At 62.2% G+C, this 57,671-nt stretch carries 54 protein-coding genes; 16 read left to right on the forward strand and 38 right to left on the reverse strand.

Going from position 1 to position 57,671, the window contains the following annotated elements; genetic code table 11:
• The first annotated feature begins 45 nt into the window (after positions 1–45).
• On the forward strand, positions 46–402 hold the full coding sequence (locus PLU72_07455) for an Ig-like domain-containing protein (GenBank protein HOT28010.1): 357 nt from the start codon (positions 46–48) through the stop codon (positions 400–402).
• A 244-nt stretch (positions 403–646) separates the two neighbouring features.
• Positions 647–1,675, forward strand: coding sequence for a glycerophosphodiester phosphodiesterase family protein (locus PLU72_07460; protein ID HOT28011.1), 1,029 nt, complete (start codon positions 647–649; stop codon positions 1,673–1,675).
• Positions 1,676–1,846: 171 nt separating this feature from the next.
• Here PLU72_07460 and PLU72_07465 read toward each other — a convergent pair whose 3' ends face one another.
• The 6 genes from PLU72_07465 to PLU72_07490 form a co-directional block, all read right to left on the reverse strand.
• Positions 1,847–3,553: an adenylate/guanylate cyclase domain-containing protein gene (locus PLU72_07465; protein ID HOT28012.1), complete on the reverse strand. Its 1,707-nt coding sequence runs from the start codon at positions 3,551–3,553 to the stop codon at positions 1,847–1,849.
• A gap of 88 nt (positions 3,554–3,641) precedes the next feature.
• Positions 3,642–3,902: a DUF2442 domain-containing protein gene (locus PLU72_07470; protein ID HOT28013.1), complete on the reverse strand. Its 261-nt coding sequence runs from the start codon at positions 3,900–3,902 to the stop codon at positions 3,642–3,644.
• On the reverse strand, positions 3,880–4,215 hold the full coding sequence (locus tag PLU72_07475) for a type II toxin-antitoxin system HicB family antitoxin (protein ID HOT28014.1): 336 nt from the start codon (positions 4,213–4,215) through the stop codon (positions 3,880–3,882). The genes PLU72_07470 and PLU72_07475 overlap by 23 nt, the downstream gene beginning before the upstream one ends.
• Positions 4,212–4,466, reverse strand: a complete 255-nt coding sequence (locus tag PLU72_07480; protein ID HOT28015.1) for a type II toxin-antitoxin system HicA family toxin — start codon at positions 4,464–4,466, stop codon at positions 4,212–4,214. Before PLU72_07480 ends, PLU72_07475 begins: the two co-directional genes overlap by 4 nt.
• Positions 4,467–4,594: 128 nt before the next feature.
• On the reverse strand, positions 4,595–6,373 hold the full coding sequence (locus PLU72_07485; GenBank protein ID HOT28016.1) for an ABC transporter ATP-binding protein: 1,779 nt from the start codon (positions 6,371–6,373) through the stop codon (positions 4,595–4,597).
• Between the two features lie 150 nt (positions 6,374–6,523).
• Entirely contained in the window at positions 6,524–8,353 is a 1,830-nt protein-coding gene (locus tag PLU72_07490) for an ABC transporter ATP-binding protein (GenBank protein ID HOT28017.1), read from the reverse strand.
• A 425-nt stretch (positions 8,354–8,778) separates the two neighbouring features.
• Here PLU72_07490 and PLU72_07495 point away from each other — a divergent pair, with 425 nt between their 5' ends.
• The 5 genes from PLU72_07495 (at position 8,779) to PLU72_07515 (ending at position 12,964) form a co-directional block, all read left to right on the forward strand.
• Complete coding sequence (locus PLU72_07495) at positions 8,779–9,621, forward strand: MBL fold metallo-hydrolase (GenBank protein HOT28018.1); 843 nt, start codon at positions 8,779–8,781, stop codon at positions 9,619–9,621.
• Positions 9,622–9,813: 192 nt separating this feature from the next.
• The gene (locus PLU72_07500; GenBank protein ID HOT28019.1) at positions 9,814–10,014 is read left to right on the forward strand and encodes a cold shock domain-containing protein; all 201 of its coding nucleotides are present in this window, start codon (positions 9,814–9,816) and stop codon (positions 10,012–10,014) included.
• Between the two features lie 111 nt (positions 10,015–10,125).
• A complete protein-coding gene (gene lysS / locus PLU72_07505; GenBank protein HOT28020.1) occupies positions 10,126–11,682 on the forward strand; it encodes a lysine--tRNA ligase in 1,557 nt (518 codons plus the stop codon).
• A gap of 26 nt (positions 11,683–11,708) precedes the next feature.
• Entirely contained in the window at positions 11,709–12,758 is a 1,050-nt protein-coding gene (locus tag PLU72_07510) for a hypothetical protein (GenBank protein HOT28021.1), read from the forward strand.
• A complete protein-coding gene (locus PLU72_07515) occupies positions 12,755–12,964 on the forward strand; it encodes a hypothetical protein (protein ID HOT28022.1) in 210 nt (69 codons plus the stop codon). The genes PLU72_07510 and PLU72_07515 overlap by 4 nt, the downstream gene beginning before the upstream one ends.
• 97 nt (positions 12,965–13,061) lie before the next feature.
• Here the strand turns inward: PLU72_07515 and PLU72_07520 are convergent, their stop codons facing one another.
• From PLU72_07520 to PLU72_07545, 6 genes are all read right to left on the reverse strand, one after another.
• A complete protein-coding gene (locus PLU72_07520; GenBank protein ID HOT28023.1) occupies positions 13,062–14,438 on the reverse strand; it encodes a hypothetical protein in 1,377 nt (458 codons plus the stop codon).
• A 134-nt stretch (positions 14,439–14,572) separates the two neighbouring features.
• Positions 14,573–15,811, reverse strand: a complete 1,239-nt coding sequence (locus tag PLU72_07525) for a serine hydrolase (protein HOT28024.1) — start codon at positions 15,809–15,811, stop codon at positions 14,573–14,575.
• Between the two features lie 92 nt (positions 15,812–15,903).
• On the reverse strand, positions 15,904–16,926 hold the full coding sequence (locus PLU72_07530; GenBank protein ID HOT28025.1) for an ATP-binding protein: 1,023 nt from the start codon (positions 16,924–16,926) through the stop codon (positions 15,904–15,906).
• Between the two features lie 44 nt (positions 16,927–16,970).
• Positions 16,971–17,606 (reverse strand): hypothetical protein, encoded by a 636-nt coding sequence (locus PLU72_07535; GenBank protein ID HOT28026.1) that lies wholly within the window; start codon positions 17,604–17,606, stop codon positions 16,971–16,973.
• 20 nt (positions 17,607–17,626) lie between these two features.
• Complete coding sequence (locus PLU72_07540; protein ID HOT28027.1) at positions 17,627–18,613, reverse strand: hypothetical protein; 987 nt, start codon at positions 18,611–18,613, stop codon at positions 17,627–17,629.
• A gap of 15 nt (positions 18,614–18,628) precedes the next feature.
• On the reverse strand, positions 18,629–19,780 hold the full coding sequence (locus tag PLU72_07545) for an aldo/keto reductase (GenBank protein HOT28028.1): 1,152 nt from the start codon (positions 19,778–19,780) through the stop codon (positions 18,629–18,631).
• A 159-nt stretch (positions 19,781–19,939) separates the two neighbouring features.
• Between PLU72_07545 and PLU72_07550 the strand changes: the two genes are divergently transcribed.
• Both PLU72_07550 and trxB read left to right on the forward strand, forming a co-directional pair.
• Positions 19,940–20,554, forward strand: a complete 615-nt coding sequence (locus PLU72_07550) for a manganese efflux pump MntP family protein (protein ID HOT28029.1) — start codon at positions 19,940–19,942, stop codon at positions 20,552–20,554.
• 32 nt (positions 20,555–20,586) lie between these two features.
• Positions 20,587–21,531 carry a thioredoxin-disulfide reductase gene (gene trxB / locus PLU72_07555; protein ID HOT28030.1) on the forward strand — a complete coding sequence of 315 codons (945 nt, stop codon included), beginning with the start codon at positions 20,587–20,589 and terminating at the stop codon, positions 21,529–21,531.
• Here the strand turns inward: trxB and PLU72_07560 are convergent.
• From PLU72_07560 to PLU72_07600, 9 genes are all read right to left on the reverse strand, one after another.
• The gene (locus PLU72_07560; GenBank protein HOT28031.1) at positions 21,504–22,427 is read right to left on the reverse strand and encodes an EamA family transporter; all 924 of its coding nucleotides are present in this window, start codon (positions 22,425–22,427) and stop codon (positions 21,504–21,506) included. The genes trxB and PLU72_07560 overlap by 28 nt on opposite strands.
• A gap of 99 nt (positions 22,428–22,526) precedes the next feature.
• On the reverse strand, positions 22,527–25,613 hold the full coding sequence (locus PLU72_07565) for a CusA/CzcA family heavy metal efflux RND transporter (protein HOT28032.1): 3,087 nt from the start codon (positions 25,611–25,613) through the stop codon (positions 22,527–22,529).
• A gap of 14 nt (positions 25,614–25,627) precedes the next feature.
• Complete coding sequence (locus PLU72_07570; GenBank protein HOT28033.1) at positions 25,628–26,995, reverse strand: efflux RND transporter periplasmic adaptor subunit; 1,368 nt, start codon at positions 26,993–26,995, stop codon at positions 25,628–25,630.
• Positions 26,996–27,134: 139 nt separating this feature from the next.
• Positions 27,135–28,382, reverse strand: coding sequence for a TolC family protein (locus PLU72_07575; GenBank protein ID HOT28034.1), 1,248 nt, complete (start codon positions 28,380–28,382; stop codon positions 27,135–27,137).
• A 55-nt stretch (positions 28,383–28,437) separates the two neighbouring features.
• Complete coding sequence (locus PLU72_07580; GenBank protein HOT28035.1) at positions 28,438–28,773, reverse strand: hypothetical protein; 336 nt, start codon at positions 28,771–28,773, stop codon at positions 28,438–28,440.
• An 89-nt stretch (positions 28,774–28,862) separates the two neighbouring features.
• Positions 28,863–29,351, reverse strand: coding sequence for a crossover junction endodeoxyribonuclease RuvC (locus tag PLU72_07585; protein HOT28036.1), 489 nt, complete (start codon positions 29,349–29,351; stop codon positions 28,863–28,865).
• Positions 29,352–29,525, reverse strand: a complete 174-nt coding sequence (locus PLU72_07590) for a hypothetical protein (GenBank protein HOT28037.1) — start codon at positions 29,523–29,525, stop codon at positions 29,352–29,354.
• Between the two features lie 15 nt (positions 29,526–29,540).
• On the reverse strand, positions 29,541–31,673 hold the full coding sequence (locus PLU72_07595) for a hypothetical protein (protein HOT28038.1): 2,133 nt from the start codon (positions 31,671–31,673) through the stop codon (positions 29,541–29,543).
• Between the two features lie 174 nt (positions 31,674–31,847).
• Positions 31,848–32,474, reverse strand: coding sequence for a class I SAM-dependent methyltransferase (locus PLU72_07600; GenBank protein ID HOT28039.1), 627 nt, complete (start codon positions 32,472–32,474; stop codon positions 31,848–31,850).
• A gap of 240 nt (positions 32,475–32,714) precedes the next feature.
• Between PLU72_07600 and PLU72_07605 the strand changes: the two genes are divergently transcribed.
• Positions 32,715–33,494: a hypothetical protein gene (locus tag PLU72_07605; protein ID HOT28040.1), complete on the forward strand. Its 780-nt coding sequence runs from the start codon at positions 32,715–32,717 to the stop codon at positions 33,492–33,494.
• On the opposite strand, the gene PLU72_07610 is transcribed toward PLU72_07605, so the two are convergent.
• Positions 33,475–33,948 carry a hypothetical protein gene (locus tag PLU72_07610; protein ID HOT28041.1) on the reverse strand — a complete coding sequence of 158 codons (474 nt, stop codon included), beginning with the start codon at positions 33,946–33,948 and terminating at the stop codon, positions 33,475–33,477. The two genes, PLU72_07605 and PLU72_07610, sit on opposite strands and share 20 nt — an antisense overlap.
• On the opposite strand from PLU72_07610, the gene PLU72_07615 reads away from it, so the two are divergent.
• The 6 genes from PLU72_07615 to PLU72_07640 all read left to right on the forward strand — a co-directional run bounded on the left by PLU72_07615 (position 33,947) and on the right by PLU72_07640 (position 40,444).
• Positions 33,947–34,609 carry a prepilin-type N-terminal cleavage/methylation domain-containing protein gene (locus PLU72_07615; GenBank protein ID HOT28042.1) on the forward strand — a complete coding sequence of 221 codons (663 nt, stop codon included), beginning with the start codon at positions 33,947–33,949 and terminating at the stop codon, positions 34,607–34,609. The two genes, PLU72_07610 and PLU72_07615, sit on opposite strands and share 2 nt — an antisense overlap.
• 14 nt (positions 34,610–34,623) lie before the next feature.
• Positions 34,624–35,328, forward strand: coding sequence for a prepilin-type N-terminal cleavage/methylation domain-containing protein (locus PLU72_07620; GenBank protein HOT28043.1), 705 nt, complete (start codon positions 34,624–34,626; stop codon positions 35,326–35,328).
• 45 nt (positions 35,329–35,373) lie between these two features.
• The gene (alaS, locus tag PLU72_07625) at positions 35,374–37,968 is read left to right on the forward strand and encodes an alanine--tRNA ligase (protein HOT28044.1); all 2,595 of its coding nucleotides are present in this window, start codon (positions 35,374–35,376) and stop codon (positions 37,966–37,968) included.
• Between the two features lie 146 nt (positions 37,969–38,114).
• Positions 38,115–38,555 (forward strand): Holliday junction resolvase RuvX, encoded by a 441-nt coding sequence (gene ruvX, locus PLU72_07630; protein ID HOT28045.1) that lies wholly within the window; start codon positions 38,115–38,117, stop codon positions 38,553–38,555.
• A gap of 254 nt (positions 38,556–38,809) precedes the next feature.
• Entirely contained in the window at positions 38,810–39,217 is a 408-nt protein-coding gene (locus PLU72_07635; protein ID HOT28046.1) for a hypothetical protein, read from the forward strand.
• A gap of 3 nt (positions 39,218–39,220) precedes the next feature.
• Positions 39,221–40,444 (forward strand): HEAT repeat domain-containing protein, encoded by a 1,224-nt coding sequence (locus PLU72_07640; protein ID HOT28047.1) that lies wholly within the window; start codon positions 39,221–39,223, stop codon positions 40,442–40,444.
• A 2-nt stretch (positions 40,445–40,446) separates the two neighbouring features.
• On the opposite strand, the gene PLU72_07645 is transcribed toward PLU72_07640, so the two are convergent.
• From PLU72_07645 to PLU72_07720, 16 genes are all read right to left on the reverse strand, one after another.
• Complete coding sequence (locus PLU72_07645) at positions 40,447–42,093, reverse strand: chemotaxis protein CheW (protein HOT28048.1); 1,647 nt, start codon at positions 42,091–42,093, stop codon at positions 40,447–40,449.
• Positions 42,094–42,118: 25 nt separating this feature from the next.
• Positions 42,119–44,425 carry a chemotaxis protein CheA gene (locus tag PLU72_07650; GenBank protein ID HOT28049.1) on the reverse strand — a complete coding sequence of 769 codons (2,307 nt, stop codon included), beginning with the start codon at positions 44,423–44,425 and terminating at the stop codon, positions 42,119–42,121.
• 172 nt (positions 44,426–44,597) lie between these two features.
• Positions 44,598–46,082 carry a flagellar biosynthesis protein FlhF gene (flhF, locus tag PLU72_07655; protein HOT28050.1) on the reverse strand — a complete coding sequence of 495 codons (1,485 nt, stop codon included), beginning with the start codon at positions 46,080–46,082 and terminating at the stop codon, positions 44,598–44,600.
• Positions 46,079–47,017 carry a MinD/ParA family protein gene (locus PLU72_07660; GenBank protein ID HOT28051.1) on the reverse strand — a complete coding sequence of 313 codons (939 nt, stop codon included), beginning with the start codon at positions 47,015–47,017 and terminating at the stop codon, positions 46,079–46,081. Before PLU72_07660 ends, flhF begins: the two co-directional genes overlap by 4 nt.
• On the reverse strand, positions 47,014–47,850 hold the full coding sequence (locus PLU72_07665; GenBank protein HOT28052.1) for a hypothetical protein: 837 nt from the start codon (positions 47,848–47,850) through the stop codon (positions 47,014–47,016). The genes PLU72_07660 and PLU72_07665 overlap by 4 nt, the downstream gene beginning before the upstream one ends.
• Before the next feature lie 23 nt (positions 47,851–47,873).
• Positions 47,874–49,964 carry a flagellar biosynthesis protein FlhA gene (gene flhA / locus PLU72_07670; protein HOT28053.1) on the reverse strand — a complete coding sequence of 697 codons (2,091 nt, stop codon included), beginning with the start codon at positions 49,962–49,964 and terminating at the stop codon, positions 47,874–47,876.
• A 121-nt stretch (positions 49,965–50,085) separates the two neighbouring features.
• The gene (flhB, locus tag PLU72_07675; GenBank protein HOT28054.1) at positions 50,086–51,198 is read right to left on the reverse strand and encodes a flagellar biosynthesis protein FlhB; all 1,113 of its coding nucleotides are present in this window, start codon (positions 51,196–51,198) and stop codon (positions 50,086–50,088) included.
• Positions 51,195–51,974, reverse strand: coding sequence for a flagellar biosynthetic protein FliR (fliR, locus tag PLU72_07680; GenBank protein HOT28055.1), 780 nt, complete (start codon positions 51,972–51,974; stop codon positions 51,195–51,197). The genes flhB and fliR overlap by 4 nt, the downstream gene beginning before the upstream one ends.
• Positions 51,975–51,983: 9 nt before the next feature.
• Complete coding sequence (locus tag PLU72_07685; GenBank protein HOT28056.1) at positions 51,984–52,253, reverse strand: flagellar biosynthetic protein FliQ; 270 nt, start codon at positions 52,251–52,253, stop codon at positions 51,984–51,986.
• Positions 52,250–53,134 (reverse strand): flagellar type III secretion system pore protein FliP, encoded by an 885-nt coding sequence (fliP, locus tag PLU72_07690; protein ID HOT28057.1) that lies wholly within the window; start codon positions 53,132–53,134, stop codon positions 52,250–52,252. Before fliP ends, PLU72_07685 begins: the two co-directional genes overlap by 4 nt.
• A gap of 117 nt (positions 53,135–53,251) precedes the next feature.
• The gene (locus PLU72_07695; protein ID HOT28058.1) at positions 53,252–53,974 is read right to left on the reverse strand and encodes a flagellar biosynthetic protein FliO; all 723 of its coding nucleotides are present in this window, start codon (positions 53,972–53,974) and stop codon (positions 53,252–53,254) included.
• A gap of 13 nt (positions 53,975–53,987) precedes the next feature.
• Complete coding sequence (locus tag PLU72_07700) at positions 53,988–54,350, reverse strand: response regulator (protein HOT28059.1); 363 nt, start codon at positions 54,348–54,350, stop codon at positions 53,988–53,990.
• 16 nt (positions 54,351–54,366) lie between these two features.
• A complete protein-coding gene (gene fliN, locus PLU72_07705; GenBank protein HOT28060.1) occupies positions 54,367–55,653 on the reverse strand; it encodes a flagellar motor switch protein FliN in 1,287 nt (428 codons plus the stop codon).
• A complete protein-coding gene (fliM, locus tag PLU72_07710) occupies positions 55,650–56,702 on the reverse strand; it encodes a flagellar motor switch protein FliM (protein HOT28061.1) in 1,053 nt (350 codons plus the stop codon). The genes fliN and fliM overlap by 4 nt, the downstream gene beginning before the upstream one ends.
• A gap of 106 nt (positions 56,703–56,808) precedes the next feature.
• Complete coding sequence (locus PLU72_07715; GenBank protein ID HOT28062.1) at positions 56,809–57,276, reverse strand: flagellar basal body-associated FliL family protein; 468 nt, start codon at positions 57,274–57,276, stop codon at positions 56,809–56,811.
• A gap of 73 nt (positions 57,277–57,349) precedes the next feature.
• The gene (locus PLU72_07720; GenBank protein HOT28063.1) at positions 57,350–57,580 is read right to left on the reverse strand and encodes a flagellar FlbD family protein; all 231 of its coding nucleotides are present in this window, start codon (positions 57,578–57,580) and stop codon (positions 57,350–57,352) included.
• Positions 57,581–57,671 lie beyond the last annotated feature (91 nt).

A 57,671-nucleotide genomic window follows, 5' to 3' on the forward strand; every position in this document is an offset into this window, starting at 1 on the left:
CGTGTCCACTTTTTCAAGTTGTCGTGAAAAGTACGCAAGATTCGGATGAACCATAATACCTTCCCGTCGGTTTCCTCGCTCAATCCCGTCGATGGGAAGATGAATGTAAATACCAACGCAAACCTCGTTCTGACGATGAGCGAAAATGTCGTTGCAGGGACAGGCGTCATCGAAATCTGGAGAACATCTGGGTTTGGCTCTCCGGTCATTTTTGAATCGTTCACGTTGCCATCGCCGAGGGTCACGATTGTCGGCAATACGGTGACGATCAATCCGACGAACAATCTTGGTGTTAATCGAGACTATGCTGTGCTGATCGATGGCAACTGCCTGCGGGATACAGCAGGAAATTATTTTGCTGGTTATCTCACCACAACCGATTGGAATTTTGGAACGTATTGAATAATTCAAAATGTATCAACGCTTTTGTTCGATGCGTGACGGAAATGTCGAATGCTGAGAAAGGCACCGATATTGAATTGGCATCCGGCAGTCCTGGTGGTCTTTTCCCCCCTCCTCATCGTCTGCACCCAGAAATGTCTGACGCGGCGAAATCCCGTTGGCGTACGGGTTTCTGTTACCCCCGGTGGCAGGGAGTATAATCAGAAGCAATGGACACGAAATTCGGCTTTTGAGGACGCAGACCATGAAACGGAGAAGCTCGATCATCCGCTGGAGTGCCGCCATGTTCTTGCTTGTTGCATCGACCATCGCAACGGTGGCTGTTTCATCGGCGGAGGATCTGCGCGTGGCGAAGCCCGGCGAGGAGTTTCTGATCATCGGGCACATGGGGGCGCCGCTGAATGCCGTCGAGAACACGATCGACGGGTTCAAAAGGGCGGTCGAACTCGGCGCGAACGCGATCGAGACGGATCTTTCCCTGACGAAGGACGGCGAGGTCGTGTTGTGGCACGACTGGAGCCCGAACTCGACGGTTGCCCTGTTCAGACAGGCAGGTAAGCAGGGGTTGTATGCACGGCCCTTCAACCCGAATCTTCGAAACGCGATGCGAAAGCCGGTTCCCGAACTGACGCTTGCGGAGCTACGCGCGAACTATGGCTACACGCTGCGGACCAACAAGCTCGGAACGAAAGACAAGCTTTCGGCGCGCATTCCGACGATCGAGGAACTCTGTGCCTGGGTGGCCGGCGAAGACCGGATCAAGCGTGTCTTCTTCGACATCAAGATTCCCGAAGGGAAGGTGCAGTTCGTGAAGCCGCTCGTCGAACGTGTTGCAAAGGCCGTTCGCGAGCGTGGCCTCGAGGGGCGCGTCGTTCTCATGTCGCCGTATCACGATATTCTTTCCGCGATGATCGCCATCGAGAGCGATCTGACGATCCTTCACGACCAGGAACTGCCGGCGGTTCTGATTCTCAATTCGAAGAAGTTCTCGACCGTCGCTGGGGCCATCGATCTGAAGCTGGGCTGGGGGGCCATCGGGCGGCCGGTCGCGACGATCAACGGGTATTCCATCTTCAAAAAAATCATTAAATATGATAGGAAGCTGGCGCGCATCCACAATTTCAACAAGGTCGAGCCGCCGGTCGAGGGCGTCATCGCCTGGACGCTCGACAAACCTGAGGAGATGCGCGACATCATCAAGCTCGGCGTGCACGGCATCATGACGAACCGCCCCGACCTTCTCCGCGACATCGTCGCCTCCTGGAAGGATTGACGCAGTCAACCTCCCGGAAAACAACGCACCACTGAGACGCTGAGACACAGAGTTCTAAAAAAATTTCACTCTCTGTGTCTCTGTGACTCTGTGGTGCGATGTCTTTTTCGACATATCAGGCACGACGGGGCGGGTTTGAAACCCGCCCCTACGGATAATTGGGAATATATATCACAGGGCGGCGGGGAGGGACGGTGGGGTGTCGGCGGGCTTTTCGGCGACGACGGCGAAGGTGCGGACCGGCTCGGAGATGCCCTTGATGGGGACGGGCTCGAGTTCGCGGGTTTCGAAGGCGGCGTGCACCTCGTTCCAGGTCGATTCGCTGATGACGATGCGGTTTTCGTCGCGGGCGAGCGAGCAGAGTCGGCTCGCGAGGTTCACCGGCGAGCCGATGACGGTATACTGGAGGGCTTTCGAGCTGCCGATGTAGCCGGCGACGACATCGCCGGTGTTGATGCCGATGCCGATCCTGAGTGGCATCTTGCCGGCGCGCTCGCGTTCGGCATTGAACCGGTCGAGCGCCTCCTGCATGCGCAGGGCGGTGCGCACCGCGCGCACGGCGTCGTCGGGCCGGGTGACGGGGGCGCCGAACAGGGCGATCATGCCGTCGCCGACAAACTTGTCGAGGGTGCCGTCGAACGAGAAGACGACGTCGACCATCCGTTCGAAATACCCGTTCAGCAGCGAGACGATCTCGCCCGCGTCCATCTTTTCCGACATCGAGGTGAAGTTGCGGATGTCGGAAAACAGCATCGTGGCGCGCATCGGCACGCCGCCCTGCCTGACCTCGAGCCTGCCGCTCGCGACGTACTCGGCGATGACGGGCGAGAACATGCGCTGGAGCCGGGCGCGCGTGGCGGCCGCCTCCTCGTTCTTGCGGGCCAGCCCGGCGTTGGCGACGAGCAGGGCCGCCTGGTTCGCCAGCGTCGAGAGGATTTGCAGATCCTTTTCGGAAAAGGCGTGCGTGACGAGTTGTGAATCGATGATCACGATGCCGAGCAGCGCGTCCTTGTAGAGCAGGGGCACGGCCATGGCGCTGCGGATTCCCTGGGCGATCACCGACTGGGCGTTCTGGAACCGCGGGTCGTCGGCCGCGTCGAGCAGCAGAATGCCGATGCGTTCCTCCTCGATGCGCTTCACCATCGAGGTCGAGATCATGAACTCCTCGTCGGGTCGCTCCTTGCGCATGCGGCTGGCGCGCGGCACGAGCCGGCCGTTGGCCTCGTAGAGAAGCACTACGCCGCGATTCGCCGGCAGCATGTCGAACACGCACTCGAGGATGCGGTCGAGAATGCGGTCGAGATCGATCTCGTGGCCGACCGCCTGCATCAGCTCGTGGGCGATGCGCAGTTTCTCGTAGTCACGTCGCAGGAACTCGACGTCCGTGATTTCCCGCTCAGGCTGGAAGGTTTTCGACTCGACGGCGATGCGCCCCTGGACCATGCCGGGTTGTTTCGGGGTGAAAACGGCCTGCATCGCGTGCTGGCTGTCGAGCTTCGGGGGGGCGGCGGAATCCGGCACCGCGATCGGTCCGCCCCTGGTTGACCGGTCGGAAAGCGTGGCGTCTCCCGGAGCCGCTACGGCCCGGCGGTCTTCGATCAGGAAGATGCATTCGGTGCCGCCGAGCGAAAAACGCGCACCGTTCTGAAGCCGGGTCGGCACCGTGAGGCGAATGCCGTTCAGCAGGGTGCCGTTTCGAGAGCCGAGATCCTCGATGACGTATCCGTCGCCCTGGAGCGTGATGCGGCAGTGGGTTTTCGAGATGTGCGGCTCGGGAATCGCGATCGCGTTCTCGGGCAGTCGCCCGACCGTCGCCACCTTCTCGATCTCGTACACCAGCCGCTGCCCGTTCGGCATCAAAACAATCAGTCTGGCCATCGTCCGGAAAGCCTCTCGAGAGTTTTTTATCTCTTGCGAGGTTACCACATCACCGAACCGAAAAGAAGATTTCCTCAGGGGAAGGGATTCATGCCGGAGGCAGTTGAAAATTCCCGGCGACAATGCCGGCCACGGTGATGTCTTCGTCGATTTTTTCCCACCGGAGAGCATGGCCGCTCAAGCGGATGCCGACCTGGGCCAGATCCTCGTCAGACGCATCTTTCAACAGTTGGAACCGGGCAGCTGGAAAGCCGATGATCCGCCCGTCGGTCAGTTCGATGAAGACCATTCTCTTGTCGACCCACGCTTTGATGGCATGAGGCCGGTCAGGCTGCTTTGGTTGCTTCATCCATGATTTCTCTCAGCCAGGCGTTCAGGCTTTTGCCGGCAGCTTCGGCTGTTGCGATGGCGCGGGCGTGAAGTTCCGGTGGAATGCGGAGGAGAAGCCGGCCTGAATATTTTCTATACGGTTCGATGCCTTTCCGTCGGCAGGTATCGAGGAAAATGGAAAGGGAAAGCCGAAACTCCCTCCGGAGCTCTTCCGGGTTTCTCCCCCAGAAATCAGCCCCTCCGTTCAGGCCGAGGATTTCACCCCGGAACATATCACGGTCGGGATCATATTCGATCTTCGCAATGTGCCCATCAACAGTCATCAGATTCATGGCATTACTCCGTGCTCTTCAAGCCATCGCCTGACACAGGCCACGGCTCCTTTGTCCGTAACAGGCTCGGGGTGCGGGCGATGGAACACCCGCACCTCGTCGAAAAGAATGACGGCAATTCGACTGCCCTCGCGTTCCTCGATCTCTGCCCCTAGCTCGCGAAAGAGGGCTTCGATATCACTCCAGTGGATATTTGCCGATACAGGCCGGGAAAAAATCGCCTGGAGCGTTTTGGCGTTTTTTCGTTTCACAATCTAAATGATATCAGAAAATGCTATCAGCGCAAGTGCTTCATGATTTGTCGGTTATAGGTTTCGGCGATACCTTTCCTCGACATATCTGGCGTAGGGGCTGGTTTGAAACCAGCCCCTGCAGCGCATCAGCGAGAATCTGATGTGAACTGGATTTCGTGGAGGCGGGCGTAGCGGCCGCCTTTGGCGAGGAGGTCGTCGTGCGTGCCTTCTTCGACGAGGCGGCCGTCGTGCATGACCAGGATGCGACGGCAGTGGCGGATCGTCGAGAGGCGGTGGGCGATGATGAGGCAGGTGCGATCCTTCGCCATGGTTTCTATAGCAGCCTGTATTGATTTCTCGGTCTCGGTGTCGACGGCCGAGGTGGCCTCGTCGAGGACCAGAATCGGCGGGTCGGCGCACAGGGCGCGGGCGAAAGCCAGGAGCTGGCGCTGGCCGGTCGAGAGGTTCGCGCCGCGCTCGTACAGCTCGCCGCCGAAACCGCCCGGCAGCGCGCGCAGGAACCCGGCGGCCCTGACCCGTTCTGCATGGACGGCCACTTCCGCTTCGCTGCGTGCTTCGTCCCAGAGGCGGATGTTCTCGACGGCACTGCCGGAAAAGATGAACACATCCTGCTGGATGACGCCGATGCCGCGGCGCAGCGCGTCCTTGGAGATGGTGCGGAGCTCGATGCCGTCGATCGTGATCGAGCCGGAATCGATCTCGTAGAAGCGCTGGAGAAGGGAAGCGATCGTGGTCTTGCCAGCCCCCGTGTGGCCGACGATGGCGACCGACTCGCCGGGCGCGACCCGGAAACTGACGTCGTGCAGCACCGGCCTGCCCGGCTCGTAGCCAAACGTGACCCGGTCGAACACGATCTCGCCGCGCCAGCGTTTCGGGGCTGAACCTTCGATGATGGCCTGTTCCTCCTGTTCGTCCATGAGGGCGAAGACCCGCTCGGCCGCCGCCATGGCGCTCTGGAACAGCGTCACCTTCTCGCTGATGTTGCGGATCGGGAAGAAGAAAAACTGGGCATAGGCCAGGAAGCTGACCAGGATGCCGACGGTGATCTGGCCGTTTCGCACCATCGAGCCGCCGAGCAGGAGGACGATGACGATCGTCAGGCCGTTGATCAACGTCACGACGGGCGAGAAGACCGCGTGATGGAAGAGCGACTCGAGCTGGGCGTCTCGGTGGCCGGCATTGAGGGCGACGAAGCCGGCGGCCCGTTCCGGTTCGCGACGGTACATCTGGATGATTTTCATTCCCGAAATGTTTTCGGCCAGCGTTGCGTTGAGACGCGCGATCCGCTGCCGGACGAGGCGGTACGCGGTGCGTATGCGGGACTGAAAATACACGGCCGATGCGATCAGCAGGGGAACGGTCGCGAGCGTGGCGAGGCCGAGCACCGGCTCGAGCAGCAGCATGGCGATCGCGATGCCGACGAGAACGACGAAATCGCCCAGGACGACGACCAGCCCCGAGGAAAATAGCTCGCCGAGCGCCGTGACATCGTTCGTCACGCGCGTCACCAGCCGGCCGACGGGATTGCGGTCGAAGAAGCGGATGGGCAGCCGCTGGAGATGTCCGAACAGGCGGGTGCGGAGTTCGAGCATCACGTTCTGACCGACATACTGCAGCAGATAATTCTGGCCGCAGGCGGCAAGGAAAATCAGCAGCTCGAGCACCCCGTAGACGAGCGCCAGCCGCGTGACGGCGACTGCATCGCCGGATTTGATGCCGAGGTCGACAACCCGGCCGAGCACCCATGGATTCACGAGAAACATGCCCATCCCGAGAAACACGAGGAGAATCGCAGCGACAGCCGGAGCAAGGTGCGGCCGTACATACGGCAGCAGCCTGCGCATCAGCCGCGCATCGTACACCGAGCCGACCAGTTCGTCGTCCTGCACGAAAGAATCACGCATGGCTTGCCTCGAGTTTGCCACGAGAAGAAGGAACGAATCCGCAGATTGCGCAGATCCCGCAGATGATCTCGAGAATAAAGGCAGGGGAATTCGTTGGGCGATCGCGTCGGGCGCTTCGCGAAGCGTCCCTGTGGGTTGTTGGTTGCTTTTTCAAACTTCACCCTTCAAACTTCGAACTTCGCCTGTCGGCAGACGTTCGTATTGATTGATGAGCTGCTGCCTGTGCCAGAGGCGGGCATACTCTCCGTTGGCTGCGAGGAGTTCGGTGTGGGTACCGCGCTCGATGATGCGGCCGCGGTCGAGATGGATGATGAGATCAGCATCCTGAACCGAGGCGAGGCGGTGCGACACGATGAGGGTCGTTCGGCCGGCGCGGGCGGTTTTGAGCTCGCGCCTGATCTGCTCCTCGGTGTCGGCGTCGACGGCGCTGGTCGTGTCGTCGAGAACCAGCACGGACGGATCGGCGGCAAGGGCCCGGACGAGGGTCAGACGTTGTTTCTGGCCTCCGGAAAGATTCACGCCGCGTTCGCCGAGGAGGGTCTCGAAGCCCTTCGGAAGCGCCTCGATCTCGGGAAGGATACGGGCGATTCGGGCGCATTCGCGGGCACGCGAAAGATCGGTTTTGTCTTTCATGCCGAATGCTATATTTTCCAGCACCGACTCGGAAAAGAGGAACGCATCCTGCGGCACGACGCCGAATGTACCTCGCAATGCCGGCAGGGGAATCTCTCGTATGTCCCTCCCGCCGATGAAGACGGTGCCGGGTGGGGTGTCGAGAAGGCGCATGACGAGGTTGAGAAGCGTCGTTTTCCCGCTTCCGACCGGGCCGACGATGCCGAGCGTCTCTCCGGGCCCGACCTTCAGGGTGATATCCCGCAGGACCGGCTCGTCACAGCCGGGAAAGGAGAAGGTGAGATTCCGGACTTCGATGGCGCCAGGAGGAACCGGCTTTCCGGATTCTTCGGGGCCGGCGATCTCCGGCTGTTCGTCGAGGATCTCCCGACTGCAGGCGAGGGAAGCCATGCCGCGCTGGGCGATGTTGATCGCCATGCCGAGCGCCGTCATCGGCCAGACCAGCTTGAGAATGTATGCCTGGAACGCGACGAACGAGCCGAGCGTGATCGTGCCGTCGAGCACCTGGCGGCCGCCGGCCCAGATCAGCAGGAAGATGCCGAGGCCCATCGCCAGCTCGAGGGCAGGGTGGAAGATGGCCTCGAGGCGGGCCAGTTTCAGCTGGTTGGCGAGCAGCCCGCGGCTGATGTCCGCGAACAGGGTCTCCTGAGCCGTCTCGCGCCTGAATCCCTTGATGACGCGGATGCCGGCTACCGCTTCCTGTGCGTGGGAGGAAAGGTCGGCCAGCCGCTTCTGGACCTGGGCCGACCGTGCGTGGATCCGACGGCCGACGAGGACGACGAAGAACGGGATGAGAGGGGCGGGAGCGAGAACGTACAGCGAAAGCGACGGGGAGAGCCAGAACATGATCGCGGGGATCCAGAGGAAGTAGAACAGGGTGTCCATGATGAGGAGCAGCCCGATGCCGAACATCTGGCGCACCTCGTCGATGTCGTTCGTCAGGCGCGACATCAGCTCGCCAGTCTTCGTGCGGGTGAAGTAGCTGAACGAGAGGGATTGAAGATGGGTGTACAGGCGCGTCCGCAGTTCGAAAGCGACGGCGTAGCTTGTTCCGATGAAATACTGCCGCCAGATGTATCTGCCGAGGGCCTGACCAATGGTAACGAGGGCATACAGCCCGCCCAGTTTCCAGATGAGGGCGGCGTCTGTGCCCTTTTCGAGACCGTCGATGGCCGCCTTGATCAGGAGGGGCGGCGTGATGTCGAATGCATCGACCAACGCCAGGGAAACGATGGCGAGCAGGAACGGCCGCTTGAACTCCCAGAGCAGGTCGAACGCCAGCCGTCGCGTCGAGGATAGCGGCGTCGAAGTGCCGGAAACGGTTTCCGGTGACCCTGGTCTGCTCAAAACATCTTCCTTCCACGATCGGATTCCCGTGATCCGCTCAGGATGCGGCGCGCAAAGATACCGCCCGCAACCGGCTCTTGTCAAACCAGTTCCCTGTCAGTCAGAGCGAACGCATCGTTATTCGCATCCGCTGCGTCACGGAGCTCCAGAACCCGCTTCACCACAAAGCCACACAAACACAAAATGAGCGACGGTCCTTCTTTCGTGCCTTTGTGCCTTCGTGGTGAAGCAGTCTCGGTGTCTGGTTCGTTGTTTTTCAAGCATACCAGGCGTATCTCATGCGCCTCCTCGTGATTCGACGAAACATTTGCGGGTGGAAACAAAGTCTGATACTCTTTCCGAAGAGACACCAGGAGTCTGGCTGAACATGCGCTGCCAGGGAGAGAAATGGAGCCTGCGCAGACGCCAGGGGCGGAGGTAGAGAGGTGAAGATCAGGTTCTGGGGATGCAGGGGATCCATTCCGGCGCCCGGCCCTAATACTCTGAGGTATGGTGGGAACACCACCTGTGTCGAGGTGCGGCCGCTGGGCGGCGGTATCGTGATCATCGATGCCGGCTCGGGCATCAGGTCCCTGGGCAAGCAACTCCTCAAAGAGGGGGAACTTTCGGACATCTTCCTGCTGCTGACCCACTCGCACTGGGACCACCTGACCGGCTTTCCGTTCTTCACGCCAGCATATCTCAAAAAATATAATATTTATGTCTATGGCGGGCCGAGCGCGCAGAGCTCCCTGAAGAAATACCTGAGCCACCAGATGACGGCGCCGTATTTTCCGGTCGATTTCAGCCTGATGAAGGCCGCGTTTCACTTCGAGAGCAACGGACTCCAGGGCCGCAGCATCGGAGGGATCGAGTTCTCGGCCATCGAGTTGAGCCATCCGAACGGGGGATACGGGTTCAAGCTGACGCGAAACGGAAAGAGTTTCGTGTTCCTGACCGACAACGAACCCGCGTTTCCCCACGAAGGCGGCCTGAAAAGGGATGACTACGTGAATTTCTGCCGGGGCGCCGACCTGTTCGTCCACGACGCCCAGTACACCGACGAGGAGATCAAGATCACCCGCGGGTGGGGCCATTCGACGTTCGCCGAGGCGACGCAGATCGCGATCGACGCCGGTGTCAAGCGATTCGGGCTGTTTCACCACGACCCCGATCGCACGGACGACGACATGGACCGGTGTGTCGAAGTCTGCAGGGCGCAGATCGCCCGGGCTGGCGCGAAGATCGACTGCTTCGGCTGCATGGAAGGCGCCGAGCTCTCCCTGTAGATAGAGGCGTTTCACGAAACGCCCCTGCGATTTCCCGGATGGGCATTGAGAGGTATTTTCGAGGGACGCGAAATGCCCATGCTTGCAAACGGGGCGGGCGTATGATATTCTGCTCGCGCCTTCCCCGGACACCATCCGAGACGTGGCATAGTCATTCCAGACCAAGCAACACAGTACTGAAGGAGTAGAGTCATGCAGAGTCGCGTAAAATGGTTCAACAACGCCAAAGGCTTCGGTTTCATCGAAAACAACGGCGGCGGCAAGGACATCTTCGTCCACTACAAGCAGATCACCGGCGACGGGTATCGCTCGCTGGAAGAAGGCCAGACGGTCGAGTTCGAGGTCGAGGAAGGCCCCAAGGGCCCCCAGGCCGTGAACGTCCGCAAGATCTGAGCACGTAACGCAGAGCAGTTCGGGGGCGACGGCATCGGCCGCTTCGCCCCCGTTTCATTCAAACGACGTTTCCCCGCGGAATGCGGGCGGCATCACGAAGGAAGCACGAACATGGACGCACCCTCCAGCAGCAATCTCGACCTGAATATCGTTCAGCAGCAGAGACTCGACGTGATCAACAACCTCCGGAGCGAGGGCATCGAGCCGTTTGGCCACCGCTATGACCGGACGCACGATACCGAAACGGCGAAAGCCGCGTTCGATGCCGCCGAGAAAGCCAACGGCCCGGCCGAGCATTTCGAGTGGGGTCCGGTCAAGGTTGCCGGCCGCCTGGTCGCCAAGCGCGAGCAGGGGAAAACCGCGTTCGGCCACCTGGCCGACATGAAGGGGCGCCTCCAGCTCTACTTCCGGAAAGACGTGCTGAGCGAGAAGGAGTTCGCGCTCCTCAAGCGGCTGTACGCCGGCGACATCATCGGCGTCGAGGGCATGATGTTCCGCACCCGCACCGGCGAGGTCACCCTGCGCGTGACCGCGATCACCGTGCTGTCGAAGTCGGTGAACCCGCCGCCCGAGAAGTTCCACGGCCTGACCGACGTCGAACAGCGGTACCGCCAGCGGTACGTCGACCTGATCGCGAACCCCGAGGTGCGCGACACGTTCATCAAGCGGAGCCGCATCGTGCAGAGCATCCGCGAGTTCATGAACGCCCGCAGCTACCTCGAAGTCGAGACGCCGATGATGCACCCGATCGCGGGCGGCGCGGCGGCCCGGCCGTTCGTGACGCACCACAACGCCCTCGACATGGACCTCTTCCTGCGCATCGCCCCGGAGCTGTATCTGAAGCGGCTGCTGGTGGGCGGCTTCGAGCGGGTGTACGAGATCAACCGCAGTTTCCGCAACGAGGGCATCTCGATCAAGCACAATCCCGAGTTCACCATGATGGAGACCTACCACGCCTACGGCGACATGGAAACGATGATCGAGCTGACGGAATCGCTCGTGGTCGAGGTGACGAAGCAGTTCTTCCCCGACCTGAAAGTGCCCTACCAGGGGAAAACGCTCGATTTCAGCCGGCCCTGGAAGCGGCTGAAGATGGTCGATGCGGTGCGCGAGGTCGCCAACTGCCCCGAACTCGATTTCAACTGCCCGCGCGAGCTGGCGGCGGCCAAGGCGAAAGAGCTCGGGATCTACATCGAGCCGACCGATACCAGCGCCAAGCTGATCGTCAAGATCTTCGAGGAGAAGATCGAGTCGACGCTGATGAACCCGACGTTCGTGATCGAGTACCCGAAGGAAACCTCGCCGCTGGCCAAGGCCAACGCCCAGGACCCGACGAAGGTCGACCGGTTCGAGATGTTCATCGCCGGCCGCGAAAACGCGAACGCATTCTCAGAGTTGAACGACCCCGAAGAGCAGCGCATGCGCTTCGAAGACCAGCTCCGGCAGCGGGCCGGCGGCGACGACGAAGCCCACCAGATGGACGAGGATTACGTGAACGCCCTGCGGTACGGCATGCCCCCGGCCGGCGGCCTGGGAATTGGCATCGACCGGCTCGTGATGGTGCTGACCGACTCGGCGTCGATCCGCGACGTCATCCTCTTCCCGACGCTGCGCCGCACCGACAACAAGCCGAAGGCCGAAGAGAGCGAAACGTCCGATAAGGCCTGAACATCCCGATTTCCGGAGGACGAACCATGCCGATGAGCCTGCTGAAGACCTTGGGAATCTCCGCCGCGCTGGCGGTGGCGTTTGCGGGAGCCTGCGCCGCCCCCGCGGCCGCGGTGACGCCCGACGTGCGGCTGCCCGCGTGGCACGCCCTCGAAGTCCGGGTGTCCGACTGGGACCCGGCAAAAGGCGAGATCGGCATCGACGCGAATCTGCGCGCACTGGATGTGCCGTTGCAGGAGCTCGCCGCCGAGATCCACTGGCCGAAGCCCGTCGAAGGCCGCGGCGGCCGCAGGACGGCCGCGGCGCTGCCGGCCGGGCAACTCTGGAGCACGAGACATTCCGCAAGGGGCCTGACCATTCCATTCGACGGGTGGATCGAACTGGAGATGCTGGCCAGGCCCGACGCCGACGCGATCCGCCGGAAGATCGAGGGCACGGCGACGTATGCGCCGGCAATGCGCCAGGTCATGATGGGCGAAGTCGCCGCCGTGAAAGCCCCCCTTCCGATCGGCCGAAACCTTGCGTTATATACCGATAAAAATATAGCTGTCCTGATGCCGGAAGCGCTCGTGTTTCAACCGGTGCTGAAAGCCGGCTCTCGTGTGCTTCATCTGTGGATGCCGGACGTCGCTTTCGACGGTTCTCTTCGGTCCGCTCTCGGAAAGCTCCGGGCCTGCATTGCCGCGGAACGGCCGGCCCCGGCGCTCGACGAGGCGATCAAGGCGGTCGACGAGGCGATGGGCGCCGCGAGTGATACGGTCGAGATCTCGTTCGGCGACGGCAGGCCGTCCTTCGCTGTGCCTCTGAACGTGTTCAGGGACGGGATGACGATGAATCGTGCCGTGCTGGCCGCGGCGCGGGAGCCGGAGAGCGCGATTGCCCTCGGCCGCCTCGAACGACTCGTGCGGCAGGCCCCGAACTTCGCGACGGCCTTCGGCTGGGCCAACGTGGGCGTCCTGCAGGCCGGGGCCGGCCTGAAAGATCGCGCCCGCGACTCGTTCAGCGCAGCGCTCGAGCTGATTCCGGCGTGGCCGCTGGTTCGGGGCTGGCAGAAGGAATTGGAGAAGGGCAAATGACCTGGTTTTTCGCGTTCAGCACGGTCGGCGTCGCGCTGACCATGATCATGGCCGCATTCCGGCGCACCCTGGGCCTGCGCTGGCTCGAATGGCTGGGCGGCATCGCCCTCTTCGGCCTCGTCGCCGGCCTCCTCGTCCGCTTCGGCGCCGGAAAAGGCGAGGAGAAGGACGACCCCCAGAAAGACGCAGCCCCCAAACATGCGTAGGGGCGGGTTACAAACCCGCCCTGCCTCTTGAAATGATGGGTGAAAACGAGAACCGGCCCCGCCGAAAGGCGGGGCCGGTTCGTCGATGGCTTCCGAATTACTGGCCGATCGAGTTTTTGAGGCTGGTGAGAGCGGCCTTGGCGGCCTTGAACCGTTCAAGAGCGGTCCTGACGGCGGCGGGGTCGGCCGGGCGGCGGCTGAGTGCCTCGTTGTAGGCGGCGAAGGCGGCGAAGTATTCTTCCTGGGCGGCGGAAAGCTTGTGGGCCGAGTCTTCGCGAGGGGCGTTCGGGGTTTCGCCGGGGGCGACCGGCGCCAGCGTCGTATCGGATGAATAGGAGGTGTAGACCTGGCCGTTCTGCGCGTTCGATCCGACCGTGACGGAAGGCTGGGGAGTCGCGGCGACCGCCGGGGCGGAGCTGCGACTTCCGAACAGGCCGGAGAAGAAGTCGGAGATGCGTGACCAGAACGACTTCTTCGTCGACGTCGTCTGGGTCGATGTGGTGGAACCCGTGGTCGAGCCGCCGGCGATCGAGCCGCGCTGCTGCAGATACGCGTAGAACTCCCGAGTTACGGTGCGCGATCCGCCGTTCAGGTAATCGAGCATCTCGTCGAGGGAGGCCTTGCTGTAGCCGATCTTGTCGAGCAGCTTCGCGAGGGCGACCTGGTCGGCGGGGTAGGTCTTTACGTAGGCGCGGCAGAAGTCGCGCAGCGAGGCGTGCGGCCCGGAGGTGGAGAGCAGGTTGTAAACCTTGTCGCGGCCGCCGGGGAACGTCATCATGACGTCATACAACATCTTTCCGACGAACAGCTCGTTGCGGGTCATCTGCTCGAACGTGTTGTCGATGAGGAACGCCGTGGTTGTGTCGTTGTCGAACGAGAGCGAGAACACCTTGCCGCCGTTCTTGAGGGCGCCGAACGCGTTCGCCCAGCCTTCGACCCAGGCGGTGTTCGAATTGGGGAGAATCTCGTCGAGGGTGTGGATGTTGTCGGAGCCGTAGTTCAGACCGCTGAACGTGTAGCTGCCGCCGTAGGCGTTGAGCATCGCAACGTGGCCCAGTTCGTGCAGGTAGACGAACTTCTTGCTGTCGTCGGAAGAATACTGGGTGACGTGGCGATACAGCTTGATGTTGTAGCCCGTCGTCGAGCGGTAGGAGGAGGAAATCTGGTTGCGGTCGCTGATGGTCATCGTGAGCGGCTTGCTCAGACTGCCCGCGATGACCTGCGTGTAGTCCCACAGGTTGCGGCCGCCGACCTGGTTGCTGAAATACGCGCGCCAGGGGCTGCCGACGGGAAGCTGGTCGATGCTGGTGACGAGCACGGTCTGGTAGCCGATCTCGTTGCCCCAGGCGTCGGTCGTCACCTTCTCGTAATAAAACGTCACCCCGGCAACGGCCGGCGCCGCGAGGCAACACAGTACCGCGAGGGTCAGAACGAGTCGTAAGAGCGGCCGTTGATGCGATGGCCGAAGCTGCATAATGTCTCCCCGCCTTCAGGTTATACAGAAATTATAAGGACCGAACGGGGGTACGTCCAGAGTTCAACCCGAAGAAATGCCGGACGTTTTGGAAACGCATCGCGGGCGTATCGCCAGCGTGTCGCTCTAGCGGGTCATTTCAGGCGGCCGTCTTCGATCAGGCTGATCAGCCGGGTGACCAGTTCCGTGAAACTCGCGGTATTGACCTCGTGCGCGGTGTCGTTGATCGTGGCCGAGAGAACGTAGGTCGGCGATGCCTGGGCTTTCTGAAGCGAAATCGTGTAATTGAGGACGCCCGGTTCCGAACCGCCCTTGAACGCGACCCGGCGCCACTGGTTTTTCCGGACGAGACCGGGATTGATGCCGACGGCGGGATGCTCTCGCAGTTCGAAGAGGACGCGGCACAGTTCGTCGGTCGTGGCATGCCACTCGATCGTATCGACATGGAATGGGGTCGTGCGGATGTCGGCGATGCTGACGGGAGCGGTTCCCAGTTCCGCGAGCATGGCGCGCCGGGTTGCGACGTCGGCTTTCGCGAACCGCTCGGCGCGGGCCGTATCGTTGGAGTATTTGAGGCGGAACAGATCGAACGTGGTCAGGAACGGGCGCATGCGCTCCGGGGCTATGGCTTCGACCGCCTCCCGGCCAAGCGTGTGGATGAGATGGTCGGTGGCGGTGTTGTCGCTGATCGAGATCATCAGGTTGGCGAGCGTCGCGAGCGTGACGGGCGTGCCGGCCGGCCAGTCCTGGGTGACGCCGGTCGGGAGGCTTTGCCACTCCGGCCGCAGCGAAACGACCGTGTCGGGCCTCATGTTTCCCGCGGCCACGGCCCGCACGAGGGCTTTCAGAACATACAGTTTGAATGCCGAACCGACGGCGAGCGGCGTGTCGGAATCGATCGAGACGAGATTCTCCCGATCGTCGCGGCGCACGGTGACGGAGACCTTCCCGGAAAGCTTGGCGAACTCGGCAGCCAGCGTCGAGGGATCGTCGGTGAACAGGCTCCATTGGCCGAACCAGAGCATGTCGACCTTGCCGTCCGGGCCGATGCGGATGCGCGCCGGCGCCTTGCCTTTTGCGAAAATCAGGTCGTATCCCCCGTCGCGACCGACCGCTTCCTTCAGTTCGCCCAGCGCACCGGCATACAACGAGCGAATCTCGTCGAGTTTCTCCGGGGGAGCCAGCGCGAGGAGGCTTTCGGCGATCGCCGCCTTGTGGTCCCTGATCTCCCCGGCGAAATACGCGTGGAAAAATGCCGTCTCCCGGCCTCCGGCCTCCGCGGCGTGAAGGCCCGAAATGGGGATGAACAAAAACGTCATCAGGCACAGCGCCGCACCGAGAATGCGGAACGGGACATGGATATGGTTGTACATATATATCCTCATGTATTTGTTTTTTGCGCCGCCGGCGCGAACGCCTGTGCCTGGCCCGCGGGAATCGCCTGTGTCTGAAATACGGCCGACCGCTATTCCGGACCGAAGACCAGGGGCGCGACGTCGGTCAGGTCGGTCGACGGGCGGGACACCTGACATCGCATGTACGCCTTGTGGATCTCGTCGGGGGACGTTTCGATCAGGATCTCGTGGACCGAATCGCCGTCGCACCCGTAACTCCCCCTGAAGACGAAGGGGCTTTCGAAGGGCGGTTTGAGCGCAATACTGAGGGAGAGGGGAGAGGAGTAGGCCCCGGGTGGAATGCGAAACTCGCTCTGGGAAATCAATACCACGTGGGTTTCGAACGAGACCCTGCCGGTCCATTCGCTGGACTCGCCCGGCATCATCTGCACCGAGCAGTTCGGCCCGGGAGACTCGATATTTCCTGATATAAATATATCCCGGCCGATGCCGCGGCCGATATTGTTGAGCAGGATCGACAGGTTGCACTCGACGAAATCGCCCTTGATCAGGGTTCTGCCGAACAGTTTCCGGTGGACGATGCGAGGCTGGGGCCGCTTCCCGAACATGCCGGCGAGAATGGCGTGCGGGACCGGCATGAAGTCGGAGCCGGCCCGCATGTAATACTGGAGTTTGCGCACGACCTGGTGCGGAGCGAGGTCGCTCTGGGGAATGAGCGACACGACGAATCCCTCTTCGGTATACGGGTCGATGATCGCATGAAGGCTCACGTTCGGAACCGGCGGGATGGTCAGGCCCGAGACGGCGCCCTGCAGCAGGCTCAGGAACTTCAGGGGGTCTGAGATGGGGATCATGCTCGAGGCGACGTCGCCGTGCGGGGACGAGCGGCAGTCGATTCCCCAGACGATCACGCCGCCTTCGGCGTTCGCGAACCCGGACAGGGCCTTGCCGAAATTGTCGCGGTCGTGATCGGACAGCTTGCGTCCGCGGCCGTTGTCGCTGGAGCGCTTGAAGTCGAGGAACAGTTCTTCCGACTTGCGGTTGTCGATGAACTCCTGGATGCCTGCGAGGCCCTCCGAAACGAGCTTGTCGAAGATCTCGCGCGCCCTGCTGACGTCTCTGATGTCATTCATGTGTTTGCACCTGCAGCGTTGATTCTATCACATGCAGAAAAAGATCAATCCGGCTGCCTGAACGGCGGGAGATATCCTTTCTGAAAGGTGAAGGTCTGGTGTCGCTTTCGGTAAAATTCCAGGCCCAGCAGGCCGATTTTCGTCTCGATGTGGATCGGAGCGTTGTGATTCAGCTTCAGAGCTGTCGTGCGGTCGATGGAAAGGGAAATTGTTTCGCCCTTTTTCAACCAGGATGCGACGTCGAGCGTATAGGTTTCTGACGATCCCCTGCCGTTTCGCGACGACGAACGATGCTCCTTGATGTCGAGGACGGTCGTGTCGTGTCCGACCGTTTTGATGGGAACCAGTCCGTTCACGCAGGTGGAGGCGACAAACGCGAACAGCACGTAGACGACGATGTTCGCCAGCACATCGCCGGGTTCGATCTGCCGAAGTCTGTACAGATCATTCCTGGTGAGTGACGAAATCGGGTATCTCCTGTCGCAGGTGGTGGCACACGTCAATGCGAAGTAGATGGTATGGAAAACGGCGAGGCTGATTCCCGAGATGATAATCGGCACAGGATACGGGTGAACAAGCTCGAATCCGAACCAGAAATGATTCAGCAGAAACATCAGAATGCCGGGAACGACCACTCTTCGAAAGAGGATCGCGTCTGCCGGTTTCGTTTTCTTTCCCATGTCTGCTTTTCGGCGAGAACTTATTCGGGCCTGGAGAGCCAGCGTTCGAGCAGCGCCCGGGCTTTTGCGGGGTCGTCGATCTTCGCGATTCCATAGAGAAGACTATCGCGCTGTTGCAGCAGGACACCTTTGTAGAGCTGGTCCTGGGCGAAAAGGGCGGAGTCTGCCCGGGAACCGCCTTCCACGGACGGCGTGGTGCCCGACTGGCGAAGGGAATCGACATACTGGTCGAGACAGGCCGCCGCCGAAGCGGGCGAGCCTGCCGTAACCACGAAAAGCTTCACCGGCGTGCCATCGAGTGACGCTTCTGCGGTGAAACCGCGCGGGAAGAACCGGTAGCCCAGCAGACTTTCCGCGACGTACTTCTCGGTGCGCGAGGCGATGCCCGGGGCCTGGATGAGAGCGAGTTCCTGCGGCCAGGAGGACGGGGGGAGTTTCGCCGAAACCGCCTGCGCGCAGGCCAGGATGGCTTCGCGGGTCGGCGGCTCCCTGCCGGACGAGTTGATGCGCACGAAATACCGGTCCTGGAAGAACAGGAGCTGGGTCGGGGAAATCTCTCCCTCGACGCCGACCTGGACCGCTTCGCCGTCGGGGTTCCGGTAGTTGCCGTAGATGCCGAACGCGTCGAGCGGCGAACCCATGCGGTAGATGTCGACCGCCAGCCCGGCTTTCGAATCTTCTCCGGCCTTGTAATAGCCGGCCGCGGCCGAATCGAGGCCATAGGGCAGATACAGCTCGGCTTCGCCGTTGATGTGCTCGTACAGCGTGTCGCGGGTGAACGTTTCGGGTGTCCCGTCGGCGACCCACCCGGGATGGAAGCCGGGGCCGGGCAGGAGGTCCGAGCACGAAACACCGCCCACCTGGTTCGAAGCGGCTTCTCGAGTTGTGGCGGGGACCTGCGCTTCACACGGAGCCAGGGTGACAAGCGAGAGAAGCAGCAGGCCCAGCGCCGCCGTTCGGCCTGGCCTGGCGTTGGTTGTCGCGGGCAGATGCGCGCCGGTATGCATGGGGACGGCTCCCGGTCAGGCCAGGAGGGCGCGCGCGGCGCTCATCTTGGCGGCGATATCCAGGCCGTGCGCGCACCGCGCGACGCAGCCGGAGCAGTTCCCGCAGGCCCGGGCCGACGCGGCCGGTTCGAGGTCGCGATAGGTGGCGCGGGCGAGTTCCATGTTTCTATAGCCTTCGGCATACATGAGACTGCGGTTCACGACGCTGATCGAGACGTGGTTCGGGCAGGTGGCTTCGCAGCGCGCGCAGAGGCGGCAGTAGATGCCGTCGACGGCCCGGGAATACCGCTCGAGGCGGTTCAGGTCGGCCGCGGTGAGTTTCATCCCCATCACCGACAGGTCTTCTTTCAGCATCGCCATGTCCTTCATGCCGGGAATCGCGGTCGCGACGTTGGTGTCGGCCAGGACCCACTTGAGCGCCGCCTGGTGTGGGGTCGTTGTGTCGCCGGCCGGGACCTGGTAGCCGCCGATCTGGGTCTTCATCGCGACGATGCCGACGCCGGCGGCGGCGGCCCGGGCGATCGCGGCCTTCAGCTCGGGAGGGCTCTTGAAATTGTAGCCGACGAGGACGGTGTCGAAGAACCTGTCGGGGTCGTCGACCACGGCATTGAGAATGTCGGCCTGGTCGGTGTGCGTCGTCACGCCGACGAAGCGGATCTTGCCTTCCTTGCGCAGGCCGGCGAGCGCCGCCCGCACGTTGCGGTCGAAGAGGCGGTCCCTGTTCCCGTTCGTGACGTTGTGAAGCTGGATGATGTCGATATGGTCGGTCTGCAGCTGGGCCAGACTGGTCTCGACGTCCTCGATGATCGCCTCGGGAGTGACCGACTTGCCCTTCGTCTTGGTGGCGACGATGACCTTGTCACGGCAGCCCTTGAGGGCTTTGCCGACGATCTCCTCGTTCCGGCCGTTCATGTAGACGCGCGCGGTGTCGACGTAGTTGATGCCCATGTCGAACCCTGCCCGGATCACCTCAGGCTCCGGGGTGAGCATCGCCCCGAAGCTGACGAGGGCCACCTTGAGCCCCGTCCGGCCCAGCGTCCGATACACGGGAACCGGCGGGAACGACGCAGCCCCCGATGCCAGTTCCGCCGCCCGCGCGACGTCGATCCCCGCGGCCAGCGAGGCGGTTCCCAGAAGGGTCATCTTCAGAAAATCTCTTCGCTTCACAAAAACTCCTCTCTATATTGTTTTGACTATACGTTACACGTTTCGGTGCCGAAGACGGAATGCGCATCATGCCGATAGGCATCCGGCGGTTTCGATACCTGTATATGATAGCACGGCCTCATACCAAGTTTCAGCCATGCGAAGGATGTGGACTGGCTGGTGAAAAGCTGGTATCATCCACGTTCCGATATGGATATCTCGTCGTGGGTGGTCGTTCTCGGAATCTCGTTCGCTCTCGGGTGTGACGCGTTCGCCGTCGGCCTGGCCGTCGGAACGCGTCTGCCGGAGCGGAGGGCGCGGTTCCGGCTGTGGTTTCACTTCGGGCTGTTCCAGTTTCTCATGACGATGGGTGGGTGGCTGGCCGGCCGGGAGATCATTCCCCTGGTCAAAGACTGGGATCACTGGATCGCCTTCGGTCTTCTCGCGTTCATCGCGGCACGAATGCTTCGTGAGAGCTTCCAGGTGGAAGAAGAAGACGCGGACACCAAAGACGGTGCCGGAACCCAGGCCGCCCGCAAGGACCTGACGCGCGGCTGGTCGCTCGTCGCCCTCTCGTTCGCGACCAGTTTCGACGCCCTCGGGGTGGGGTTCAGCCTCAGCATGACGGCCCAATCCCTCTTCTGGGAGTCTGTCTGCATCGGGTTCGTCGCCGCCGCCATGACCTGGACGGGGCTGAGGCTGGGGAGAGTCCTTTCGATCCGGTTCGGAAAACGCGTCGAAACAGTCGGCGCTATTATATTGTTTATTATAGCTTTCAAGCTGCTGTCGATCTGACAGGGTGAAGACACCAGGAGGGGAATGAACCCATGGCAAACAAGCTCATCATCATCGGCTCCGGGCCGGCCGGTCTCACGGCGGCGATCTACGCCGCGCGCGCGGGGCTTTCGCCCCTCGTCATCGAGGGTTTCATGGCCGGCGGCATGCCGGGCGGCCAGCTGATGACGACCTCGGAAGTCGAGAATTTCCCGGGATTCCCGAGCGGCATCATGGGTCCGGAACTCATGTCGAAGATGCGCCAGCAGGCCGCGCACTTCAGCACCGCGTTCATCACCGAAGACGTGAGCGAGGTCGATTTCTCGAAGCGGCCGTTCACGGTCAAGACCTCGTCGAAGACGCTCGAGGCTCATACCGTCATCATCGCCACGGGAGCGAGCGCGCGAAAGCTCGACCTGCCGTCCGTGCAGACGTTCTGGGGAAAGGGCGTTTCCGCCTGCGCGACGTGCGACGGGGCGCTTCCGATGTTCCGCAACCAGGACATCGCCGTCGTCGGCGGCGGCGACACGGCGATCGAGGAGGCGACCTTCCTGACCCGCTTCGCGTCGAAAGTTCTGCTGATCCACCGGCGGAACGAGTTCCGCGCGAGCAAGGCCATGCAGGAGCGGGCGCGGAACCATCCCAAGATCGAGCTGGTTCTCGACTCGGTCATCGAGGAGGTCGTCGGAGATCGCGTCATGACCGGCCTGCGCGTGAAGAACGTGAAGACCGGCGCCGTGTCGCAACGGCCCTGCAAGGGGCTGTTCATGGCGATCGGCCACACCCCCAACACGGCTTTTCTCGCCGGCCAGCTGAAAGCCGACGATGCGGGCTATCTCGCCGTGCGCCATCCATCGTGTGCCACGTCGGTCGAAGGCGTCTTCGCCTGCGGCGACGTCATCGATCCTCACTACCGGCAGGCGATCGTCGCCGCCGGTTCGGGGTGCGTCGCCGCCCTCGACGCCGAACGCTACCTGGCTTCCGCCGGCCTTGGGTGAGAGCCGGAAGACCGGTCAGGCAGGAGGGCGAGGAGGAGGGCCAGGAAGATCAAGCCGATTCCTGCAAGCCCCGCTGCGCCGGTGCGTTCCCCGAAGATGATCATCGACAGGATGACGCCGGACACCGGCTGGAGATACAGGATGAAGCCGGCGGTGGTCGCCGGAATGAGTTTCAGGGCGCTGTTCCAGAGACCGTAGGTGATGACCGAGTTCGCGAGGGCGAGAAAGAGCAGCGTTGCCGCGGCCTTGCCGTCCCAGAGGCCGGGACCCTCGGAAAGGGTTTCGAGCAGGGCTACGGGGGCCAGCATCATTGCCCCGAGCGTGAATGTATCTCGGCAGACATATATCCACGAATATAGAGAAAGGATGCGTTTCCCGAGAAGCGTATAGACAGCCCAGGCGACCTGGGGGACGGTGACGAGGATGATCCCGGCGACGGCCGGCGCCCCGGTGACGCCGGAGCCGCGCATGTCGCCGCACAGGAGGAACAGCCCGGCGATGGCGATGAGGGCCGCGCCGATGTGCCGCCCGCGGAGGGGTTCGAGACCCCACGAGGCGGCCAGCAGGACGGTAAACAGGGGAGGGGTCCCCGAGATGACCGACGAGACGACACCCGGCGCCCATCGCAGGCCGAGGTTCATCGCCGTGACCAGGACGAACGTGCCCCAGAAGGCGAGATGCCACATTCGGCGCCGGTCTCCGGCGGCGATGCCCTGGAGCGGCAGGGACCGCGAGAACAGCATCAGGACCAGTCCGGCAAGCGCGAACCGGGCGAACCCGAACGTGATCGGCGGCACCTGCGCCAGGACATCCTTCGTCAGCGGGTAGGCTGCCCCCCAGATCGACGCCGCGAGCGCCACCTGCACGATTCCGCGTATTCCCGATACCGTCGACATGGCTGACACTCTACCCCGGACCGCTCATTCCGACAAGTCTTCATCCCCGGCTTGAGCGGGGGCGGGGCAGGGGCGGGGAGAACCCGCCCCTGCCGGCGGTCACTCGGCCTGGATGTCGGTTTTCGCGGGACGGCCGAATTGCGATTCGGTCCAGGTGAAGAGGACGGGGAGGACGAGGAGCGTCAGGGCGGTCGAGGTGACGAGGCCGCCCATGACGACGATCGCGAGAGGCTTCTGGATGTCGGCGCCGGAGCCGGTGGCGGCGAGCATCGGCAGGTGGCCGATGAACGACGTGAGGGCGGTCATCATCAGCGGCCGGAACCGCACCGCGCAGCCTTCCTTCACCGCCTCGAAGACCGCGATGCCCTCGTTGATCCGCTGTCTGAAGAAGGCCAGCAGCAGCACCCCGTTCTGGACGGCGATTCCCAGTAGCACGATGAACGCGACCGCCGCCGAGACCGAGAAGGTGAGGCCCGAGGCCCGGAGGGCGAGCACGCCGCCGATGAGGGCGAACGGTAGGTTCAGAATGACGAGAACGGCGTCTCGGCCGTTTCCGAGCGCAAGCATCAGCAGGATGACGATCAGGGTCAGCGCGAACGGCACGACCCAGGCGAGGCGCGTCATGGCGCGCTGCTGGTTTTCGAACTGGCCCCCGAGTTCGATGAAGTAGCCCGTCGGAAGAGCGTTCATCAGCGGGGCGAGACGTTGGCGGAGATCGGCGACGAAGCCCCCCAGGTCGCGGCCGCGGACGTTGCCTTCGACGACCATGCGGCGCCGGCCGTTTTCGCGCGTGACCTCGATCGGAACCTCGACGGTTTTCAGTCGGGCGACCTGGGCGAGCGGCACGCGCGTGCCGTCCGGCGCTGGAATCGTCAGCCTGCCGATCGCCTCGGCGTCGTTGCGGGACTCGCGCGGATACCGCACGCGAACGCCGATGCGCTTCTCGCCTTCGACGAGCGTCGTGGCGAGGCGGCCGCCGACGGCGGTTTCGATCAGCTCGTTCACGTCCGAGACGTTCAGCCCCCAGCGGGCCGCCGCCGACCGGTCGACCTCGATGTCGAGCTGCGACATGCCCGCGAGCTGGGTTGCCTTCGCGTCGACGGCCCCCGGCACCTTCCCGAGAATCTCGGTGACCTGGCGCGACAGGGAGGCCAGCACCTCGAGATCGGGGCCGAACACCTTCACGGCCACGTCGCTCTTGATGCCGGAGATCAGTTCGTTCACCCGGAGGGCGATCGGCTGGGAAAACGAGTAACGAAGCCCGGGAACGGATGCCAGCCTGGTTCTGACGTCGTCGATCACGGCGTCTCGCGAACGCGTTTTCTGGTATCCGCTTTTGAGCATGACGAAAATGTCGGTCTGCTCGGGGCCCATCGGATCCTCGGAAATCTCCGCGCGCCCCGTTTTCGAGACCACGGTTTCGATCTCCGGAACATTCGCGAGCAGACGTTCTATTTCGCCGGCTACGGTAACGGCCCCGTCGAGCGAGGCGTTCGGAAGCCGGACCGCGTTGATGGCGAGCGCGCCCTCGTCGAGCAGCGGCATGAACTCGGTGCCGATGTCGCGGCCGGCACGCACCGTTCCGGCGAGAAGGGCGAGCGCCAGCATCGCCGTCGCGAACGGCCTGCGCATGATCGCGGCGACCGTGCCCTCGTAGGCCCGGTGGATCGCCCGGATGAACCCGAACTCACGCTCCTCGCCCGCGGGGAGCATCCAGACCGACCATGCGGGCACGAGCAGGAACGCGACGACGAGCGATGCCGCGAGGGCGATCAGCATTGTGGCCGCGAGGGGGCCGAACATGCGCCCCTCCATGCCTTCGAGCGTCAGAAGCGGCACCAGGACGATGACGATGATGAAGATCGAAAAGATCGTCGGTCTCGCGACCTCTGATATAGCCGACGCTATAGCTTCGATCCTCGACTCGCCCGCATGCCTGTGCGCAAGGTGCCGCCGGGCGTTCTCTGCGACGACGACCGTGGCGTCGACGACCATGCCGACCGAGAACGCCAGCCCGCCGAGGCTCATGAGATTCGCTGTCATGCCCCACCAGCGCATCACGAGGAAGCTCGCGAGGAACGTGAACGGCAGCGAGAGAACGACCAGGAGCGCGGTTCGCAGTTCCGCCAGAAAGAGGAACAGGACCAGGATGACGCACACGCCGCCTTCGAACGTCGCGTCAACGACGGTCGCGATGCAGGCCTCGATGAGGGAGGTCCGGTCGTAGAACACATCGAGCTCGACCCCCTTCGGCAGGGCGCGCCTGATGCCGGGAATCGCGGCTTTCACCCGATCGACGACGTCGCGCGCGTTCGCGTCCTTGAGCATGATGACCATGCCCGCGACCGCCTCGCCCTTGCCGTCGCGCGTCACCGCGCCCTGTCGCTCGGCGTGGCCGGGCTCGATCGAGGCCACGTCGCGAAGCCGCACGGCGACCCCGTCGCTCGCCTTCAGGACGATCTCGCCCAATTCTTCAGGGGATCGGACGAGGCCGATGGATCTGATATACGTTTGTTCCCAGCCCTTGACGATGAACTGGCCGCCGGCGTTCGCGTTGTTGCGCTCGATCGTGTCGAGGATGTCGCGCATCGACAGCCGGTATTTGATCAGCCGCTCGGGACGGACGAGGACGTGGTATTCCTTCATGAAGCCGCCGAAGCTGTTGACCTCGGTGACGCCGGGAATCGGCCGCAGGGCCGGCGCGACGAGCCAGTCCTGGAGGCTGCGGAGGTCCGTCGCCGACAACCCGCCGCCCGCGAGGGTATACTGGAAGATCTCGCCGAGTCCCGTGCTGATCGGCGCAAGCTCGGGCTCGACACCGGGGGGCAGGTTCGCGCGGGCCTCTTCCAGCCGCTCGAGGACCATCTGGCGCGCGAAGTAAATGTCGGTGCCGTCCTCGAAGATCACGACGACCTGGGAAAGGCCGTTCTTCGACAGCGACCGCACCTGCACGACGTGCGGGACTCCGCCCATCTTCTGCTCGATGGGGTAGGTGAGGCGCTGTTCGACGTCGGCCGCGGTCAGGCCGTCCGCCTGCGTCAGGACCATCACCTGGACGTTCGTGACGTCGGGAAACGCGTCGATCGGAAGCTTCTGCCACGCGGCGAGGCCCGCGAGAACGAGGCCCGCCGAGATCAGCAGGACGAAAAAACGGTGCGTGAGGATGTTGCGAAGAAGGGAGTGCATGTCGGCTCTCTCGGTCAGTCGGCGCAGCCGGCGCCCATCTTCTCGCGCAGGACGTCGGATTTCAGAAGGAAAGCCCCCGAAACGGCGACCTCATCCCCAGCCTGCAGGCCGGTTTCGATCACGATCCGCTCGCCGATGCGGCGGCCCGGGAGAACGTCGCGCTTCACGAAAAGGTCGGCGCCCTGTCGGACGAACACGAACGACTCGCCCTCGTTCTCGACCACGGCGGAGACCGGAAGGGTCGGCTTCGTTTCCGGCTTTCCGAGAAACAGGCGGGCTTTGACGAAGACGCCCGGTCGCAGGAGTTCGCGATGGTTCTCGACCTTGAGGCGGATGGGGAGCGTTCTCGTGTCGCGGCAGATCTGCGTGTCGAGGCTGACGAGTTCGGCGGGGAAGCTCGTTCCGGAGGCCGTGTCCGCGGTCACTTCGGCGAAAACCGGCCCGCCGTGAAGCGCTTCGGCGACATCCGCGATGTCGCGCTCGTGAATCTCGATGACCGCCCAGAGGTGCTTCAGATCGGCGACCGTCAGGAGCTTGCGGTCGGGGGCGATCATGTCGCCGACCAGGCCGTCTCGCTGTGAAATCCGGCCGGTGATGGGGCTGCGCAGAATCATTTCCCCCCGGCATGCCGCGGAATCCGGCTTTTTCGCCAGTCTTCCGATCTCGTCGGGGGAAAGGCCGAACAGGCGCAGACGCCGTGCGGCATTTTCCTGCTCGATCTGCGCGAGGTCCCGAGCTGCCCGGGCCTCCTGGACTTCCTGCGCCGAACCGATCTCCTTCGCATGCAAGGCTTCGGCCCGCTCGAGCTTCTGGGCGGCAAGCTTGCCCTCGGCCAGACGCTTCAGATACTCGAGCGCCGCCTGCGCCAGATCCTGGCTTTCGAACACGGCCAGCGGCTGGCCCTGCCTGACCGGGTCGCCGATTCGCACGCTGATCGAGGCCAGACGGCCCGCCGCCCGCGGCGAGACGATGCGCACCGTATCCTCGTCGAACGCCATTTCGCCGGTCGCCTCGAGGGTCGCCGCGATCGGCGTCTGCTCGAGTTTCTCTGTCCGTATCAGGGTGCTCTGCGTCGCGGAGACCCGGACGGCGCCGACCTCGTACCGGCACTCGTCGCACTCGATGATCGGAACCTTGTGCTCGCACGGCTCGGCAAACGCATCCGGGCCCGTCGAGCCGCCGTGCGCATGGCCTTCATGGTCGCGACCGTGATCCTCGTGCGCATCCTCACCGGCGGCGCCGGGAGCGGTCCGTTCGTGCGCCTCGTGCCCGTGTTTGTGCTCGTCCTCTTCCGCCCACGCGGAAAAAGAGGACGGAAGGGCGAACATGAAAAAGAAGATAATAATATATGCAATATTATAATAGTAGGCTCTGTTGAACATCGTCGTTTCTCCGATCATCCGCGCGGATCCATCTTTCGCGCGAATCGACATGCAGAAGGGCTTCAGCGGCACTCCCGCAGGGAATATGTGATCAGCCTTCTTCGTTGCACACTTCGAGCTTCACGCTTCAAACTTCACATCAGTGCTTCTCGCCGACGAGGCAGATCCCGCAGAGGTTCTCGATGGCGTCGGCCGCCTCGTACAGCTCTGCGAGCGCCTCGATATGTTCGCGTCGGCTGTCGAGATGGGCTTTCTGTGCCTCGATGACCTCGAGCTGGTCCGCGCGGCCGAGGCGGTATGCCTCCAGCGCCATTTCCATCAGTCGCCGCGTATCCGGAAGCACGCCCCGGCCGAGCCGTTCCACGCTGGTCTTCGCTCCGTTGAACCGAGTGATCTGCCCGTCGATCTGGTGCTCGAGATCGAGCCTGCGGGCCGCACGCTCGGCTTCGATCCGCCGGCCTTCCCCGGCGAGATCGAGCTGTTCGCGGCGCACCGTGCGGCGGTCGGGAAGTTCGGCCTCGAGTTCGATGACGAACGTGTGCCTGTCGTCCTCCTGGAACCGCCTGAACCCGCCTCCGGCCGCCCAGATCGGCTTGCCTCCGGCATCCGCGGCCAATACCCGGGCTTTTCGGTGGTTTTCGGCGGCATCGAGCTCCCGCAGGTCGGGATGGAAGGCCAGCATGCTTTCGATGAGCTCCTCGCGCCCGGGGAGCGAAATATCGTCGCCGAGCGAACCGACCGGGCAGAGAAGCGGCGACTCGGCCTGGCCGACGGCGCGCGCCAGTTCGTTTCGCGATTCCCTGACCTGGCTGGAGGCGCGTTCACGCTCGACGCGCGCACGTTCGAGCTCGACCTGAGCCTTGAGAATTTCAGAGCCGGGGGCCGCCCCCGCTTCGACACGCGCCCGGGCCGCGTCGAGTCCTCGTTCCGCCAGATACACCGCTTCGGAAGCCGTTCTTTCGAGCTCGTCCCGCACGATGGCGCGATGAAACGCCGTCTGAGCGGCGCTCGTGATCAGCCACAGGCGGTTTCGGGCCGCCTGCCGGGCCTGATCGAGATCCGCCCGCGCGACCTCCCTGGCGGCGCGATTCCGCCGCCCGTCGAGCAGCGGCCGTTTCAGCGCGATTGTCGCTTCGCTTTCCGAAAAACCGGGAAAGCGTCCTCCGGCGTTTTCGGCCTCGATGGCCACGGTGGTCGGTCCCCGCTCGCCTGCGAGGCGGACGGCCGCTTCCCGCCGTGCGATCTCGGCTTCACCTATGAGAAGCGAGGGATGCGAGGCGGCGCGCGAAAGGATCTCCGGCAGGGTGACGTGTTCCGGTTCTCCGGCATACGCCGCATGAGCCGGAAGAAGGGATGCGAAAAAAAGCAGAAGAGATGCGAAACGCATGGGTGCGAAAACTCCTTCCCGTTGTCTGAACGCAAAAAAACGTGTGCTGAAACGTTCAGGCGGGGAGGGAGATGGGGGGGCGGAAGAGTTCCGCCGCGAGTGGGTCATCGTGGCCGACCGGCAGACGCGGAGGAGGGCACCGGGCCGAGGAGGGACGTTCGGTGGTTTCCGCGGCCGCGGCGATGAAGCTGCTGCAGTGACTGCAGGCAAGCATCGTGCAGAAATGGTGGGATTCGGAATCGGCCACCGGCGAAACGCTGCGTTCGGCGTGGTGCGGGTCGTTGCAGCACGCATCCGGGCAGATGCCCATGGTGCCGATGAGCAGGCAGGCGAGCATGACCAGACACTGCAGCCTTGCGATGATTCGGATTCCGTGGGTGATCGTGCTCATGGCGTTCACTGTGAATCATACATGCCGGGCGGTTCCCCCGTCAATCGCCGGCCGCCGCAATCGCTTCAGATGCGACGCCGCAGGTTGCGTCAGGGGTTCGTCTGCGGCATCGCCTGGAATCGGCGCATGAGGATATGCGTGTAGGCGATGCTGATCGCGTCGGCTTCGTTGTCGTCCTTCGGCGCGACCTTGAGTTCCCCGGAGATCATGCGCATGACGTCCTCTTTCGAGGCCCGGCCGGAGCCAGTGATCGTGAGCTTGACCCGCGCCGGCGGGTAGAAGAACACCGGGATGCCGGCTTCGGCGGCGCAGAGGCGCGCGACGCCGCGCAGTTCGCCCAGGGCGATCGGGGTCTTGCGCGACGTGCGCTCCGGCAGGAAGACGTCTTCGATGGCGGCTTCGGCCGGTTTGAACCGGCTGATGAGTTCGACGAGCAGGTCGCGAAGCCGCAGCAGGCGTCCAGCCGGATCGCGGCGCGCGAGGGCGATGCTGGAACTCCAGATCACCTTCGGGCCGCAATCTTCGAGAATGCAGACTCCGAGACGTTCGGCGAGGTCGAGGCCGAGGATGACGGCCACTCAGTTCGGTCCGTTCTCTTCGCGCGGGTAGAGCACGACCGAGACGCCGCTGACGATGCCGGCGAGGGCGCCGGTCAGGTAGATGTTGTCGTAGCCGAGAAACTGCATGCCCATCAGCAGGAGGAACAGCACGCAGCCGACGAAGATCATCCGCTTTTTTTCATACGGCTTCATCGCGAATGTGCTCCGTCACTGTGGCATCCGGGGCATCGGCGGGCGGTTCCCGCCCGAACGGTGGTGACGCCGCTTTCCGCGCCTCCGGCGATTCGAATCGCCCTGGTTCGGGGCTCTCATGCCGTTCTGAGGCGCCTGTCTCGGCTCCCGCGGCATGCCTTGGTTCTGGAACTGGCGCACCGGCGGCCTGCCGCCTTTGGGCGGGGGCTGATCATCGTATCCCGTTTCGATTTCCGCCTCGACCTGCCTGACCGGGGCCCGGGTCGCATCACTGACGACGCGCTCCATGTCGAGCATGAACCGGACGGATTCCAGGTCCTCTTCGGTGTGACCGCCGAAATTCTCGAAATACCGGTGCCGGGCCTCGTCGAGGTCGGACTGTCTCCCGAACGGCTGGTTCTGGAAGCGCTGTTGCTGCTGTTGCTGGCCTCGTTGCCCCTGGCCGTGTTGCATCGGGGGACGCGGCTGGGGCAGAATCGCGGGAGGAAGCTTCTGCGCGTCGTCCGGGGCGGCAGCGAACGCCGCCGTCTCGACGGGCGGCTGTGCCAGAGGTGCAGCTTCCTGCGTCTGGGATATTGAGGTCTGAACCGGAATGTCCGCCGTCGCCCGGTAGGAGGCGCGCATCGGTCTCTGCGGGCGGCCCTGGGGCCTGGCCGATTCGAGCGGCGGAGGGGCGGTGTCGGGCCGTGCGATTCCCAAGGCTGACTCGTCGGCGCGGGATCCGGGAATGGCGCCTTCGAACGGCAACCGGGGCTGTTCGATGTCCGGCTGCTCTGCCGGAGCAGGTTCAGAGGGCGGGGACGGCTGCCGCTCGGGCCGGCGCTGGGCGTTCTGCTGGCCGCGATCGCGCTCCATGCGCTGGTGCTGCTGCGGAGCAGGCATCGCGTCTTCCATCCCCCGCGCCTGGTGCGCCGGAAGATTGTCGCGCAGGAACGCCTGCGGCAGGAACGCATTCAAGTTGAATTCGGCCGGCGGAAGGCCGAGCACGCGCGCCAGTTCGTCGCGGAGCTTGTAAATCTCATCGGCGTTCCAGGTGTGCTCGGGCACCAGCTTCTGAAGCTTCTTCGAGGCGTTCTCGACGCGCAGCTGGGCGTAGTTGCCCATGATAAAGCCGGGAAAGATGGAAAGTTCGTCGAGAATCTCGAGGGGATACTGGACCTCTTTTTCGCCTTCGAAACCGCATCTGGAAAGGAGTTCCCTGAGGGTGTCGAACACGGCGATGCGGGCCTTGTTGCTGTCGCGAGACGTCCGGAACTCCTTGAGGAACAGCGTCCGGAGATACTCGAACGGCGGGGTCTGCTCGAAGCAGGCGAGGAAGCGGCGAAGCCCCTGCTTGTGGCGCTCGGCGTTCTTGAGAATCTCGGGGGCGAGACCGTTCTCGTTCGAGAACAGGGCTTCGATGATCTTTTCCGAGCCGCCCGAGTATTCCTCGACCGTCTTGAACTGGCGGCTCAGAATCTCGCTCGTCTTGCCCTGATATATACTTGACAAAATAATAAGGAAAAAATGGACGTTCGGATCCATGATCTCCCGCTCGATCCAGCGCCAGAGACCCTTCCGGATGTATTTGTTGCGTCGCTTGTACATCGTGCCCAGACACTCGTGCACGATCGTGCGTTTGAGGGCTTCGAGCAGTTCCGGCGTGAAGACGGGCGCGGCCGCTTTTTCCGGCTGGGACTGGACGGGGGGCGCCTCTTCACCGGTCAGGACGGAGATGTCCAGTTCGATGATGCGGCTGCTGAGTTTCGTCGAGGGCGGGGCCAACGTTTCGCCGCTGCGCTTGAGCATCAGCAGGGCTTTCTTGACGCGGACCGCGGCGACGCCCTGCTCCTTCTGGAACTGTTTGGCCTTCGTGTCGAGCGTGTATTTCTGGCCGCGGGCGAGATAGGGAACGCAGATGTCGACGACGACGAAGCGCTTGTCGTCAGGAGCCGAGTGCTCGAACACGAGGTCGATCACCTCGTTGCTTTCCACGAGCACATGGTCGGCGCGCTGGAATTTCCATGGCTTGGGGCTGGAAAAGATTTTCTGAAGCCGCTCCTCGATGATGGCGATGTTCTGCAGCAGGCTTTGCTTGATGGTCAGATACTCGCGCTCGAGGTCTTCGGCGGATTTTTGAACGGTTGTAGAACGGCGATAACGTCTCACGAATGAATGTCTCCGATTTGTTGCCGGGAACGCTTGAAAAAGGTCGAACCCGGAAAATGTGGTCCGCTCCAGGGCGGACGGTTGCGATGCCGGTCGCGCGGCGCGCGGTGTTGAAAACGCGGTCTTCGTTCCTTCATCGCGGGGGCCCGGCAGACGTTGCCGGGCGGTTTCGCATCAGAAATGCTCCGGTACGGTGAATGAAATGACGTGGTGAAGCCCGAGAAATGTCGTGGGGGTCAGGGTGTAGTCACGGATTCCGCAGGATTCGAGGATCGAGAGAAGGTCACGATCGAGCGTGAAGAGGCCGAGTTTCGAAAATACCGGGTGAAACCGATCTTCGATCCAGGAGAGGACGGGATTCCTGCTGCGCAGATGGTTGATCATCACGACCTTCGCTCCAGGTTTGGCGACGCGCAGGATCTCCCCGATGGCGCTTCGCGTGTCGGGAACGACGGTGAGCACATACGCCGCCAGAATCCTGTCGAAGGTGCGCGTGGGAAACGCCATCTTCGATACGTCCATCCGGAGAAGATGGGTGGGGCAGGAGCACTCTTCGGCGCGTTTTTGCGACTGGCACAGCATGCCGTGACTGAAATCGAACCCGACGACCGAAACCTGCGAGGGGTAATACTCGAGGCTCAGCCCCGTGCCCACGCCGACTTCGAGAACCGTCTGGCCCGGGCAGAGGTCAAGCTGCTCCACGGCGATACGATGGCCGTCCTCAAGCCACGGCTTGAAGAAAAGATCGTACAACGTGCTGTAGCGGTCGTAAGCGTGCTGAACCGTGCTGGCGCTATGCAAACGTGATGACTCCAAACGTGCGGCTGTCCTCTCCTGCCGCTGACGGATGAACTATAGCACACCCCGTCTGCGGTGTGCAACGTACTGAGTCGATTGCGGCCGCCTTGCCGGCATGGTCTCCCGAAATTGCCGAATGAAAGCCGGTCTCAATGAAATGGACAGGGAATTCCGCCTCTGGTATACTTTCAGGGTTCGAATTCTGATTTCGCCAACTCCAACACAGAGAGTCCCGGAGAACCGATGGCCAGACCGCTGTATCCCCCCCGTCGCAAACACGGGCCGGAAGAACATCCCCTTCCCCCCTGGTGGAAGAGTCCCCAGCTTTGGCTTGCCGGGCTCTGTATCGCGACCGTCGCCGGCGTGACGCTGTATCATTTCGGCGGCGATCTGGGAATTCCCGGCCTGCCGACCTCGAGCACGATCAGCGATCCCACAGCAACCGGAAAAGGCGGCGGGTATTTCGCCTTTCTCAAGGGTTCGAATCTCTGGCGCAAGACCTCTTCGTCGCTCGAGAGAAACGAGGACGAGCTCGTCGAACTCGGTCTGCCCAGCGAGACGATCCGCGTGCTCGGCGTCGATACGAAGACTGAGAATTTCCGTGACCGGCGTCGCCGCTTCGCCATCGAAAAATACGAGGCCGGACGGCGTCTCGCGGACGAGCAGGAAAAAGAGCAGAGCGATTTCCAGCGTCAGCGTTCGTCGCCCGTCGCCCTCGAGTTGAAAGACGCCGTCATGGCCCTCGAGACGTCCGGCAATCTCGGTATTCTCAAGCTCGAAGGCCTGCTTCGGGAACAGCTCCTGAAATCGGGCGGAAAGCGGGAGAACCTCGATATCCTTGTATACGCATTCCAGAACCTCGGAGACATGTATACCCGCAAGAACATGAAGCTGAAGGCGAAGGAGTCGTATCTGTCGGCGTTTCAGTTGATGAAGGAACAGGCCCCCGCGGAGCAGGGGCCTGAATGGGATCGCGTTATCGCAGAGGTCGGGCGGCTCGAGGCTAGAGAAGGCGGCAATTGAGAACGCAGTTTTCGGCCACCGGGACGTTGTTCTCGAGCAGGTCTTTCACATCCGAAATAGGGCGCATGATGACGAAGCGCCGCGTTTCCTTCGGAGAAAGGTTGAGTTCGTCGTGGTTCAGCTGAGCGGACAGGTTGGCCAGATTCTGTGGCTTGCTCACGAACGTGGGGTAGATTCTCACGTGCGATACGGCCTTGTTCGAGGTGTTGACCACATATCCCCCGATATACAGGTTGCGTCGATCGATTCTGACACCGGTCTTCTTGACCACCACGGGCAGGTCTTTCACTTCGGCGAGAGGCACGTACGCGGTGGCTGTTTTCTTGAAGGCATACACCTTCGCCGGCTGCAGGATTTCCTGCGTTTTCTTGGCGGCCTGGGCGAAGTGACTGTTGAATGACAAGGCTATGAAGGAGGCCAGGATCAGGCCCATGTGCTTACGGTCTATCTTCATGTTTGTTTCCTCGCTTCGTTCTCTGGTATTCCACGATTCTCATCGGCATGAACTGCAGGCGACGTTAGCGTCTTCGGCACGAAATTTGCCTGAATCGCGCGAACCCTCATCCCGAGCCCGCGGAAGGGGCATCACGCTCGTGGAGATCCTCGTCGCGCTCTCGATTGCCTCGCTGGTGATGCTCCCGATCATTCTGCTGTTCGGCATCTCGGAAAAGGTCACCTACAAGAGCATCAATGAAGTCGTGGCGGCCAATCTCGCCATGCTCAAGATCGAGGAGCTCAAGAGCCGCCCGTTCGCCCAGCTCCGGCAGCTTATCGAGCTCTCCGCCCCCGACCCGATCGACGGGCCGTTCAAGGAATACGTCACACCGCGCGAGGCGAACGGCACCTGGAACTCGCCCGGCGTCGAATACACCCGCGAGGCGCGCCTCTCGTTCTACCCGAACGTCGATCCCGATGCCGGTTCGCCCGATTACGAACTGCAGAAGCGCAGAATCCGCATCCGGGCGATCGTGTATTTCACCGAGTCCGTGCCGGGCACCGGCAACAGGAAGGGGAAGGAGAAATCCTTCGAGCTCGCGACGATCCTTTCCGATGAAACCCTCGGTTCGGGCCTGAACAGTTCGTTCACGCCTTCGCTGCCGACCTCCAAGCCGTGAAGGAAATGAATATCATGAAATATACGCATCGCCCGGCCCGCCGCGCCGTCACCCTCGTCGAGGTCATGATCTCCCTGCTGCTGTTCGGCATCGTGCTCGTGACGGGCTATCTGTTCCTCAACCGCACGTTCGTCAGCCTCGAGCGTCAGCGCCAGTCGCTCGACACCCTGCACGAGGCCCGCGAGTTCCTGATGCTCATCGAGCGCGACCTGCGCGAGATGACGAAGCTCGTCAGCCTCGACACCGTGTTCCGCGGCAACCTGTTCGCCGAGGACAACGCCCTGTTCTTCTCGATGACCATCGAGGTGCCGCAGCGCATCGGCGACGGCACGACCACCGTCACCTGGTCGTACGAGGGGCCCGACCGGTATAAAGACTCGCCCGGCGCCCAGAAGATCATCTACCGCCAGGAAAAGGGGAAGATCAAACGCGCGATCGTGACCAAGCAGCTCGACTACCTCAAAATCTGGGGCACGGACGGCGCCATCTTCCGGAACCGCGACAAGGGCGAAAGTCTTGACAACTATCAGAAATACCTCGCCCCGCACTACTATTTTCCCACCAACCCCGGGAACGCCCTGAACGACCTATCGAAGGTACGCGGCATCGAGGTGCAGCTCTCGATGAACGAGTTGTATGACAAGGCCGGCGTGCCGATCAAGACCCGAACGTTCGTGACCCGCGTCTACTCGCGGGTGCTCAACGCAAAATATGAATAACTGTATAATACTACATATTTCTCGAACCCGACCAGGAGCGACCGCATGAACACCGCAACCGTCCGATCCAAGTTTCTCGACTTCTTCAAGGGGCACGAACACTACGTCCGAGGCTCTTTTTCGCTGATCCCGCAGGACGACCCGACGCTCCTCTTCAACAGCGCCGGCATGGCCCCCTTCAAACCGTATTTCCTCGGCCTCAAAACCGACCTCAAGCGCGCCGCCACCTGCCAGAAGTGTTTTCGCACGACGGACATCGAGAACGTCGGGTATACGGCCCGCCACCACACGTTTTTCGAGATGCTCGGCAACTTCAGTTTCGGCGATTATTTCAAGAAAGACGCGATCGCCTGGGCCTGGGAGTTCATCACGAAGGTCGTGAACCTCGACGTGAAGAAACTCTACGTCTCGGTTCACCACAGCGATGACGAGGCCCGCGAGATCTGGAACAAGAGTATCGGCGTTGCTTCCGACCATATCGTCACCCTCGGCGACAAGGATAACTTCTGGACGATCGGCGTCGGCCCGTCCGGTCCCTGCTCCGAGATCTACATCGACCAGGGCCCCGGCATCGGCTGCGGTTCGCCCGACTGCGCGCCGGGCTGCGACTGCCCGAGGTATCTCGAGTTCTGGAACCTCGTGTTCACGCAGTACAACCGCGCCGAGGACGGCGCGCTCACGCCGCTCAAGAAGAAGAACATCGATACCGGCATGGGCCTCGAGCGCCTCGCGGCGATCCTCCAGGGCAAACTCGACAACTTCGAGAACGACGTCTTCTCGGGCATCGTCGGCGCCATTGAGACGCGCACCGGCAAGCACTTCGCCGAGGGCGGCAAGACCCGCACCGCGCTGAAGGTCGTCGCCGACCACATCCGCGCGCTCTCCTTCGCGATCGCCGACGGCGCGCTGCCGGGCAACGAAGGCCGCGGCTACGTGCTCAGAAAGATCCTGCGTCGCGCTTCCCGGTTCGGCTACAAGTATCTCGGCCAGGAAGAGCCGTTCCTGCACACGATCGTTCCGACCGTCGCCCGCGTCATGGACGCCTACCCCGAGGTCGGGCAGAATCTGGAACTCGTCACCCGCGTCGTGAAGAGCGAGGAGGAGCGGTTCCTCCAGACCCTCAAGACCGGCAGCGAGATGCTGAACGGCTACATCGCCGACCTGAAGAAGGCCGGCGCGAAGCAGCTCGACGGCGTTCGCGCCTTCCAGTTGCACGACACCTACGGCTTCCCCCTCGACCTGACCCGCGAGATCTGCAAAGAGGAACAGCTGCTCGTGGATGAAACCGGGTTCAACACCGAGCTCGAGAAGCAGCGCGAGCGCGGCCGGGCCAACGTCGTCTCCGCGTTCGTGAACTTCAGCGCCATCAACCCGGCCGAATACGGGAAAACCGTGTTCACGGGCTACGCGACCATGACCGACACCGGAACGGTCCTGAACGTGGTCGAGGCCGGCGACGAACTGCTCGTCATCACCGACCGCACGCCGTTTTACGCCGCATCGGGCGGCCAGATCGGCGACCACGGCGTGATCCGCGGGAAAGGCGCCGAGTTCGCCGTCCACACGACCGACAAGGTCGAGGACGTGTTCATTCACCGGGGCGCATGGGTGAGCGCGGCCCGGTTCGGAAAGGGCGACCAGGTCGAGTTGCACGTCGATGTCGCCTCCCGGAAGGCGACGATGCGCAACCATACCGCCACGCACCTGCTTCACAAGGCGCTCCAGGAACTCCTCGGCGGCCACGTGAAACAGGCCGGTTCGGCCGTCGACCCCGACCGCCTGCGGTTCGACTTCACCCACTTCCAGTCGATCGATCCCACCACGCTCGGAGTCATCGAACAGCGCGTCAACGAGCGCGTCCTCGAAAGCTTGCCGGTGAACACCATCGAGACCAGCTACGATGATGCCGTCAAACTCGGCGCCATGGCCCTCTTTGGCGAGAAATACGGCGACGTCGTGCGCCTGGTCAGGGTCGGGGACTACTCGAAGGAACTCTGCGGGGGAACGCATATTTCCAACTCCTCGGAAATCGGGATGTTTACGATTCTCGGGGAGTCGTCGATCGCCTCCGGTGTGCGACGCATCGAGGCCGTGACCGGCGCCGCCGCGTATGCGCGGTTCCAGGCGATGCGCCAGGAAACCCGCGACCTCGCGAAGATCCTCGACTGCGACCCGAAGAGCCTGTTGCAAAAGGCCGAGAAACTTGTGTCGCGCGTGGGCGAGCTCGAAAAAGAGATCGAAGCGGCACGCAAGAGCGATGCGAAGGGCCAGATCGAGAAAGCACGCCAGTCGGTGCGCGTCATCGGCGGCGCCCAAGCCATCATCGCCCGGGTCGACGGCATGGGGGCCTCCGAACTGCAACAGATGACCGACGAGTTGGTCGGCAGCCGCGAAAACGTGCTCTGCCTGCTTGCGGGCGGCGGCGAGAAGGCGACCTTCGTCCTGAAGATCTCGAAGGATCTTGTCGGCAGGGGCCTGAACGCGGGCAAGCTGATCAAGGAAATCGCGAAGATCGCCGGCGGAAGTGGCGGCGGCCGGCCCGACATGGCCACCGCGGGCGGGAAGGAGCCCGCGAAGATCGACGATGCCCTCAAGGCCGCCGAATCCATCATCGGCTCGTCGTTCGGCGCCTCGGCCTGATCTCGCGCACGTCGATTCGAAAGATACTATCGGTAATGCCGCAGGGGCGGGTTTCAAACCCGCCCCTGCACTCTCTATGGAAAATCATATCTCATTTCCGATATGCGTGTGCGTCCTGAGCACGCGGTGCCGGGCGAGGGGGATGCATGAAATTCATTGCCTTGGATGTAGGGAGCAAGCGGATTGGCGTGGCGAGTTGCGATCGGCTCGAGATCGCCGCTTCCCCGCATTCGGTCGTGCCGGCCGGAAAGGATGCTCCGGCGACGATCGCCCGGCTGGTCGAGAGCGAAGAGGCCGATGGCCTCGTCGTCGGACTGCCGCTCTCGCTTGACGGCGAAGAGCACGGCGAGGCGTCGCGCATCGTCAGGGCGTTCGTCGAACGCCTTCAGCCGCTGATCAAGGTCCCGATCGAGTTTATCGACGAGCGCTTCACGACGAACATGGCGGTGACCAGCCTGATCGAGTCGGGCATGCGCCGCGAAAAGCGCCGTGAGATCCGCGACGCCGTTTCGGCCGCCCTCATCCTCAAGACGTTCCTCGACCGCCGCCGCTCGGCGAATCCAACCCATCCGGACGACGAATCTTGAGACCCAGTCCGCGGATGACCCTGATGAAGAAAATGTCGCGGCTGAACAACTGAAAAACCTCTTTCCATGGAGTTTCCGGGGGCGTGTCGAAATGGATTGATCCCGGCGTTCCTCTCTTCTTTTGTTGAACGAACTCGATTTTTCCCAAAACTCGACCTGAGCCTTTGCGGAATATGGCGGAGAGGCGGGGGGTGTGGTAGCATACGGGGCACGAAACGATGCCCTTCAACTATCTGCAAAGGATGCGATGAACGATGAGCGAGCTGAACTACAGAAGCGTACTGATTTGCGAAGATATCCGCCAGGAAGTGAACGGCCGGGTGAGCCTGATGGGCGTGCTCGCCTCGAAACTTTTCGTGACGCGCTTCCCGTTCAAGTTCCTCAAACTCTGCCTCTTCATCGAATGGGAGGAAGTGGTCGGAAAGTGGGACGTGGGCATCAACATCGTCAAGCCCTCCGGCACGCCGCTGCTGCCGAAGCCGCTGGCCGCCAGCATCGAGGGCCAGGTCGGCCTGACCGCGCGCTCGATGATCGTTCTCGAAAACTTCGAATTTCCCGAAGCCGGCACGTATCTGTTTGAATTCACGGCCAACGGCAAGAGTATCGGATGCGAGCGGTTCACCCTCGAGAAATACGAGGCCGCCCCCAAGGTCACGAATTGATCCATGGCCGGGTCACAGCCGAACGGGCGGGCGACCGCCGAACTTCTCGAAAAGGCGTATGCCGCGCCTGAAACGTTCGCCGAACGCGTCCTGCCGCAGATCCGGCAGAATATGGCCGAGTCCGTCCCGATCCTTCTGGAGGCGTTCGACGGTTCGAACGCGATCGCGAAGTCACTCGTTGCCGATCTGTTCAAGGGGCCCCTGAAGGAAGCGGCCCCCGCCGCTCTGATGGGCGAACTCGATGAAAAGCGGCCCGACCGGTTTGTCTGGGCCGCCCTGATCCTGTCGGAACTCCGCCACCAGCCGGCCGTCGAGCCGCTCATTCGGGCGCTTTCTTCGAAAAATATCCCCGTCTCGATCGCCGCAATCAAGGCGCTCATGACGTTCGGAACGCCCGCCGCTCACAAGGCACTGACGGAACTTCTGCTGAAATGCCCCGATGAGGTGAAGCTCGCCGCAGCCGAACGAGTGCTTGCCCCGGTCGCCGACCGCCTTTCCCCCGACCTACTCGCCGAATACGGCCGCCTCGGAACCGACCGTCAGAGCTGGATTCTGAAGTTCCTCGCCGAGGCCGGCACCGTTCAGGCGTTTCCCCACTTCGTCGCCGCCCTCGAAAAAGACCCGCTCGGCCTGGGCCTCTTCGGCGTGAAGGGCCTCGGCCGCGTCGGCACGGAAGAGGCTGTCGACGTGCTCGAAAAACATCTTTCGCACCCGGAATGGTTCCTGCGGAAACGCATCGTCGAGGCGCTCGGCCAGGCGAAAGCCCCGAATGCCGTTCCGCCCTTGGTGCGGTCGCTCGTCGATCCCTCGGTGCAGGTCAGGAGCGGAACGATCGAGGCGCTATCGAAGGTCGGCCATCTCGATATCCCGTTCATGATCGATCAGTTGAACACGGGAAATCGCGACCTGAAGGTGAATCTCATCCGGGTCATGGGGCAGATTCACGACCGGCGGCTGCTCGAGCCGATGGTGAAAACGCTTTCCGACCGTTCGATGCTGGTGTTCTCGCTCGATGCGATCGGCGATCTGGGCTTTGCCGAGGCGGCGCCCGCCATCGAGCCGTTCCTGCGGGATGGGGAATGGTTCAACCGGCTGAACGCGATCGAGGCGCTGGGGAAGCTTCCCCTGCCGAACCTCTACAAGCTCGCCGAAACGCTGATCGAAGACGAAAACGACATGGTCCGCAACTCGGCCAAGCGCATCATGGCGAAAACGGCCAACGGCTGAGCTCAGCCGAAGACGATCTTCTCGGCGTTCAGCAGGATGATGATCTTGTTGCCGAGCTTGCCCACGCCCCGCAGATGCTCGACGTTCACCCCTTCGCTCACATGAGAGGGCGGCTCGATCGACGTCTGCGGCAGTCGCAGGACTTCCTGGACGCGGTCGACCAGGAACCCGACCTTGACCTTTTCCCGCTCGAACGAGAGGATCATGATCTGGTCGTCGCGAATGTCGGCTTTTTCGGTCAGTTTGAGACGGCGTCTCAGATTTATAACGGGTAATATTTCACCGCGGAGATTGATGACGCCCTCGATATGGGACGGGGATTTCGGGACCCGGGTCATCGGCAGCATGTTGATGATGCCTTCGACCTGCTTGATTCCCAGGGCGTACGTTTCGCCGGCCATCTGGAAGCTGACCAGTTGGACGAGTTCGATAACCTCCTTCTGAGATTCGAGATCTTCGTCGTTCGAATCGTTTCCGCCGCCGCCCTGGAGGGAGTCGGGGAGGTCGTCCGGGGGCTGGAAGATGTCCTGGGTCTGCGGCTTTGCCGGTTGTCTGGGAGGTTGTTGTGCGGCCGGCCGAACCGGCGCGGGTTGTGCCGCCGGCCTCGTTCGCTCGCGCGGGGGAGCGGGGGGCTGTGGCTGACGGACAGGCTGTGGGGCCGGCGGAAGCGGCTGTGCCGGCTTGACCGGCTGAATGAACGCCGGTTCGGGCTCGGGTTCTGGTTCCTGAACGGAGGGAGGCTCGGGCTCGGGTTCAGGTTCCGGTTCCGGCTCGGGTTCGTGCGGGGATACGGATTCCGGCGCGGGCCGGGGTTCTCCGAAAGAGGCGGTCTCGACACTCGCCCCTGCCGGGGGAATCGGGAACATATCGGCTTTCTCGACCTCGGAGACGGACTCGATCTCTTCCGAGACGGCCTTTTCCGAGGAATTCGTCGTGATGACCATCATGAAAGCCCTGTCGAACTTTTCGTTCTCGAGATCCTTCACGGACGGGATGGATTTGACGATGGAGCACTGCTGTGCCTCGAGAGTGCGCAGAATCATGAAAATGCGCGGCCCCTTCAGGAGACAGTCGGGGACGAGGGATACCTTGAGGAGATAGGGTTGCCCTCCCTGCCGATGGGCTTCCTCCAGCTTCGCCAGTTCGGTCTCGGTCAGATCGAAGTAGGCAAGGTCGGATAATTCCGGGGGGTAGGGCGCGGCGGGAGAGCTGCCGGTAGCGGGTGATGTGCCGGCATCCGGGGATTGCTGCTCGGGCGCGGTTTCTCCCGCGGCGATTCTGGCGAGCTTCTGGGAGATCTCCGTCGGATCGATGCGCGAATCGCTCTGGTTGAAACTGTCCGTCACGAGATTGCGCAGGACGTCGAACGTCTCGAACAGCACGTCGATCAACTGGGGCGATACGGAAAGCTGGCGATTCCGGAGCTTGTCGAGAACGCTCTCCATCTCGTGGGTGAGATGGGCGATCTTCTCGAAGCCCATGGTGGCGGACATGCCCTTGAGGGTGTGCGCCGCACGGAAGATGTCCTCGATGGCGCCTATATTGCCGGGATTCTGCTCCATCGCGAGGAGCATGCGGTCCATCAGATCGAGGTTCTCCTTCGAACCGTCGATATAGGCACCCATATATTGTTGAAGGTCGAGATCCACCGCGGACTCCTTGGTCTGTTTTCCCCTACGTTCGTGTCTGGCCCTTCGTCTGGAAGAACGACGGAATGTCCAGGATCAACGCGATGCTTCCGTCGCCGCGCATCGTCGCGCCCATGATGCCGGGCAGTCCGCTCAGCAGATTACCCAGGGATTTGATGACGATTTCCTGCTGGCCGAGCAGCTCGTCGACCATGAACCCGGCCCGCTTTTCGCCCGATGCGCAGACGACGATCGACAGCTCGTCCTCCTTGTCCTTCTCGTCGCTCGTCTTCGGCACGTTCAGCTCGTTTCTCAGCCTGATGATCGGCAGGACTTCTCCCCGCAGCAGGGTTACTTCCTGGTGCTGCACGATGTTGACGTCGCTCTTTGTGATGTCCATCGTCTCCTGGACGGAGCCAAGGGGAATGGCGTAGGTTTCGGCGCCGAGTTTCACCATGAGGGCGGGCAGGATCGCGAGCGTGAGGGGAAGCTTGATGATGACCCGGGTGCCGATGCCGACCTTCGAATCGACGTCGAGGGAGCCGTTGAGTTCGTCGATCTTCGCCTTCACCGCGTCCATGCCGACGCCACGGCCGGAAATGTCCGTCACGGTTTTCGCCGTCGAAAAGCCGGGCAGGAAGACGATCTTGACGATTTCCTCGGGGGGCATCCTGTCGATCTGATCCTGCGTGAAGAGGCCTCGCTTGACCGCGATGGGGCCGACGATCGACGGATCGATGCCCCGTCCGTCGTCGCGCACCTCGATGATGACGTGGTTCCCCTCGTGGCGTGCGATCAGATGAATCGTGCCGGTGTCGCTTTTGCCGCGGGCGACGCGCTCGGCGGGATGTTCTATGCCATGGTCTATAGAATTGCGAATGATGTGGACCATAGGATCGCCGATCTCGTCGATCACGGTACGATCCATTTCGGTTTCCTTCCCCTCGATGACGAGGTCGATCTTCTTGTCCAGTTTTTTCGAAAGATCGCGCGTCATGCGGGGAAACCGGTCGAACACCTGTTCGATGGGCACCATGCGAACCTGCATGACGACGTTCTGGAGCGAACTGCTGATCTGGGAAACGCGCGTCAGCGTCTCGTTCAGGTCCTTCAGCTTGTGCGCGGCCCCGATGTCGGCGAGCCGCGTGCGGTTGATGACCAGTTCACCGACCAGATTCATCAGATCATCCAGCCGGTGCATGTCGACGCGGACGGTCTGGCTGCCGCGCTTGTCGGCCATCCCCGCTCCCGGTTTCGGCGGCTGGCCTGCCGGCGGTTTCCCGCCCCCTGCCGGCGGGGCCGGCGGAGTCGGGGAGGGCGGCGCGGCCGTCACGGCGGGCGACGGAACGGCATTCCTGGGAGCTGCCGGAGCGAGGGTCTGGGACGGCTGCCGCGGCGGTGCGGCGGGAGGCGGCGAAGCGGCCGTTCGTGTGGCCGAAACCGCCGGCGTCCGCTGAACCGGCTTCTGAACCGGCGGCGGCTCAGGCACAGGCGGCGGGGCCTGGACGGCGGGCGGCGCCGACGGCTGGATGAGCGGTTGGGCCTGGAGCGGGACCTCGGGTTGCGGGGTCCGAAGATCGTCAGGTGTGAGGGGCGTCACGCGGACGGTCTCGATCTCGGAAATCGACTCGATCCCGACCTTGACGTCGTCGGCTTCCGTGGGAGTGATCAGAAGCATTTTGAACGAAAGATCGAACTTCTCTTCCTCGAGGTCCTTGATCTCGGGAACCGATTTGATGATCTCGCATTTGAGTTCTTCAAGATTGCGCACGACCATGAACGCGCGCGGCGCCTTGAGCAGACAGTCGGCCACCAGAGTGACCTGCAACAGGAAGATGTGCGAGCCGCGCTGTTCCCCTTCGACGAGAACCTGGAGCTCGAACTCGTTCAGCGTGATGCCGGACAGTTCCGGCCCCGTCTCGGCCGGTGCCGCCTGCGCCGAAGTTGCCTGGCTCTCCTGTTGCTCGCTCGTGCCGGCAACATCCGCCAGTTTTTTCGAAATGGCGTCGAGGTTCACGTTCGAGTCCGAAGAAGAGATGCTGTCGTTGACGAGAATGCGCAGAACGTCGAACGTTTCGAACAGGACGTCGACGACGGCGGTCGTGACGGGAATTTCCCGGTTGCGGAGCTTGTCGAGAATATTCTCCATCTCGTGAGTAAGATGGGCGACCTTCTCGAATCCCATGGTGGCCGACATTCCCTTGAGGGTGTGGGCGGCGCGGAAAATCTCGCCCACGGAATCGATGTCGTTGGGATTCTGCTCCAGATTCAGGAGCATCTTGTCCATCATATCGAGGTTCTCTTTCGAACCGTCGATATACATGCCCATATATTGGGAAAGGTCGATATCCACCGGAACCGGCTCCCTTTACCTCGTCTTGCTGTCGTTCAAGGCGTCACGAATGAGGCGTGGTCAAACCCCAGAGTATACAGGAAATGTGACAAATGTGCGAGTCCGACAGTGGCGGAAACAGGATGCCCGACGGCACGACGAACAGCGGCCCGGACCGGTTTTCTCAAAAAAATCAGCAGGTTCCCGCAAACCTCGAGACGAAATACTCCGCCGACGCAGGCATGAAATTGTCGGGAACGTCCTGGCCGTCGGTCAGGTAGGCGAGCGGAAGCGCCGTCCGATACAGGAGGGAAACGAGAGGTCCGATCGTGTCTGTTTCGTCGACCTTGGTGAAGATCAGTTCGTCGAATCCGACCTGCTGGAATCTCCGGACGGTGTCGTGCATATCCGAATACTTCGTCGTCGCGGAGAGAACCAGGTAGGTCCTGATGGCTCCGAAAAGATTGATGAAGTTTCTCAGATTCCCGAGCTCGACGGCGTCTTTCGGGCACCGTCCCGCCGTGTCGACGAGAATGATGTCCTTGTCCTGATGGCGCTCGAGGGCGGGAAGAACGTCGTCCGGTTCGTAGAGCACTTCCATGGTGGCGTCGATCAGATTCGCATACTGATCGAGTTGTTGCGTGCCTCCGATGCGGTAGGTGTCGAGCGTGAACAGTGCAACGGATTTCCGGTCTTTCATGTTCAGGGCGTACGTCGCCGCCAGCTTGGCGATCGTGGTGGTCTTTCCGACGCCGGTCGGCCCGATGAGGGCGAAGATCTGGGGACCGGGGCGCGTCGGCTGCGGATGCGGCGTGAAATGAAGAAGCCGTTTCAACCATTTCGCGGTCTCGTCGAAAACGATTTTTTCGTTGTGGATGGACAACGGCGGCAATTCCTTGCCCAGTCTCTCGATGAATTCGTCGATGATCTCGGCCGGGAACTCCTGGTTCTGGAACTGGCGCTTCAGGTGCATCAGCCCGGCGGGAATCGTCGCGGCCTGCGTCTCGAGGGTCTGACTGGCGGAGGTTTTCATGTCGCGGATGAGGGTGAACAACTCGTTGAGCCTCTGCTCGAGTGCGTTCAGCGAAGACCTGTCCGTGGTTTCGTCGGCCGGTGGCCGGATCGCGGAGGCCGCGGCCGCTCGGGGCGTCGGCGCCGGCACGGTGGGGGCGGCTGGCTGTTTGTTGTTGCGATGCTTGATGATGGCGTCGAGGAGTTCGAGGGTCTTCGCCGTCTGCTGGGCTTCCTCTTCGATGCGCTGGGAATGCGGCTCGGCCATGCCTTCCTGATTCGAGCGGATTCCGTGCACACGGCGAAGTCCCTGTGGGCCGGTATGATGTGACTTTGTCGTGCTCGTATCCGCCCGCGGTCGCTGGGGCGCGCCGGAGGATGCCGGATAGGCAGCCGTTCGGGACGACAGCACGGGCTTGTGGGGCACCGGAGCGGCGGTGATTTCCTCTGTGGGGACCGGCCGTACTGGGGCGGAGACAACGGGAGGCTCTTTTTTGTCCCGCGTTGCGGCGACGGTCAGTTCGACTACTTCCCGGGAATAAATACCTCCCCATATTTTCTGGGGAACCGTCTTGCTCTGGATGATGATCAGATCTTCACCCAGCTCCATGCGGGCCTTCAGGTGCGCCTCGTGATACGTGTCGGCGACGAATTTCTGGATCATCATGCCCGCACGCCCCCGTTGAAGAATTTGGCGAGCCTCGTCAGGAATCCTTCCATGCCCTCGCCGGTCTGTTCCTCTTCATACGTTTCATGGAACACTTCCGTGACGAGCTGGCGGATGCGCTGGGCGGCCGGAGACATCGGCGAAAACAGCAGCAGGGGGGTCTGCTGGCGGACCGCAAGATACATTTGCGAATCCTGGGGGATACACCCGAGATTCTTCACGGGAAACCGAAGAAACTCATCGGCGACTTTCGAAAGGCGGTCGTGGACGAACGCGCCCTCCTGGTCGTCGGCGACGCGGTTGACGAGCACCGAGAGGTTCGCCTCGGGGCGCGACTGGCTGATGACCTTGATGATGCCGTAGGCGTCGGCGAGGGCGGTCGGCTCGGGGGTCGTGACGACGAAGATCTGGTCGGCCGCAAGGCAGAACGAGATCACGTTCTGGCCGATGCCCGCGCCGGTGTCGATCAGCAGGTAGTCCGCCTTGTCCTCGAGGAAGCGCAGTTGTTCGAACAGCCGCTTCGCGCGGTCGGGCGGGAGATGCGCGAGTTCGCTGATGCCCGAGCCGCCGGCGATGATCTGGATGCCGCGGGGGCCGGGAATCATGATCTGGTCAAGGGTCAGATCGCCGGTTACCACGTCGGTGAGATTGTGCTTCGGCCGGATGCCGAACACCACGTCGATATTGGCCAGTCCCAGATCGGCGTCGAGGATGATGACGCGACGGCCCGCCTGAGCCAGGCAGATGGCCAGGTTGGCGACGATGTTCGTTTTTCCCACGCCGCCCTTGCCGCTGGCGATGGTTATCGTTCTCGCTATTTTTCTGCCCGCCTGCCGGGGCCGGCGCGACTCGAGTCGCTTGAAGACATACGGCTGGATCTGCCGCTTCGTTTCGGCGATTATGCTCTCGATCGGTTTTTTCACTGAATCGCTCATCGACGGTCTTCCGGTGCGGGATACAGCACTCGCTCGGCGAATGCGCGGAGAAAATCGTACATGGGAACGACCCCGGGCTTTTTTTGGAACGGCCCTTCTCTCGAGGTCGGGGTATTTTGGATGATGCCAGAAAGTACCACCCCGAGGGGGGGGAGGTCAAGAGATAAAAATTGTTTTGCAACCGTGCGGACGCGCTCGAGGGCATGATCCGAAATAATCTCGTCGCCTGCAGGCGCCTCTGCGAGCGAAATCGGAGAAAAATATCCCGAGAGGTGCACGGATTTCACGGCTTCGTAACTTTTCAGGACGGCCTCGGGATGCCGGGGCACGAGGACCAGGGCCGCGTCCGTCGCCTGGAGGAGCGGCAGGTGTGCACGGAAATCCGGCATGGGAATCGTGATCCAGATCTCGGTGCTGCTTGCGAACAGTTTCTGGATCTGCCGCAGAAACCTGATCCGGTCCGGGACGGGACGGGCCTGCAGCGCGAGGGGGGACGGTTGGCGCGGCAGCACCGTCAGCGGGCCCGCGGCGGAATCCGTGTGGATCATCAGCGGAAGCCTGTCGGACCCGTCCGGAAGCGACGTCGCCGCGGAAAGCGTCGCGGCCTGATCCCAGACGGTGGGGGGGCGCCTGCGATTCGTCAGGGCCGGAAGCCAATTCTGCAGAGGCGGGATGCGGGCGCCGGGGGCGTCCGGGACGAGGATGGCGATGGCCGCGAACTTCGTCGGGGACGGGATCGAGGAGAGGAACTCCTCGGGCCCCGGAAGTTGTTCCGGCGCCACGGTGTCTATGAGCCGCTTCAGCTCTCTGAGAGATTGGGCTTGGTCAGGCATGGGTGCTCTCGTTCATCCTGTCATCAGTTGAGGGAGATGAGTCCCGTGGACTGTAATTGTATTGTCGTTGGTATTTCATTGTAGGAGAGGATCGTCAGCCGCGGCGCCATCCGCTCGGTGAACCGCTTGAGGCAGAGGCGGAGGGCGGCGCTGCAAAGCAGGATCGGCGAGCGGCCTTCCTGCATCACTTCCTCGATCCGTTCCTTGATCTTCCCGAGAAGGTTCGTGGCGATCTTCGGGTCGAGAGCCAGTTGGACGGAGCCTTCGACCTTCTGCAGGGACTGCGTCAGCAGCTGCTCCAGCCTCGGATCGAGGGAGATGACGTTCAGCATGCCGGCCTGGTCGACGAGGCTCTTGCAGATATGCCGGGAAAGCCCTTGACGGACGATCTCGGTGAGGGAATCGGCCTCCCGGATCCCCTCGCAGTCGGCGAGCGACTCGAGAATCGTCACCATGTTCCTGATCGAGACCCCTTCGCGGAGCAGGTTCTGAAGCACTTTCAGCAGCAGGGAATGGGTGACGACTTTGGGAATGACGTCGTCCACGATGAGCGGATACGAGGCTTTGACCGATTCGAGCAGCGACTGGAGTTCCTGGCGGCCGAGGATATCGTGGGCGTTTTTCCGGATGACTTCGGTGAGATGCGTCGCGATGACCGTCGACGGATCGACGACCGTGTAGCCGGCCATCTCGGCTCGCTCGCGCCCCGACTGGGAAATCCAGATCGCCGGCAGGCCGAAGGCCGGCTCGACGACTTCGATGCCCGTGAGAGGCGAAGTGACCGTCCCGGCGTTCATCGCCAGGAGTTGGTCGGGAATGATCTCGTAGCGGTCGACTTCGACGCCCTTGATCTTGATCACATACACCGACGGCGGTAATTGTATATTGTCGCGTATGCGAATGGGTGGAACCACGAGGCCGAGGTCGATCGCGATCTGCCGGCGGATCAGCGTGATGCGATTCAGCAGGTCCCCGCCCTGGTTCGAGTCGACGAGCGGGATCAGGTTGTAGCCGATTTCGAGCTCGAGCTGGTCGATCGAGAGGAGGGACGAAACGTCCTCGGGCTTGGTCGGCGTCGCGGCGGCTTCTTTCTTCTCGTCGTCGGCCTTCTGCTGGATTTCCTCCTCGGAGACGGTGTGCGTGATCCAGGCGATGGCGCCGAACACGGCGCTGAGGAAAATGAAGCTCGCCTTGGGAAGTCCGGGGATGAGGCCGAGAAAGCCCATCATGATGGAGGCAACGCCGAGGACCTTCGGATTCGAGACGAGTTGCTGGGTGAGTTCGACGCCGAGATTCGATTCGGAGCTTGCCCGGGTGACGACGAGACCTGATGCCGTCGCGATCAGAAATGAGGGAATCTGCGTGACGAGCCCGTCGCCGACGGTGAAGAGCGTGTAGGTCTGGAGCGCGTCCATCAGGGACTCACCGCGCATCAGCACGCCGATGACGAAGCCGCCGATGACGTTGATGATGATGATGATGATGCCCGCGATCGCGTCGCCCTTGACGAACTTGCTGGCGCCGTCCATCGCCCCGTAGAAGTCCGCTTCCCGTTCGATGTTCCGCCTGCGGCGGCGCGCCTCGTCGTTGTCGATGATTCCCGCGTTCAGGTCGGCGTCGATCGACATTTGCTTGCCTGGCATCGCATCGAGGGTGAAGCGGGCCGCGACTTCCGCGACGCGTTCCGAGCCCTTCGTCACGACGACGAACAGGAAGACGACGATGATCGAGAAGATGACCGCGCCCACGACGTAATTGCCGCCCACGACGAAGGTGCCGAAGGATTTGACGATGCTGATTTTCGCCCCTTCCCCCATCAGGATCAGGCGGGTCGTGCTCACGTTCAGGCCCAGCCTGAACACGGTCGCAAGTAGGAGAAGACTCGGGAAGACCGAGAACTCGAGGGCATCCTTCGTATAGACGGACACCAGGAGAATGATGAGCGCGAGCGCGATGTTCAGGGCCAGCATCACGTCGAGGACGAACGCCGGCAGGGGAACGAACATCATGATGATGACCGATACGAGGCCGATGGCAAACAGGACGTCGCGATTCTTCAGCACTTCCACCATCGCGATGTTGTCCAGCAGCCTGTTGGGCTTCTTGTCGGCCATAGATTACGCAACAGCTCCGCAGGATGAGGGGGCGTTTCTTCGGGGCACGTCGCATGACGATACGCCGTGCATCAGATTCACAGGCACGGTCGCACTCCTGCCGGCGCAGATGATTTCCCGGTCAGGCCGCCTGATACTGGCCCTGCCGGTGCAGCTGGGCCAGGATTTCGGCGACCGCCTGAAACAGTTCCTGGGGAATTTCATCACCAACATCTACCATCTTATGGAGTTGTCTCGCAAGAGGCTTGTTCTCGATAACGGGCACGCCGTGCGCCGCCGCGATTTCCTTGATCTTCTGTGCGATCAGGCCTGTTCCCATGGCGACGACGGTCGGCGTATCGATGCCGGCCGCCTTGTCGTAGCGCAGAGCGACCGCGATGTGGGTCGGGTTCGTGACGACGACCGTGGCTTTCGGCACTTCCTCCATCATCCGCCGCGATGCCAGTCTGCGCTGCCGCTCGCGGATCTTCGCCTTGACCTTCGGATCGCCTTCCCGCTGTTTGTATTCCTCCTTGATGTCCTCCTTGGACATCTTGAGATTCTCTTCATATCGCCATTTCTGGAAAAACCAGTCGCCGACGGCGACGGCGAGCAGGAGGAGGATGATCTTGAGCGACATGGAGAACAGCAGCTTCATCAGCAGGGTCACCGAGGGCACCGGTTCGAGCTGGACGAACCGGACCAGGAAGGGAAGCTGATCCCGGAGCGTCGAGTAGGGGATATATGCGACGACGACGATCTTCAGGATCGACTTGACCAGCTCGGCGATCATTTTCCAGGAAAAGACGTTCGAGAGGCCCGAGATCGGGTTCAGGCGCTCGAGATCCGGAACGAACGGCTCGAGGGTGAACAGGAACCCGACCTGCATCAGGTTGACGGCGGCCGCCGTCAGCATTACCACGAGTAGCACGGGGGCCATCGATTTGAGGATGACCACGACCGTCTGGTTCATCAGGAGGAGGGCGTGGGGCAGGGTCAGCTCGGTGCCGATAAGATTTTCGAACGTATATTTCATGTAGTCGCCCCAGATGGCGACCATGTCGGGGCCGTATGCCTTGAGCGTCATGAACGCGGCGAGCAGGACGATGACGGACTCGAGATCCTGGGATTTCGGAACGTTTCCGCGCTCCCGCGCTTCCTCGCGCCGCTTTTCGGTCGCGGGCTCGGTCTTCTCGCCCGCGAACAGCTGCAGGTCGAAGGGCAGTTCGGTGAACTTCAGCTTCAGTTCCGTCATCTCGCCATCGTCCCGATGAAGGTGGTGATCTGGGAGACGCTGTCGCCCAGGATCTTGATGATGAGGTCCATGATCGGCCCGAGGAGAAGCTTGAAGGTGAACAGGCCGATGACGATCTTGAGCGCGAATCCCACCTGGAAAATGTTCAGGCGGGGCACGGTACGGGCGATGATGCCGAGCGCGACGTCCCCGACCAGAATCACGGCTATCACGGGAAATGCGATCTGGAGACCCAGAAAAAAGATCATGACGGATATTTTCACGATCTCGGATATCTGGCCGCCCTGAAGCACGAGACCGGAAAGGGGAACGAGGTCGAAACTTTTCGCGAACGTCCCCAGCAGCAGCAGGTGCCCGCCGAGGATCAGGAACAGCAGCGCCATGAAAATCTGCAGAAATTCGCTGACGATAGAGACGCTTTTCGACGACTCCGGGTCCGTGACCTGGACGAACGAAAAACCGATCTGCATGCCGATCAGTTCGCCGGCGAACTTGAAGCACTCGACCGACATCAGGACGACGAACCCGATCGTGAAGCCCAGGGCCAGCTCGCGTATGATCATGAGCCCGTATCCGGGAACAGACAACTGCGGAAGCACCTGGGTCGCATGAAGATGGGGGAGCAGGAGCGCCGAGCAGAGGGCCGAGAGCCCGGCCTTCACGCGCATCGGGATGACGGACTCGCCAAACACGGGCACGTTGAGAAAAAAGCCGGAAAACCGGACCATCCCGATCAGAAACAGCCCGACGTAGGAGAGAAAATCCGCTTCGGTCATCGCGCGGCGTCAGCGTGCGAACATCTGAAGGTCGCCGAGCAGCCTGATGGTGAACGCCATCATGGTCTTGAGCATCCAGGGGCCGAACGCGACCAGGGTCGCGAAGGTCGCCAGCAGCTTCGGAATGAAGGAGAGGCTCTGGTCCTGGATCGATGTGGCGGTCTGGATGATGCTGATGATGACGCCGACGATGGTGCCGACGGCGAGCATGGGAAGGGCGACCATGAACGAGAGGTGGATCGTTTCCTTCATGATCTCCAGCAGGGTGAATTCGGTCATGCGTTGCCCCCGAAGCTCACGACAAGCGATTTGATGACCAGGTTCCAGCCGTCCACCATGACGAACAGCAGGATCTTGAAGGGCATCGAGATCATGACGGGGGGCAGCATGATCATGCCCATCGACATCAGCACGCTCGCGACGACCAGGTCGATGATCAGGAACGGCAGGTAGATGATGACGCCCATCTGGAACGCGGCACGAATCTCACTGGTGATGAACGCCGGGATCAGCGCCATCGTGCTGAGCTCGTTCCTCGTTTTCGGCTTGGCGCCGCCCTCCATTCCTGCGAACAGCTTGAGATCGGCCTCGCGCACGTGCTGGAACATGAAGTTCCTGACGGGCTTGATGCCGCGGTTATACGCCTCGATATAATCGATCTGCCTGTTCGTGAAGGGCACCACGGCCTGCTTGTAGACCTGGTCGATGACGGGCGACATCGTGAAGAAGGTGATGAACAGCGCCAGGCCGATGAGAATCTGGTTGCTCGGTTCCTGCTGGGTCGTCAGGGCGCGGCGGACGAAGTTCAGCACGATGAGAATCCGCGTGAAGCTCGTCAGCATGATCAGGATCGACGGCGCGAGGCTGAGAATCGTCAGGAGCAGGAGGACCTGGAGCCCCGTCCCGATCTGGCCGCGTTCCCTGGATGGATCTATATCGACGCGTATTCGCGGTATGGGAAACGGCGTGTCGGCCGGTTCAATTTTCTCGACCCGCGTCCTGTCCTCGACGTCGATTTTCGCGCGCGGGTTCGCTGGATTCCCGGCCTGCGCGTGGAGAGCGCCGGAGCAGAGCATCAGGGTTGCCAGGACGAGAAAGACGACGAGGCTTCGTGCCCGTGCGCGGTGAAGAAAGTCTGTGCAGTATGCACGCCACGACATGTCGGGAATGAAACTCCTGTGCGCTGGGGTGGAAAAAGGGGCACGGCAAATCGCCCCCTCTGTTTATACACGATACCCGGGCGCGATGACAAGTGGGGCGCGTAAGCCCGCGTGCGCCTATGGCCGGCCGTCGTCGTCCGAATCCGGGCGGCGGAGGATCATGTCCTCCATTTTACGGATGCGTTCCTGCGCCTTCCTGGTGTGGTCGGCGAACGAGACATCGGACGGCTCCTCCGGGGCGGACGTGTTCTCAGAGGCCGGCTTCACGGCGCTCCGCTTCAGAAAGGCGAACACCTTGTCGAGGCCCGGCACCGTAGGTGCCCCGCCCGGCTGGATGCGGAGCGAGTCGATGAGAGCGCGGTCCGTGATCTCGCACAGCATCGAGATGTGATGCTCCGTTACCCCGAGCACCAGGATACGCCCCATGATGTCGACGATGTAGATGAACCGGCGGCCGTCGATCGGAAGAATGCCGAGCGTGCGCCCGCACGCCGTCCCCGACAGGCCGTGCCGCTTCTGGAGAACCCATGTCACGGCGACGATCATTCCCACGATCAGGGCGAGCGACGTCAGGATGCTGAGAGTCGTGGAAACCGGATCGGGGTCGTTCAGAAACGGGGATGCGGCGGTCGTTTCCCCGCGGGAAAACAGAGGCAGGTCCGTCGATTCGCTTGCGGCGGCCACGGCGAACGCGCTTCCCTGAGAGGTCGCGAGGGCGGGCGGAGGAGCCGAACGGTCCGGCCTCGCCGCGTCCGATGCCGTGCCGGCGGCGTAAGATATTGACGAAAATAAAATGAAGGCAAATAAAAAAAGCCCGGCAGGCCGGAGCGCGGCGATCATCGGATGTCGCGGCTCAGCGGAGGGCTTTCTGCACAGCTTCGAGGACGCGGTTCGGCTGGAACGGCTTGACGATGAAATCCCGTGCGCCGGCCTGGATCGCATCGATGACCATGGCTTGCTGGCCCATGGCGCTACACATGATGATCCGGGCGGAGGCGTCGATGCCCTTGATGGCGCGCACGGCGTCTATCCCGTTCATTTCCGGCATCGTGATATCCATGGTGACGAGGTCGGGCTTCAGCTTCTGATACATCTCGACGGCTTCTTTTCCGGTCTGGGCCTCGCCGAGAACCTGATACCCGTTTTTCGTCAGGATATCCTTGATCATCATGCGCATGAAGGCCGCATCATCAACGATCAGTACGGTCTTCGACATAGGTCAGAGAGCCTCCTTAGAGTGCCTGAAGCCTGTCCTGCGGGTTCACGATACTCGTGATCCTCACCGCGAAATTCTCATCTATGACAACCACTTCGCCTTTTGCGATCAGCTTGTTGTTCACGAAAACCTCGACGGCCTCACCCGCGAGTTTGTTCAACTCTACTACAGAACCTATTCCCAATTCAAGCACATCTTTGATGAGCATGCGGGTGCGCCCGAGTTCGACCGTGATCTGCAGGGGAACGTCGAGCAGCAGGTCGATGTTCGACTGAAGACCCATTCCCATGGGCATCTGGAGCATGCCGAACTCTGCCGGCGTTCCGTGCATCGAAGGCATGCCGGGCATGCCCATCCCCGGCATCCCCATCCCGGGCATGCCCGGCTGCATGGGAATCCCCTGCATTCCCGGCATCCCCTGCATTCCCGGCATCCCTTGGGGAGCGGGGCCGCTCATGGGGGTAGGCATCGGGCCCGGCATGGCACCCGGCATTCCCATTCCCGGCATCCCCATTCCCCCCATCGCGGCGGCAGGCATCGGGGCGGCGGTCGGAAGAGGCCCCGGCGGCGGGGGCGGCGGGGCCTTTCTCGGCTCAACCTTCTGCGGCTTGGTCAACTCCGACGCCATGAGCCTCGCGAACTCGATGGGCTGGAGCTGGATCATCTCGGTCTCGATGATATCGCCGATTTTCACGCGGAACCCGATGCGAAGGAAGTGCGCCTCGCTTCCGAAATCCGGCATCGGCGGCGGGGTGACGGCAAACGTGACCATCTCGACCTGGGGCGGGGCGATGTCGACCCGCTTCTTGAACACCTCGGACAGGGTCGTGGTCGTCTTGCCCATCATCTGGTTCATCATCTCGCCCACGGCCGACTTGTGCATGTCCTGGAACTGGGCGTTCGAGCCGTCCTGCCCCATCATCAGGTCCCCGATGATCGCGGCGATCTGTTTCTTCAGCAGGAGGTAGGAGTTCCCGTCGAACCCTTCGACGTAGGCGATCTTGGCGATGATGAACTCCTCGTCGCCGCTTTCCGAGGCCAGCGTGCCGTAGCTGATGACACGGATCTGTTCGAGATTGATCTCGACGGGCTTGTTGAGCAGCATCTGGACGACGGAGGACGTGGCTCCCAGGGACAGTTTCGCGACCTCGGAAAGCTGCGCGATCGCTTCCTGGGAAATCAGATCGGCAACGCTCTTGCCGCCGCTGCCGCCGGAAGCCGGTGCCGGGGATGCGCCGCTGTCTCCTGCGCCGCCGCTGTGAAGCAGGGCGTCGATTTCTTCTTGCGAGAGTAGATCAGTCACAATTCGTCCTCCTCGTGGCTGCTCAGAAGCTGGGTGATTGATACGGCCATCTTTTTACCCACGATGCCGGGGCGGCCACGAAATTTCACACGATTTCCCACACGGATGTTCAAATCTTCCTTCACGAGTTGGTCCAGGACGAGAAGATCGCCCGGCTGGAGGGTCAGGACGTCCTGCAACGTCACCGTCTGCGTGCCGAGCTCGGCGACGACGGGCAGGTTCACGGCCTTGACCTGGCTGGTGATCGCATCGTAGTTCGTCGTCAGCGGTTCCTTGCGGACGGCCGCGAACCAGGAGGCGGCGTTGAACTTCGAGGCGATCGATTCGACGGTATTGTAGGGAATGCACAGCGTCATCGTGCCCGTGACGTCGTGGATCTTGATCTCGATGACGACGGAGAGCACCATGTCGTTCGGCGGCACGATCTGCGCGAACTGCGGGTTGGACTCGATCAGCTCGATCGAAGGGGAGAGATCGACGACGTTGATCCAGGCCTCGCGCAGCCGCTCGAGAATGATGCGGTTCATCAGTTTGTGCATGATCTGCTTCTCGACGTCGGTCAGCTGGCGAAGCGTGCCGAGGGGCGTTCCGTTGCCGCCGAGAAGCCGGTCGAGGATCGTGAAGACGACGTTGAGATTGATGTCGATCAGGCCCTTGCCGTCGAGTCGTTCGGATTTGAAGGCGGCGATGAAGGTCGGCGAATAGATCGAACGGATCAGCTCCTCGAACGTCAGTTGATCGACCGAGATGATCGTCGCCTGCGCGTAGGCGCGGAGCTGGGTCGACAGATCGGTGCCGACGAGGCGCGCGAAGGTCTCGTGTATCAGCTGGATCGTTCCGAGCTGTTCCTTGGAGAACTTCGTCTGGCGCTTGAAATCGTAGATTTTGCCCTTCTTGGGCTTTTCACGCTCGGGCTTTCCCTCGCCTCCGACCGCCCCTCCGACGGACTCGACGCCGCCCGCGGCCGCAGGCTTTTCGGCGGCTCCGCCGCCGGTGTTCAGGGCCGATAACAGGGCGTCTATTTCGTTCTGTGATAAGGTGTCGACCATGCCGGTTCAGCTTTCATGAATGCCGAAAGCCGCCGTAGAAGGCGGCCCGGTCCCGAACGTCGTTTCGTCGTTGCGCGATGCGTGTGAACAAACTCGTTTTCTTGCCTCAGTTGATGAGAAATACCGGTATAAATATTTTCACGATGCGGCTTTCGGAAGAGGATTTTCCGAGAATCGCGTTGAGCTGTTTCTCGATGTCCTTGTGCAGGAAATGGTCGATATAGTCTTCCTTCGCGCGCTGGATGTTCAGCTTCATGAGGATCGTCGTGACGGCGTCACGAAGTTCGCCTTTCCGCTCCTCGAGCTCCTTTTCGAGATTGCCGATATACCCGATCTCGACTTCGATCTTGATGTAGTGAAGTTCTTCGTCGCGGGTCGTGGCGGTGAACTCTCCGAGCGAAAACCGTCCCATTTTCGGGGCCGTCTGGATCTGCTCCTGCGTCGGAGGGGCGGGTTCGTGGGCCGGACCGCCGCCCTTCGCCTTCTTGCTGGTCATCCAGGCGATGCCGACGACGATAAGGATGAGTGCCAGAACGGCGACTCCGATCAGGATGTATTTGGTTTTAGGTGACATGTCTCACGATCCTATCATGCTCAAAATAAGCCGTCAATGCCGTTTCCCGTGATTTATGCACGCGGTGCCCGGATCATGCCGCCGGCATTTCCGGAGGCCGCCTGGAGCGGATCTGGGGCAGTCTGTAGAAGATCAGACGGCGATACCTGATCACCCGTTTCCGGACGAGATCGCTCGTCTCGCGGACCATGTAGGTTCGTCCGTTCGTCAGGGTGATGACGGTGTCGGGCGTGGTTTCGATGTTTTCGATCAGCTCGGGATTCAGGAAAAAAGAGCGACCGTTGAGACGTGTGAGTCTGATCATGTCGCTCTCCTTCCGCTGATTTTCGAAGGCGCCGGTATGGGCGAAGGGACGGGGCGGGGCCGACCGGCGATTTGGCCGCCTGTTCCGGCGG

It is taken from the genome of Candidatus Ozemobacteraceae bacterium, assembly GCA_035373905.1.
Lineage (GTDB): Bacteria > Muiribacteriota > Ozemobacteria > Ozemobacterales > Ozemobacteraceae > MWAR01.

Excerpts from the sequence above, each read along its gene's own strand:
- PLU72_07635 (HOT28046.1), top strand. The coding sequence starts at position 38,810 with ATGAGCGAGCTGAACTACAGAAGCGTACTGATTTGCGAAGATATCCGC.
- PLU72_07715 (HOT28062.1), bottom strand. The coding sequence starts at position 57,276 with ATGTCACCTAAAACCAAATACATCCTGATCGGAGTCGCCGTTCTGGCA.
- flhF (HOT28050.1), bottom strand. The coding sequence starts at position 46,082 with ATGATGATCCAGAAATTCGTCGCCGACACGTATCACGAGGCGCACCTG.
- PLU72_07535 (HOT28026.1), bottom strand. The coding sequence starts at position 17,606 with ATGGGAAAGAAAACGAAACCGGCAGACGCGATCCTCTTTCGAAGAGTG.
- alaS (HOT28044.1), top strand. The coding sequence starts at position 35,374 with ATGAACACCGCAACCGTCCGATCCAAGTTTCTCGACTTCTTCAAGGGG.
- PLU72_07560 (HOT28031.1), bottom strand. The coding sequence starts at position 22,427 with ATGTCGACGGTATCGGGAATACGCGGAATCGTGCAGGTGGCGCTCGCG.
- PLU72_07605 (HOT28040.1), top strand. The coding sequence starts at position 32,715 with ATGGCCAGACCGCTGTATCCCCCCCGTCGCAAACACGGGCCGGAAGAA.
- PLU72_07590 (HOT28037.1), bottom strand. The coding sequence starts at position 29,525 with ATGAAGCCGTATGAAAAAAAGCGGATGATCTTCGTCGGCTGCGTGCTG.
- PLU72_07580 (HOT28035.1), bottom strand. The coding sequence starts at position 28,773 with ATGAGCACGATCACCCACGGAATCCGAATCATCGCAAGGCTGCAGTGT.
- PLU72_07500 (HOT28019.1), top strand. The coding sequence starts at position 9,814 with ATGCAGAGTCGCGTAAAATGGTTCAACAACGCCAAAGGCTTCGGTTTC.
- PLU72_07610 (HOT28041.1), bottom strand. The coding sequence starts at position 33,948 with ATGAAGATAGACCGTAAGCACATGGGCCTGATCCTGGCCTCCTTCATA.
- PLU72_07455 (HOT28010.1), top strand. The coding sequence starts at position 46 with ATGAACCATAATACCTTCCCGTCGGTTTCCTCGCTCAATCCCGTCGAT.
- PLU72_07510 (HOT28021.1), top strand. The coding sequence starts at position 11,709 with ATGCCGATGAGCCTGCTGAAGACCTTGGGAATCTCCGCCGCGCTGGCG.
- PLU72_07465 (HOT28012.1), bottom strand. The coding sequence starts at position 3,553 with ATGGCCAGACTGATTGTTTTGATGCCGAACGGGCAGCGGCTGGTGTAC.
- PLU72_07470 (HOT28013.1), bottom strand. The coding sequence starts at position 3,902 with ATGAAGCAACCAAAGCAGCCTGACCGGCCTCATGCCATCAAAGCGTGG.
- PLU72_07700 (HOT28059.1), bottom strand. The coding sequence starts at position 54,350 with ATGTCGAAGACCGTACTGATCGTTGATGATGCGGCCTTCATGCGCATG.
- PLU72_07615 (HOT28042.1), top strand. The coding sequence starts at position 33,947 with ATGTTTGTTTCCTCGCTTCGTTCTCTGGTATTCCACGATTCTCATCGG.
- PLU72_07540 (HOT28027.1), bottom strand. The coding sequence starts at position 18,613 with ATGCATACCGGCGCGCATCTGCCCGCGACAACCAACGCCAGGCCAGGC.
- PLU72_07460 (HOT28011.1), top strand. The coding sequence starts at position 647 with ATGAAACGGAGAAGCTCGATCATCCGCTGGAGTGCCGCCATGTTCTTG.
- PLU72_07620 (HOT28043.1), top strand. The coding sequence starts at position 34,624 with ATGAAATATACGCATCGCCCGGCCCGCCGCGCCGTCACCCTCGTCGAG.
- PLU72_07570 (HOT28033.1), bottom strand. The coding sequence starts at position 26,995 with ATGTTCAACAGAGCCTACTATTATAATATTGCATATATTATTATCTTC.
- PLU72_07475 (HOT28014.1), bottom strand. The coding sequence starts at position 4,215 with ATGAATCTGATGACTGTTGATGGGCACATTGCGAAGATCGAATATGAT.
- fliR (HOT28055.1), bottom strand. The coding sequence starts at position 51,974 with ATGACCGAAGCGGATTTTCTCTCCTACGTCGGGCTGTTTCTGATCGGG.
- lysS (HOT28020.1), top strand. The coding sequence starts at position 10,126 with ATGGACGCACCCTCCAGCAGCAATCTCGACCTGAATATCGTTCAGCAG.
- PLU72_07525 (HOT28024.1), bottom strand. The coding sequence starts at position 15,811 with ATGTACAACCATATCCATGTCCCGTTCCGCATTCTCGGTGCGGCGCTG.
- PLU72_07485 (HOT28016.1), bottom strand. The coding sequence starts at position 6,373 with ATGCGTGATTCTTTCGTGCAGGACGACGAACTGGTCGGCTCGGTGTAC.
- PLU72_07565 (HOT28032.1), bottom strand. The coding sequence starts at position 25,613 with ATGCACTCCCTTCTTCGCAACATCCTCACGCACCGTTTTTTCGTCCTG.
- PLU72_07520 (HOT28023.1), bottom strand. The coding sequence starts at position 14,438 with ATGCAGCTTCGGCCATCGCATCAACGGCCGCTCTTACGACTCGTTCTG.
- ruvX (HOT28045.1), top strand. The coding sequence starts at position 38,115 with ATGAAATTCATTGCCTTGGATGTAGGGAGCAAGCGGATTGGCGTGGCG.
- PLU72_07665 (HOT28052.1), bottom strand. The coding sequence starts at position 47,850 with ATGCCTGACCAAGCCCAATCTCTCAGAGAGCTGAAGCGGCTCATAGAC.
- PLU72_07530 (HOT28025.1), bottom strand. The coding sequence starts at position 16,926 with ATGAATGACATCAGAGACGTCAGCAGGGCGCGCGAGATCTTCGACAAG.
- flhB (HOT28054.1), bottom strand. The coding sequence starts at position 51,198 with ATGACGGAACTGAAGCTGAAGTTCACCGAACTGCCCTTCGACCTGCAG.
- PLU72_07695 (HOT28058.1), bottom strand. The coding sequence starts at position 53,974 with ATGATCGCCGCGCTCCGGCCTGCCGGGCTTTTTTTATTTGCCTTCATT.
- fliM (HOT28061.1), bottom strand. The coding sequence starts at position 56,702 with ATGGTCGACACCTTATCACAGAACGAAATAGACGCCCTGTTATCGGCC.
- flhA (HOT28053.1), bottom strand. The coding sequence starts at position 49,964 with ATGGCCGACAAGAAGCCCAACAGGCTGCTGGACAACATCGCGATGGTG.
- PLU72_07515 (HOT28022.1), top strand. The coding sequence starts at position 12,755 with ATGACCTGGTTTTTCGCGTTCAGCACGGTCGGCGTCGCGCTGACCATG.
- PLU72_07660 (HOT28051.1), bottom strand. The coding sequence starts at position 47,017 with ATGAGCGATTCAGTGAAAAAACCGATCGAGAGCATAATCGCCGAAACG.
- PLU72_07575 (HOT28034.1), bottom strand. The coding sequence starts at position 28,382 with ATGCGTTTCGCATCTCTTCTGCTTTTTTTCGCATCCCTTCTTCCGGCT.
- fliP (HOT28057.1), bottom strand. The coding sequence starts at position 53,134 with ATGTCGTGGCGTGCATACTGCACAGACTTTCTTCACCGCGCACGGGCA.
- PLU72_07685 (HOT28056.1), bottom strand. The coding sequence starts at position 52,253 with ATGACCGAATTCACCCTGCTGGAGATCATGAAGGAAACGATCCACCTC.
- PLU72_07640 (HOT28047.1), top strand. The coding sequence starts at position 39,221 with ATGGCCGGGTCACAGCCGAACGGGCGGGCGACCGCCGAACTTCTCGAA.
- trxB (HOT28030.1), top strand. The coding sequence starts at position 20,587 with ATGGCAAACAAGCTCATCATCATCGGCTCCGGGCCGGCCGGTCTCACG.
- PLU72_07720 (HOT28063.1), bottom strand. The coding sequence starts at position 57,580 with ATGATCAGACTCACACGTCTCAACGGTCGCTCTTTTTTCCTGAATCCC.